We start from the raw sequence: 57,671 nt of genomic DNA on the forward strand, positions 1-57,671 counted from the left end.
GTCTAGATTATTTGCCAGCATCCGAAATCGGTATTGGCAAACGATGCGAATCTTGCTATGAACGCATCGTTTTGTGTGGGGTTGTGATGTCCGAGGGCTGTTGCTTCGCCCATTTCAGAAACGTCGTATGTGAAACCCCCAACGACTCCGCCGCTTGTCGGCTGTTCAAGCAGCCGTCTTTCCACTTGCGGTGCACCGCGTCGAACTCTTCGGGCACGACCAGCGCCGGCCGCCCCAGCTTCACGCCTCGCGCTCGCGCTGCCGCAATCCCCTCCGCCTGGCGCTGGCGGATGTTATCGCGCTCCACATGCGCCACGTAGCTGAGCAGCTCCAGCACGATGTCGGCGATCAGCTTCCCCGTCACCCCGTGGCCGGACGTCGAGCGCGTGTCGAGCAACGGCATGTCCAGCACCACGATATCGACGCTCCTCTGCTTGGTGAGCAACCGCCACTGGCCGAGTATCTCGTCGTAGTTGCGGCCAAGGCGATCGATGCTCTTCACCACGAGCACGTCGCCAGGTTGCAGGCGCTCGAGCAACGATCGATACCCGGGGCGGTCGAACGTGCGCCCGCTCAGGTAGTCGACGAACACCGCCTCCCCCGAGACACCCACGGCTGACAGGGCATCGATCTGCCTGTTCAGGTTTTGATCCTTGCTTGACACCCTTGCATATCCATACATGGTCATGACTCGCTCCTTTCTGCGCCCGAAAGCGCACCAAGAACGGTCGGCATCGGTCAGTCTATCGATATTGCGTCCGGATGCAAGCGGGTTTCGCGCATGTTGCGGAACGGTTGATGATTCGAACTTAGATCGTGATGCCAGGACCAACCCGCCCACCGCAACTACGTGACGCTTTGAGTGTATCCAGCCCTAACATCCCCAAGGAGCATCCGGCTCTGCGTGTACCGCCTACGCGCCTTTGCGACGGCGAAAGGACGTGGGCATCGCCAAGTCCGCAGGATATAAGACGTTTGCGGAGCGCCCAGTTTACCGATGCACATGCGCCGACGTTCGGCCCACCTCGATTGGGCCGGAAAAAGCAAAGCCTCCCGCTCCCACGCTTCGTCAGAAGCCGGAAACGGGAGGTTTCTCGCTGATACGCGCAAGTTACGGTTGACCAGCATGCAGGTCCCGAGATTCGCGAATAGACCCACCAACGAAAGAAGCTGGTGGGACCCGCAGCCCAAAACGCCCTGCCGGCTTTCGCCGGCAGGGCGTTATCGATCTTCAAACGCTGAGCCGGCCGAATGGCCGGCGCATTCGCGTACTAGTCCGTGAAGTACTTCACGCCGCTTTCGAACAGGGGCATGAACTTGTCGCCCGGGACGTTCTTGTACAGACCGTCGCCGCGACGCTCCACGTGGCCCATCTTGCCGAGCACGCGACCGTCGGGGCTGGTGATGCCCTCGATGGCCATGACCGACCCGTTGGGGTTCACGTTCCAATCCATGCTGGGCTGGCCGGCCTCGTCGACGTACTGCGTGGCGATGCGGCCCGTGACCTCGAGCTCATGCTGCAGCTCGGGGCTGCACACGAAGCGGCCCTCGCCGTGGCTGATGGCCACGGTATGGATATCGCCGGGCTCGCACTGGGACAGCCAGGGGCTCAGGTTGCTTGCCACACGCGTGCGCACCAGGCGGCTCTGATGGCGGCCGATGGTGTTGAACGTGAGCGTGGGGCACTCGTCGTCCATGGGGCGGATGTCGCCGTACGGCACCAGGCCCAGCTTCACGAGCGCCTGGAAGCCGTTGCAGATGCCCAGCATCAGGCCGTCGCGGTTGAACAGCAGGTCGCGAACGGCCTCGGTTACCTCGGGGGCACGGAAGAATGCCGTGATGAACTTCGCCGAACCGTCGGGCTCGTCGCCGCCGGAGAAGCCGCCGGGCAGCATGATGATCTGGCTGTTCTTGATGGCCTCCACCAGCGCCTTCGTGCTCTCGGCCACGGCCGAGGGCGTGAGGTTGTTGATGACCAGCGTGTCGGCCACGGCGCCCGCCTGCTCGAACGCGCGAGCGGAATCGTACTCGCAGTTCGTGCCCGGGAACACGGGGATGATCACGCGCGGGCGCGCGATGGTGCCGTTGTAGGTGAGCGGCAGGCGGTTGTCCACCGTCACCTGCTTCACGGCTTCGCCCTGCTGGCGGTACGGGTACACGCTCTCGATGGCGCCCTCCCATGCCTCCTGCAGCGCGGCCATGTCAAGCTCCTCGCCCGCGGCGGTGAAGCAGTAATCCTCGGTGGTGGCGCCCAGCACGACCACGTCCAGGTTGTCGGTTGCGGCGGGCAGCTGCGCGCCGTCGGCCAGCTCCACCAGGAAGCTGCCGTACGCGGGCGCGAACAGCGCGTCGGCGTCGACGTCGTCGAGCTTCACGCCCAGGCCGTTGCCCACGCACATCTTGAACAGCGACTCGGCCATGCAGCCGTAGCCCGGCGTGCAGACCGCCAGCGCGGCGCCGCTGCCGATGAGCTCCTGCACGGCGTCCATGGCCGCCAGCGCGTCCTCGGCCGCGGGCGCGATGCCCTCGGCGTCGTAGCAGCGCGGGGCCACCAGCGCCACGCGATGGCCGGCGCCCTTGAACTCGGGCGACGTCACGCGGCCGACCTTGCCCACCGCCGTGGCGAACGACACGAGCGTGGGCGGCACGTCGAGCTGCTCGAAGCTGCCGGACATGGAGTCCTTGCCGCCGATGGAGCCGATGCCCAGGTCCACCTGCGCCATGAGCGCGCCCAGCACGGCGGCCGTAGGCTTGCCCCAGCGGTTCGCGTCGCCGCGCAGGCTTTCGAAGTACTCCTGGAACGTCAGGTACATGTCCTGGCGCTTGAAGCCGGCCGCCACCAGGCGCGCGACCGATTCGACCACGGCAACGTAGGAGCCGGTGAATTGGTCGGCCTCGGTGAGGTAGGGGTTGAAGCCCCAGGCCATACCGCTGCACGTGGTGGTCTCGCCGCCCACGGGCAGCTTGGCAACCATGGCCTGCGCCGGCGTCAGCTGGTTCTTGCCGCCGAAGGGCATGAGCACCGTGGCCGCGCCGATGGTGGAGTCGAAGCGCTCGGACAGGCCCTTGTTCGAGCACACGTTCAGGTCGGTGACCAGGGCGTTCATGCGCTGCGCAAGGGTATCGCCCTCCCACGTGCGCTCATAGGCGCCCGCCTGGCCCACATGCACGGCCTGCTGCTTCGGCGCGCCGTTGCTTGCCAGGAACTCGCGGCTGAGGTCGATGATGGCGTTGTCGTTCCACATGACGCGCACGCGCGCATCGTCGGTGACCTCGGCGACCACGGTTGCCTCGAGGTTCTCCTCGCGCGCATAGCGCAGGAACTCGTCCACGTCGGAGGCGGCGATGGCGCAGGCCATGCGCTCCTGCGACTCGGAGATGGCCAGCTCGGTACCGTCGAGGCCCTCGTACTTCTTCGGCACCTTGTTCAGGTTGATACGCAGGCCGTCGGCCAACTCGCCGATGGCGACGGACACGCCGCCCGCGCCGAAGTCGTTGCAGCGCTTGATGAGGCGCGTGGCCTCGCCGCGGCGGAACAGGCGCTGGATCTTACGCTCCTCGGGCGGGTTGCCCTTCTGCACCTCGGCTCCGCAATGCTCCAGCGACTCCAGGTTGTGCTCCTTGGAGCTGCCCGTGGCGCCGCCGATGCCGTCACGGCCGGTGCGGCCGCCCAGCAGCACCACCACGTCGCCCGCTTCGGGCGTTTCGCGTCGAACATGGTCGGCCGGCGTTGCGGCCACAACGGCGCCGATCTCCATGCGCTTGGCCACATAGCCGGGGTGATACAGTTCGTTGACCTGGCCGGTTGCCAGGCCGATCTGGTTGCCGTAGCTGGAATAGCCGGCGGCTGCCGTGGTGACCAGCTTGCGCTGCGGCAGCTTGCCGGGCAGCGTCTCGGACACGGGCGCCAACGGATTGGCGGCACCGGTGACGCGCATGGCCTGGTACACGTAGCTGCGGCCCGACAAGGGGTCTCGGATGGCGCCGCCCAAGCACGTTGCCGCGCCGCCGAACGGCTCGATCTCCGTGGGATGGTTGTGCGTCTCGTTCTTGAACAGGTACAGCCAGTCCTGCTCCTCGCCGTCGACGTCCACCTTGCACTTCACCGTGCAGGCGTTGATCTCCTCGGACTCGTCCAGGCCAGTGAGCACGCCCTTGGACTTGAGCCACTTCGCGCCGATGGTGCCCATGTCCATCAGGCAGACGGGCTTGGCCTGGCGACCCAGCTCGTTGCGCATGTCCATATACTGGTCGAAGGCGGCCTGCACGCGCGGGTCGTCGATGGCCACATCGGTCATCTCGGTGCCGAACGTGGTGTGGCGGCAGTGGTCGGACCAGTAGGTGTCGATCATCTTGATTTCGGTGATGGTGGGGCAACGGCCTTCGCTCTGGAAGTACTGCTGACAGAACGCCAGGTCTGCCTCGTCCATGGCCAGCTCGCGGTCGGCGATGAACTGCGCCAGGCCCGCGGCGTCAAGGTCGAGGAAGCCCTCGAGCACCTCGACCGGCTCGGGCTGGGGCTGCGCCATGGCCAGCGTGTCGCGCTGCTCAAGCGAAGCCTCGCGAGCCTCGATGGGGTTGATGACGTAATGCTTGATGGCCTGGACGTCTTGATCAGACAGCGGGCCGGACAGCAGGTACACCTTCGCGCTGCGGACCTCGGGGCGCTCGCCCTGGCTGATGAGCTGGATGCATTCGCTTGCCGACGCTGCGCGCTGGTCGAACTGGCCGGGCAGGAACTCCACGGCGAACACCTGCGCGCCGTCGGCCTGGGGCAGCTCGGCCGAGGCGACATCGACCTGGGGCTCGCTGAACACGGTGGGAACGCACTGATCGAACAGCTCCTGCGAGATGCCCTCCACGTCGTAGCGGTTCACCAGACGCAAACCCTCGAGCGAGGTGATGCCCAGGATGCTGCGCAGCTCGTGCGCCAGCTGCTGGGCCTCAACGTCGAAGCCGGGCTTCTTCTCCACATAGATGCGGGAAACCATGGACGTCCTTCCTAGTCGTCTATGCGGATGGCGGGCCATCCGCGATCGGGCGGGGCAAGGGCGACGGCCCTGCCCCGCTTCCTTCCTAAAATGCAAGCGGGCACCGCGTGGGCACCCGTTTGTTTTCCGTCTTGCTGGGCCGAGACGGGCAGACGGCCTGCTTGGCCGCGCCTACTCGTCCTTCTTCTTTTTGCCGAAGCCGAACAGGCCCTTCTTCTTGGGCTCGGACTCGGCGGGCTGCTCGGCCGCCTGCTTCTCGGCGGCGCGCTGCTGCGCCTTGGCCTTCTTCTCGGCCGCGCGCATCTCCTTGGTGGGATGGCTGAGCACCTCGTCGGCGTACTTCTGGCGCAGCTTGCGGCATTTGCCCATGTCGATGTACAGGGCGGCGATGATGAACACGTAAGCCAGGCCCAAGGTGACGTACATGATGGGCGCGGGCATGCCGAAGTTGTTGCCTGCGAAGCTGGTTATGGTCAGGATGATGGCCAGGATCAGGCAAACCCACCAGATTTTGCGCAGGCGCTTGTATTCAGGGGTGGGCGGATTGTAGAACTGGCGGTCGCGCTCGGCGGTTTTGGCGCGCTGCTGCTTGCGCTCGGCCTTCTTCTGCTGGGGCGTCTTCTTCGTGGACTCGATGCGCACCGAGGATGCGGCCTTCGAAACCGGCTTCGCGGAAGCGGCCGATTTGCGCGTAGCGCCCTTGCGGTCCTCGGATTGGTAGCGCTCGTTCATGGGGTTGCGTTGTGTCATTCTCACTCCTTCGCCCGCCTGCCGGCAAGCGAACCTACTCCTGCTGCGGTCGCGTGCGGCGCCCCGCATCTCCTTCGGCGCGCGGGCCGGCTTGACGCCGACGCCGCTTGCCTGGGGCCGATCCGGAACGCCGCATGCGCCCTTGCGAACCTTTACTGCTTATGCGGCCCTGCCGGGCCCGGGGCTTAGAAGTCGAACTTCTTGCCGGAAATCTTCTCGTACGCCGCGATGTACTTCTGGCTGGTGCGCTCGATGACCTCCTGGGGCAGATGCGGCGGGTTGCCCTGACGGTCCCAGTTGGCGTTGAGCCAGTCGCGCACGTACTGCTTGTCGAAGCTGGCCTGGTCGCGGCCCGGCTCGTAGGCGTCGCCCGGCCAGAAGCGGCTGGAATCGGGCGTGAGCACCTCGTCAGCCAGGATGATCTCGCCGTCGATGACGCCGAACTCGAACTTCGTGTCGGCGATGATGATGCCGTTCTCGGCGGCGTGGTCGCGGGCGACGGAGTACACCTTGATGGCCAGGTCACGCAGCTGCGTGGCGGCGTCCTTGCCGAGGATTTCCGCGCAGCGCTCGAAGCTGATGTTCTCATCGTGGTCGCCGATCTCGGCCTTCGTGGAGGGCGTGAAGATGGGCTCGGGGAGCTTGGAGGAGTTCACCAGGCCCTCGGGCAGCTGGATGCCGCACACGGTGCCCTGCTGCTGGTACTCCTTCAGGCCGCTGCCGGCAAGGTAGCCGCGCACGATGCACTCGACGGGGAACATTTCAGCCTTCTTCACCAGCATGAAGCGGCCGCGCAGATAGTCGGCGTAGGGCTTGAACTGCTCGGGCAGATCGGCCACGTCGGCGCTGATCAGATGGTTGCCGATGACGTCCTTGAGCTGCTCGAGCCAGAACAGCGAGATCTGCGTGAGCACCGCGCCCTTGTGCGGGATCTCGTCCTCCAGGATGTAATCGAACGCCGAGATGCGGTCGGTGGCCACCATCAGCAGCTTGTCGCCCAGATCGTAGATGTCGCGCACCTTGCCCTGTGCGTCCGGCTTGATATCGATTCCGCTCATGCCTGCTTATCCTTTCCCCATGAGAGTTGCGCCGGGCGCGGGCGGCGCCCAGCCGGCATTTGCGCGCCGTTTGCGGCGTGACTGTAACGTTGCCATTATCGTCTATTTTCCGTCGTCGTGCGACCGCCCGAACGGTATCCCCGTTTTCTGCGCATGTTGCTGCGCGCGTTGCTGCTCCTTCTGGTGCCGCTGCGCCTCGCGTTGCTGCTGGCGCTGCTGTTGCTGCTGCTCGCGCTGTTGCTGGCGTTGCTGCAGCTGCTGCTCGCGTTGCTGCTGTTGCTGCTGGCGCTGCTGCTGGCGCTGTTCGCGCTGTTCGTCGCCCTCGCAGTACAGCGGCAGGTTGATGGTGAAGCAGGCGCCCACGCCCTTCTCGCCCTCCACGTCCACGTGGCCGTTGTGGCGGTCGACGATCTCCTTCACCACGGAAAGGCCGATGCCCAGGCCGCCGCTCTCGCGCGTACGGCCGGCGTCCGCGCGCCAGAAGCGGGAGAACACCATCTTCGCCTCGTCGGGCGAAAGGCCGATGCCCGTGTCGCGCACCGCGATGGCGCACATGCCCTCGTGGCTGGACACGCTGACGGTGATGGTGCCGCCCTCGGGCGTATAGCGCACCGCGTTGGAGATGAGGTTGGCCGTGGCCTGGCGGATCATGTCCGCGTCGCCGCGCACGCGCACGCCGCGCTCCACCTCGTAGATGAGCTTGAGGCCCGAGTCGGACACGTAGGCCTCGTGCGTGGAGATGATGCCGCTGATAAGGTCGCCCACCTCGAGCACTTCCTTCTTCATGGGCGTGCTGCGATTCTCCAGGCGCGAGAGCTTCAGGATGGCGTCGACCAGGCGGCTTAGGCGTTTGACCTCGCCGTTCACCGTTTCAAGGCGCTCCTCATCGGCTTCGAAGACGCCGTCAACCATGGCCTCGACCGTTGCCTGGATGGCCATGAGCGGCGTGCGCAGCTCATGCGCGACGTCGGTGGTGAGACGGCGTTCGAGCTTGCGGTCGCGCTCGATGGAGTCGGCCATCTCGTCGAAGGTCATGCCCAAGCGCGCGATCTCGTCCTCGCCGCGGATGCCCGTGCGCGCCGACAGGTCGCCTTCCTTGATGGCGCGGGCGGTCTGCGCCATGGTGTTGACGGGGCGCACCAGGGTACGCGCGAACAGGAAGCCGATGCACGACGCCAGCACGATGGCCAGCACCGTGGCGAACACCATTGCCTGATAGGAGTTGTTGGAGAACTGCTCGTCGGCCTGCGTGAGCAGGGTTTCGCTTCCGTACACCCAGATGCGCACGGACCCCACCGCCGCGCCACCGTACTCGATGGGCGCGCTGGCGAACTGCTGGCTGGCGCTGGCGGGCGGCGCCAGCGTGCGCCCGCTGCCCGAGCTCGACGACACGCCCGCGCCCGATTCGCTTCGGGACGACCCTGTGCCGTCGTCGATGGTGACCGCCGAGGAGTCGTACACAGCCTTGCCCGTGGTGTTGTCGACGACCGCCACGCCCACGCCGCTGTTCAGGCTTTCGGCATACTTCGCCACGGCCTCGACCTGCGGGTCGTGCAGGGTGTGAGAGGTGCTGTACACCTCCTCGATGCGCGTTGCCGTGCTTTCGGCGAGCGACTCCATGTTCTCCTGCGTGTAGGTATGGAAGTGCTGCTGCCACACGAACGACAGCACGCCGATGGCCACCATGGCGGTCATGGCGGCGATCAGGGCGAAGGCCATGGTCATGCGCGTGGTGTACGTCAGGCTGTTCCACCAGTTCACCACGCCCTGATACGGCTTGCGCCTTTTCTTTTCCTCGGAGGGTCGCTCAACCACGACCGGCCCCGTGGTGGCGGAGCCGGTCGAAGGAGCTTCTTGCGTTGTATTGGTATCGGTATCCACGTGGGCTCGCGGCCTTTCTTCCAGGAAGGAGGCGCGGCCGCGCGCTTGCGGCCGCGCGCTTGCTAGCTTACTGACCCTGCTTGGTGGGGTCCTCGAAGCGGTAGCCCACGCCGTGCACGGTGTGCAGCCACTTGGGGTTGCGCGGGTTGTCGCCGATCTTGGCGCGCAGGTTCTTCACATGGGAGTCGATGGTGCGCTCGTAGCCCTCGAAGTCGTAGCCGAGCACCTTCTCCACCAGCTCCATGCGCGAGTACACGCGGCCCGGGTAGCGGGACAGCGTGGTGAGCAGCTTGAACTCGCTGGCCGTGAGGTCGATCTCCTTGCCGGAAACCATGACCTTGTGGCCGGACACGTCGATGGTGAGCTCGCCGAACTCGAGCACCTCGCGCTGGGGCTCGGAATCGGCGTGCACGCGGCGCAGCAGCGCGCGGGCGCGGGCGACCAGCTCGCGCGGGCTGAACGGCTTGACCAGGTAGTCGTCGGCGCCCAGCTCCAGGCCGATGATGCGGTCCTCGACCTCGCCCTTGGCGGTGAGCATGATGATGGGCACGTCGGAGTTGTCGCGGATGGCGCGGCAGACGCGCTCGCCGGGGACGCGCGGGAGCATAAGGTCGAGGATGACCAGGTCGAAGTGGTGCTTGGAGAACTCCTCCAGCGCCTCCTGGCCGTCGCCGACGGCGGTTACCCAGTAGTTCTCGCGCTCAAGATATGCGGTTACGGCATCGCGGATGGCCTTCTCGTCCTCCACCAGCAGGATGCGCCTAGTTTCGTTGCTCATGGTTCACTCCTTAGGAAGCTGTTGTCCATGCTTTCATCACCTCGCACGCACGTCCCCTTGCGCGGCCGTGCGGGTGAAGGGTGTTTGGGTTTATTGTAACAAGTCAAGTCAAACCCCTTCGCGCCTGTAGGCGAAATGACATAATTACCGCCATGGCAACCCGAAGGACACAACAGGGCGGCGCAGGCCGCCAACCCTCCCGAGCAACCCGCACGAGCAGGAGCGCCGCGCAGCCGGCCCGCCCCCTGCGCGGCGCCTCGGCGCGCCCGCGTACGGCCGCTCGCGGCGTTTCCGCACATGGGACGGCGAAAAGCACGGCCCCGCGCGCCGCTTCCGCACCCCGGACGGCGGGCAAGGCGGGCGCCCCTGCGGCACGCACCGCGCAGCGCACGCAGGTGCGCGCCCAACGCGCCGCGGCCGGTCGCGCGCGCCGCGATACCGGCACCTACGTAGGCGCCGCCACGCCCACCCCGCTCTCCGGCACGCCGGGCCTGGGCGGCATCGGCATCTCCGGCGGCTCCCCCACCGGCCGCGGCACCCCGCGACCGGCCATAGGCGACGGCGCCCAAACGCTCATCACGCGTCGCGGCCTTTTGCTGGGCGCGCTCGGCGTGGGCGTGCTGGCGGCCGCCGGCGCAGGCGCCGCCGCGATCGCGGGCGGCAAGGATTCCTCCACACCCGATATCCAAACGCTGAAGGTGCCCACCGACGCCGTCTTCACCATCTCCGACCTGTCGCAGGTGGAGAACACCGACGATTGCGCGGAGCAGCAGGGCTCCTACGACCTGCCCTACGGCTCCCTGGTCTGGTGCAACGATTCAAAGTTCGCCTGCTGCCTGATTCCCACGGAAAAGGCCCGGCCGCTGGCGCAGGTGGCCACGCTGGCCCTGTCGTCGGGCACGTCGGCCGTGGTGCTGGACAAGGCGCGCGGGCAGGACGAGGGGTTCGAGATCTACGACGCGCGCTGCACCTCGCAAGGCGTGGTGTGGACTGAGGCGAATATCATGGACGGCACCTGGCGGATCTTCGCCGGGAAGCTGAACTCCAACGGCGACGCGCTCTCCAACATACAGCAGCTCGACGAGGGGTCCACCGATCGGTTCGAGACCCCCACCATCGCCGCCGTGGGCGGGCATGCGTTCTGGCAGGTCATGCCGCAGGCCGACAGCACCGTCACCGCGGCATCGCAGATCGCGCAGCTCAAAAGCGCCTCCATGGGCAGCTCGGACGCCAACGTGGTGTACGAGTCGGCCGGCCGCATGGCAACGGCGCCGTATGCGGCGGGCGACGGCGTGGTCATCACACCGCGCGTCACCGGCGCATCGTCGTATTACCAGCTCACGCGCGTAAGCGAGAACGGCGACGTCACCGACACGCTGACGCTTCCCGCGTCCATGAAGCCGCTCGAGGCGGGCTACGGCAAGACCGGCTTCACGTTCGCGTTCGACGCCACGTACAGCTACGGCGATGGCATCGCCAGCCTGGGCACGTACGCCCCCGCCGAGTCGCCGGGCAGCGGCGGCTACAGCGCGCAGAAGTGGCTGCGCTTCGACCGCACGCCCACCACCGCGCCAGCATGGTGCGGCAACTGGCTGATGGTGAAGTCCACGAGCGCCGTGTGCGGCGTCGACTTGCAGGGCAAGCGCTACTTCGCGCTGTCCGCGGAGAACGGAGCCGACGACTACGGCGAGTGGCTGGCCTCCAGCGGCCAGAACGACACGGTGGTCACGTACTCCAATATCGACTACACGCCCATCGGCGGCGAAGCCGTGAACTGCTGCCGCGTGAAGGTATGGAAAACGAAATAATCGCAGGTTGAGGGCCCCGCGAGCGCGGGGCCTTTTGCGTGGGCGGGGGTTGCGGGGCCCGAGCAGGCCGCCTCGGCGAATGGAAGACCCGAGCGAAAACCAAGCTCGAGCAGTTTCCGAGGATGAAGCTGAAAGAAAGCTATGTAGGGGAACTATGTTTTATGTGGCAAACATAGTTAACTATGGGTTATCATTACCGTTTAGTTAACCTGCGCATACATCATCGCCAGTCATCGCAGCTGGAACAGGGGCCCTGTCCGCAGCTTCGCTCCAGCGAACCCCAAATGGTATAGGCGCGAGGAAACGCATCCGCACGGACAATCAAAGAAAGGAAACAGGATGATCGAACGCAACGCGATTCGACGGGTCCTGGCCACGGCAGGAGGCAATGCTTCCAAAGGCGTGATGGCCATGGCGCTCACGTTGTCGCTAACCCCGGTGACGGCACTTGCCCAAACCGACGGCAGCGAAATAGAAGGGGCAGCCGGCTCCGATGCTACCAACACTGAAACGGCTGCCCCGCTAGCGAGCGAAGACGCGGAAACGTCTTCTAGCTCAATCGAGGATTATACCTTGTCGGGAGGCGAAAATCCCGTTTCCGCGCAAGAAGCATCCTATGATTTGACCAAAATCGCAGACGGCGAATACCAGGGCAAGGCCGTAGCCGATTCCAACGACCCCCTGAACAAGGGCGATGAGTGGAATGCGAATAGCTACGAGGTTTCGGTCACGGTAACCGTCGCAGGCTCCAAGATCGCGAAAGTCGAGGTTGCCAACTATGACACTCTTGGCAACGACGACTGGGACCGCATGGACAAGGCCGTGAACGGCTTCAAGCAAAAAGGAACTGTCCATGAGGGCGTTGTCAGCCAAATCGAAAAAGCCGGCAACACCAGCAACATCGACGCCGTTACCACGGCGACCATCTCCTCGAACGCCATCAAGACCGCGGTCGATAACGCGTTGCAGACCGCTTACGACGAGCAGAACGCAAAGCCGGCTGAAAGCGAGTACACCTACGGCTATGCGGGATTGACCTGGGCAGAGTATTGGGCAGCCGAGGGAGTTCAGGCTGCAGGGTCTACGGCGTCTTCCAGCGACCTTGACTCTCGAAGCGAGGCCGACAAGGGCGCATTCGATGCCGTTACCCGTGCCACTGCGAATCATGGCCTGCATCGCGGCAGCTATCAGTGCATGGCCACCATTTACACCAACGAGGGTGCAACCTTCGAGTTGGCGACCTGGGCAGTTGACGGAACGTCCTTCACCACTACCGATGGTAAGACCGTAACGTGGAATCGCGGCAGCATGACCTGCGATGGCGCCAGCTACACCTTGAAGGACTACGAGGTCACGGGTCTGAAGTACGTGCCGGTGAAGGTGAAGACCTCCGACCTGGATGCCTTTAAGGCGACGCATCGTTTCGTCGCCAACGGCGAGACGTTGGCAGGCGGTTACGGCGAGGGGCAGCTATCTTCGTATTCCGGTTTGGTTGCCGATGTCGATGCTGACACCAACGGCCTGAAAACCGTCTCCGTCTCCGATGGCTCTTGCAGCTTCTCCGCTGCAGCCGTTGGCACGGACTCCGGCATCAAGGACCAGGCGCTCAAGACCGCTGACCTAGCCAACATGGGCGCAATCGTCAAGGAAGCCTCCGGCTCTTACGGCGAGTTCCTTCGCGTTGACTTCACGCAAGGGTTCGCAGATCTTGGCGCCAACATGCAGGCAGTGACTTGGACGTATTACGGCGATGACGCAACGCGCACCAACGCGCTTGCCACGTTCGGCACCAAGTTCGCCGCCGACAACTGGATGCACAAATCCATGGGCATCCAGCTTGGCCTGACCGACTCGCTGCGTTGCCAGCTTCCCGCCGGCACCAACGGCACCGGTTACTGGACCGTTACGGTGCATGCGCTCGGCTACGCCGACGCTTCTTGGGATTTCCAGGCAACCGAGGACAACATCGTCGGCGCCAAGGCGCCTGTGACCGAGGCGACGAAGGCGCAGCTGCAAAGCCTGTACGACAAGGCCGCCGCTCTCGATAAGTCCAAGTACACCGAGGACTCCTGGACCGCATCGTCCATCGAGACGGAGACCGCCGAGACCAAGGAGCTGCTGGAGAAGAAGAACCTTGGCGAAGCCGAAGCCGCCGAGCAGATCACGCACCTCCAAGGTGCTCTTGACGCGCTGGTCAGCCTGTATCCCGAGGCTGGTTCGTACGTGCTCATGAACATCCCGTACAGCCAGTTCTATGCCGCAGAGCAGAACAACTCCGGCACGGACGTGGTGACGTCCGCTACCAAGCAGAAGACGCTGGCCGGTTCGCTGGTTTCCGGTTCTTATCACGTGAACGCCGACGGCAGCGACATCACGGGCGCCACGTTCGCCGTTAAGGTCGGCTCCGAGGGCATCGATTGGTCGAAGTTCAAGCGCGTGACGGATTCCGACTCCGTCGACATCACCACGTCCATCAAGGGCAAGACGTCCACCACGACCTATACCGGTCGCGACGCCCTGTTCCAGGCGCCGAGCTACTCGTACTACGTGCTGCCCAAGGGCGAGACGCCAGTCAATTACAAGGAAGTCACGGTTGATGGCTCCGGCAACTTGAAGTTCGGCGCGGTTGAAGGCGAGGCTGCCGTCGCCCTGCCCGACGTCACCGCGGAGTTCACCACCGACAGCAAGTACGGCGATTACGAGATCGACTTCAACAACCTGCGCGAGCAGATGGTCGATACCGACGGCAACCAGGCGGTCGTATACGGCGCCGTGGTGAACGCCGCCGACGAGGCCGGCAACATCGAGGGCTACGGCATGCGCGCCCTGGAGAACATCTGGAAGAGCAAGGAGCTTGCTTGGAGCTGCGGTTTCGTGACCGAGTCTCACAGCAGCCCGCTGAGCTCGCGGTACTACACGTCCATGATGGGCAAGACCATCAAGTCGGTGGTGTTCTACACCTCCACCGGCACCTACACCGTGGCGATGGACCAGTACGTTCCGGTCAAGGTTTCCGCAGATAAGGGCGCTATCTCCATCCAGAAAAGCGCTTCGCTTGACGACGCTTCCCTCATCGGCATGAGCCCGACGCTGCCCGAAGGGTTCGCTGCGCAATACAGCATCGAGGGCTGGAACGGCGATGTCGAGGTGTCGAACCCCTCTTCCGGACCGCACGCTTCCGTCGCGAAGATCCCTGCCGGCACGCAGCCTGGCAGCTACACGATCGTTGCCACCGACAAGAACGGCAAGTACGCGCCCTTGAGCGCAACGTTCACGTTGACGACGGCGAAGAACGCTGCCGCGTTCGATGCTTCCAGCTTGAAGCTGACCGCCGCCGACGGTGCCACCGAGAGCGACCTTGCAAACTATCTGGGCAACATCTCCCAGGTGACGGTGAACAACGTGGTGTACAACGCGCAGGGCAAGGGCGCCGTGAAGATCATCAACGAGAACGGTTCCCTGAACCTTGCCGCGAACAAGGACGGCTCCTTGGTGTTCGCCGCGAACGGCGCGTACGAGGTCGAAGTCGTCGCAACGGGCTACACCAGCAACCTGAAGTTCACGTACGCCAAGGTCGCCGACAAAGCTGCGCTTGAGAGCGCCATCCAGTCCGCTCTGAAGCTCGACAACGGCCAGAACGCCTACACCGCAAGCAGCTGGTCTGCCTTCCAGGCGGCGCTCAAGGATGCTCAAAGCGTGAACGAGTCCGTTTCCGCCACTGACGAGGAGGTCGCCAACGCGCTTTTCGCCCTGCAGGGCGCCCAGGCCGCACTTGCCGCAACCCCCACCGCAGATCAGCTTGCCGACCTGCGCGCGGAGATCGAGGCCGGCTCCAATCTGAAAGAGGCCGACTACACGTCCGAAAGCTGGGCTGCGTATCAGCAGGCCGTGAAGGCTGCGGAGGCGCTCTTCGGCGATGAGAACACGTCCGCCGCCGACGTCGAGTCCGCTACGGCCGCCGTGAAGAAGGCCCGCGAGCAGCTGGCCAAACCGATCGTCGAGAATCCGCCTGCCGGCGGCACCGGGACGGATAACTCCGGCAACGGTAGCGGGACGGATGGCTCCGGCAACGGTAGCGGAGATGGCACCGGGACCGGGACGGACGGCGCTGGCAACGGCAACGGCGCGGCAGCGAGCGCAACAGGCGCGGACGCCACCTCCGGCCTTGCCACCACGGGCGACATCGCCCCGGTAGCGGCAACGGGTGCGGCCGCCATCGGCGCGGCCGCACTGGCCGCAGTGGCGCGCTTCATACGCCGCCGCACGCGGGAATAGATTCCGCACAATATGAAAGCGCAGGTGGCGAAGAGGCCTTCGCCGCCTGCGCCAAAGCGATGCATTGCAGATTATGGCGGAGCCCAGGCTCCGCCATAAGGCCGTTTGAAGGAGACGCGAAGAACGTGACGGATCGAAAGACCGAAGAACGCGCCGAAGCGAAGACGCACGGCGCAACGCCGGGAAACGAGGAGAAGGGGACGGGCAAGCACGCAGCGTTGCCGCGAAAGGCGGCTACGGCGGGCCTGTTGATGCCGTCGGTGCTGACGGGCGTGGCCGTTGCGCTGGTCGTGGCGCAATACCAGCCGCTCGTGTTCAACCCCGACGCATACGCATCGACCGAGCAGGCCACGGCCGAGATCAAGCCCGTCGAGGTGACGGCGGAACGCCAGGATGCGCAGCCCGCCACCGATGCGAACTATAGCGCGGCGGACTACGGGATCGATGCCTCCAACCTGAAGGACGGCACGTACACCGGCTCCGGGCAGGGATTCAAAAGCACCATCACGGTGGCGGTGACCATCAGCGGCGGGAAGATCGTCGCAATCGAAATAGTGTCCGCGGGCGACGATGAGCCGTATTTCAGCAATGCGAAGGGGCTGATAAGCTCGGTCATCGCTGCGCAATCGACGTCGGTGGACACCATTTCAGGAGCAACCTACTCTTCAAAGGGCATCCTCGTCGCCATCAAGAACGCCCTTGAAAAGGCCGCAGGCGGAACGGGATCGGACACGGGCGCCTCATCCGCCCCGGCTTCCGCCGCCTCGAGCAAAAGCCACGCAACGCTGAACCCGACCCAGGTGCCGGCGGACGGTTACGCCGACGGCACTTACTACGGCGAAGGAGAAGGTTACAAAAGCACCATTCGCGTGGCCGTGACCATCGCAGGAGGGAAGATCTCCAAGATAGACGTCCTCTCCCAAGACGATGATGCCGCATATTTCAACCGCGCGAAATCGCTGATCGCAACCGTCGTCGACAAGCAAACGACGGCGGTCGACACGGTGTCTGGCGCAACGTTTTCCTCGGAAGGCATCTTGGCCGCTGTCGAAGACGCCTTACGCCAAGCGGCAGTCAAGACCGGCAACGGCACCGCGGCAGACAAACCCTCGGGCGATTCCGGCAACACGGGAAGCGGCGACTCGCCGAGCAAGCCCGACGTCGACAAGCCTTCGCAAGGTGGGCAAACCGAGACCCGCTACCTTGACGGAGATTACACCGTATACGTGAAGTGCGAGAACACCGAGGACCCCGACGCGTTCGAACCGTATTACCTGGCCATGACCGTTACGGTCGAAAACGGCAAGGCATCCGCGATCAAGGACGTGCACGGAACGAACAAGGCGACCGACAAGGACGCGGTGCTCGAGGAATACGACGAATCGAACGATGCGTATCTTGAATGGGCGGCGTTCGGACGCGTCGTTCGCGGCAAGGAGTACGTCGGCGTCGTCAAGCAGCTGATCGATCTGCACGCGGCCCCGAGCAACGTGGACGTCGTATCCCGCTCCACCTATTCCTCGAAGGCCATCGTGAAGGCATACGAGAAGGCGCTCGAGCTGGCCAACGAAGCCTACAAGAAGGCGAACCCGTCGGACGACGCCGCAACGGGCGATGCCGGCGGCTCGGACGCTGCGTCCGGGAAGGGCGAAACGGGCAGCGCCTCGAACAGCGGAGGCGAGGCCGACCGTGCTTAACCTTCTCGCACGCAAGCGAAACCTTATAGCGAAAACCGTGAACGTTGCGGTTATCGGAGCGTTGGCGGTCGGCTTCAGCCTATGGGCCGCCGACGCCAACGCCGCCGATGCCATGGTTCAAAAGCAGATCCAAGAGGCCGAGCGCGCGGCAACCCGCGGGCCGTATGCCGTCGACGGCGTGTTCACGGGCACCGCCCAAGGATACGGCGGGCCGGTGACCACGCAGGTCACCGTGAAGGATGGCTACATCGACGCCGTTCAGGTCGTGGACGCCCCCAACGAGGACGGCCCCTACCTGGAACAGGCCGTCAAGCTCATCGACGACATGCTCGCCAGGCAAACACCGAACGTGGACACGGTATCGGGCGCCACGTTCTCGTCGGCCGGCATCATCAACGGCGCGGTTCAAGCGCTTGAAGCAAGCAACTCCGGTCAGGCAGGCGCCGCAACATCGGCAGAGGATGGCGAATAGCATGGCGAAGATCAAGACGAAGGCCCTGGCGCGCCATCGCCGCCTCATCCTGGATCGCGGAGTGCGCTGGGCGGTGCAGATCGCGTTCTTCATAGCGTTCCCCGCCGTGTTCAGCGCAGCGTTCAACGGCGTGAAATACGCATTTACCCAGATCGGCGCCATGCAGCCGATCGGACTGAGCGCTTTTATCGTCACATTGGCGGCGGTGCTGGCGTTCACCGTGGTGTTCGGCCGCTTCTTTTGCGGCTATGCCTGCGCGTTCGGAACGCTGGGCGATGCCCTGTTCGCCTTGTTCTCCCCCGTGCGCAAGAAGCTGGGCATCGGCGCCAGGAAACCGCTCCTGCCCCCGAAGCTGCAGCGTGCGCTGCAGCTGCTGAAATACCTGGTGCTGGTCGCCATCTGCGGGCTGTGCGTCGCGGGCTCGTGGTCGAGCGTCTCGGGGTACAGCCCCTGGACGGCGTTCGCGGGCATCATCGCCGGCAACGTCGACGGCGTTGCGACGGGCGCGTTCGCCATCCTCGGCGCCATCGCGCTTGGCATGCTGTTCGTGGAGCGTTTCTTCTGCCAGTTCCTCTGCCCGCTCGGCGCGGTGTTCAGCCTGCTGCCGGTGCTCCCCTTCTCCGCTTTCCGCCGCGATACCGCGCGCTGCGCGAAGGGGTGCGGGCTGTGCAAGCGTTCGTGCCCGGTATCGGTGCACCCCGATCCCGATGCGCTTGCCGCGGGCGAGTGCATCTCGTGCGGCCGATGCGCCGACGGATGCCCTCTGGAAAACGTGGCGATGCTGCGCGTGCCCAATCCGAACACTACGGTGATGTCGGAGCTCGCGGAAGCGCCCGGCGCCAAGAAAGCCCAGGTCAAGAAATATCTTGTGCGTCTACGCGGCACCGAAATCCCCTTGGTGCTGGTCAAGGCCGCAGCGCTTTTCGCGTTGTGCTGGTTGTTCATATAGGAAACGAAAAGGATTTGGTCGATGGAGAACGGAACGCTCTCGCGCCGAAGGTTTCTCATGCTTGCGGCGGGCTCGATGTGCGCGATGGCCGCGCCCGCATGGCTGGCAGGCTGCTCGGCGGGGCAAGACGACGAAAACGACGGCGCGACCGCAAACGACGGAGCCGATAGCGCAGCTTACGAGGTCCAATCCCTCACGCTGTTCCTATTCGACACCGTCATCCAGATCAGCGCGTTGTGCGCGCCCGAGCTGATGGACCGCATCTCCGAGCGCTGCCAGTTCTTCGAAGACCGCTTCTCGCGCACGAAGGAAGGCAGCGACATCTGGAACATCAACCAGGCGCACGGTGCGCCGGTGGAGGTCTCCGAGGAAACGGCGCGATGTATCGAGGCATCGCTTGCGTATTCCGAGGCTTCGGGCGGCCTGTTCGACATCAGCATCGGCGCCGTTTCCAGCCTCTGGGATTTCGTCGAGGGCGTCAAACCCGACGACGAAGCGATCGAAGAAGCGGTCAAGCACGTCGACTACCGCGCGATCTCGGTCGACGGCACCACGGTGACGCTCTCCGACCCCGACGCGATGCTCGACCTTGGCGGCATCGCAAAGGGGTTCATCACCGATGACTTGGTCTCCATGTTGCGGGAAGCAGGCTGCAAAAGCGCCATGCTCTCCCTGGGAGGCAATGTCTACGTGCTGGGGGAAAGCTTCCGCGGCGACGACTGGAACGTTGGCGTGCAAGACCCGAACGGCACGGCGAACGACGTGATCGCAAGCATTCCGGCACGCGATAAATCCCTGGTCACGAGCGGGCTGTACGAGCGTAGCTTCACCGTTGGCGATGTGCTGTACTACCACATCCTCGACCCGCGCACGGGATACCCGGTGAAGACGGACCTGGCAAGCGCCTCGATCGTGTCCGACAGCTCCACCGATGGCGATGCGTATTCCACCACGCTGTTTTTGATGGGCCACGACAAGGCCATGGAACTGCTGAACTCCGATGAGCGCTTCAGCGGCCTGCTGGTGGATATGAACGATACGGCCACGGCGTCGGACGGCTCCGGGTTCACGCTCCTGAGCGAATAGAAGGAGGCAGATGCAACATGACGGTTGCTCAAAAGAAGGCATACAGGCGAATGAGGCTCAACGTCGTTGCGGTGCTGGTCATTGTGGCGGTCGCGTTGGCCGTCGCCGCAGCCGCCAACGCCCTCGGCAGCGCGGTGGACGCGCGGACCGCCGTCATCCAAGATGCCGACGGCAACACCTTCACGATGCCGCTTTCCCAAGATGACGTCCTTACGGTGGCTTCGAGCGCCGGCACGAACGTGATCGAGGTGCAAGCGGGCAAGGTGCGCGTGAGCGAGGCGGATTGCCCCAACCAAGACTGCGTCGAGCAGGGCTGGATCTCTAAAGCGGGCCAGCAAATCGTGTGCCTTCCGCATAAGCTCGTCGTGAACATAACGGATGAGGACGCCGCATCGGCCTACGATGTCGTCGGGCAATAGCGGGTCGGACGCTTCGCTATGGCCGTAAATCCCCGCATCATCGCCACTCAGCGCCTTGCGCGCATCTCGCTTTTGAGCGCGCTCGCGCTTGTCCTGAGCTATATCGAGACGATGATCCCGCTCCCCGTGGCGCTGCCGGGCGTGAAGCTCGGCCTGGCGAACGTGGCGGTGGTGGTGGCGCTCCTAGGGATCGACGTGCGCGCCGCGGCCGCAGTCGCGGTGGTGAAAGTGGTGGCATCAGGCTTCCTGTTCGGGTCGCCGACGATGCTCATGTACAGCCTGGGCGGCACGGCGCTCGCGTTCGCGGGGAGCGCGGCGATATCCCTGATCCCCGGCTTGGGCGCGGTGGCGACGTGCATGGTGGCGGCGATTTTGCATAATGCGGGCCAGATCGCGGTCGCCGCCCTGCTGCTGGGAACGCCATCGGTCCTGCTGAGCTTGCCGCCGCTCGCTTTGGCGGCATGCGCCACAGGCTTCGTCACGGGCGCCGTCGCAACGGGCGTGCTGGCGTCGCAGCCCGACAACCCATATGCAGCCGAAAGCATCGAAATCCCGCGGCCCCGCATGAATAGGCGCGCGCCTTCGAGCGGTAACGGCTTCACGCCGCTTGCCGCCGGCGTTGCGACGTTTGGAGCCTATCGCCCCGGAACGACGACGGCCCACAAGCTGGACCCACGCGCGAAGATCGTATTCGCGGCGCTGTTCATCGCGACGGCATTCGTCGCGCAAGGTGCGCCGGCATTGCTTTTCCTGCTTGCGGCCGCCATGGCCGTGCAGGCGGCCTCCGGTTCGAGCGCGCATGCGGCGCTGCGCTCCTTGAAGCCGTTCGCATGGCTTATCGCCTTCGTCCTGGTGTTCGATACGCTGTTCGTGAACTCGGGCGATGTCATCTGGTGCGCAGGCCCGGCGACGATCACCGCGGGCGGGGTATCATGCGCGATCGAGAACGTGCTGCGCTTCGTCTGCGTGCTGCTGGGCACATCGGCGCTCATGACCACCACGTCGCCGACGCAGCTCACCGACGGGTTCTCGCTGATGCTACGCCCCTTGGACCGCTTCGGCGTACGGACGGCGTCCGCCGGCTTGGCCATGAGCATGACATTGCGCTTCATCCCCACGCTGACGAAGGAGTTCAACAGGGTGTGCGTCGCCCAGATGTCGCGCGGCGCCGATTTCGCAAACGGCGGCGTGCTGCAGCGCGGCCTTGCGCTCGTATCCGCCCTCGTCCCCATGTTCGCCAGCGCTCTGCGCCGGTCGGAATCGCTCGCGTATGCGGTCGAGGCGCGTGCGTTCGGGGCCGTCGACGCTTCGCGGACCTGCCTGCGCGGCTACCGCCTTCGAGGTATCGACTGGGCGGCCCTTGCGCTGGCGGCGGCGCTCCTTCTCATCGAGCTGGCGTTGCGATGATCGGCTCGATCCGCTTCGCCGATACCGGCACGACCGGCCCCAAACGAAGGAGCAGGAGCCGGCGCGGTTGATACGAGGTTGACGCGAGGGAGATGCGAAGCCGTTCTGTTGAAGTCCGGGCTATCCGGTTCGGAACCGCTGCATTTGGCGCGAAGGGGGTGCCGGGGAAACGCACCAGGAACGCATGCCCAGGGGCGGACCGCCGCGTTTGCCGCAAGCGGGACAGCCTTATGCCTGCTTGTCGGTTTTCACCACGAAGCCGAAGTAGATGATATGCCCGATCCACACCGCCGCCAGGATGATGCGCCCGGCGGGGACGCGGCCCATCAATGCGAAGCCGACCGCCAGAAGCACCGTCACCGGGACGAGGATGGTCAGCTTAGCGCACAGCGTCATGGAGCGCTTGGTCACGTAACCCTCCAGCACCTGCTTGTACACCTTCGTGCCCTTGAACCAATCGTTCAGACGCGTGGAGCTGCGGGCGAAGCAGAACGCCGCCACCAGGATGAACGGCGTGGTGGGCAGGATCGGCAGCACCACGCCGGCCATCCCCAACGCAAAGCACAGGAAGCCGCCAACGGCCCAGAAGGTTTGGCTGACACGGTGGCTACCGCCCGAGCATGCCGTTTCCGCCGATCGGACGGCATCGGAATATGCCGGGCCGGAAGACGCCGCCTGCTCGATCAAGGCAATCTGCTCGTTCACGTCTCACGCTCGCTAACTGTTTCTAATCGCTAACAAATCCTGAGAAGTTTACCACGGGTTCTTCAGTGAGGCAACCAAGGCAAACTCTTTGGCGCCAGCTGTCTCCTATTATCGCCAGCGGCCGCCTTGAGCTATTCGGGCCACTCACCAGGCATCACGGCAAAACCCCGATCGAGCACGGATCAACGGCTTCGCTTTAAGGCAGACTGCGTCGTTTTGCTCGGCCCCGGCAACCGCGTCCCATGATGGCCACATTGAAGTTACCCGCGGCTATCCGTGTGGCGGTTGTGCGGAGCCGGGCGGTTGCGGGCGATTGACGCTTGCGCTCGAACGGGAGGCCGAGTATTCTATAGCTATTGAGATTGATTCTCATTAACGATTCCGCCAGAACCACTACTTCAGACGAGAAGGAGTATCACCATGAATAAGCGCACCGAGCTGCCCACCGCAGAGAATTCCTCCAACTTCAACCGCGTCGCCGGCGCCACCTGCCAGGTCGGCACCACGCTGGAGAACCTGAAGGCCGCCGTGTGCGGCGAGACGGGCGCTTCCGCCAAGTACGCCGCCTGCGCCAAGCTTGCCAAGGAGAAGGGCTACGAGCAGCTGGGCCGCCTGTGGGAGGCCACCAGCGCCGCCGAGCAGGTGCACATCCGCCTGGAGGCCGGCCTGGTCGAGGAGCTTGAGCCGGGCTACGAGCGCCCCACGGCCGACGCCCCCGAGCTGGAGGAGATCGACCTGAACCTGATCGCCTCCGCCAACGGCGAGATCTTCGAGACCTCCGACATGTACCCGGGCTTCATCGCGAAGGCCCAGGAGGAGGGCAACGACAAGGCCGTCCAGGTGTTCACCAAGGCCAAGCTGGCCGAGGCCGTGCACGCCGAGCTGTACCTGCAGGCGTACAACAACATCGACGCCGCCGATGACGACTCCTACTTCCTGTGCCCGGGCTGCGGCTACATCGAGAAGGGTTCCGCCGCCCCCGAGAACTGCCCCATCTGCGGCGCTCCCGCCAAGGTGTTCAAGCAGTTCTAAGCTGCAGGCAAACGATTCGAGAAGGCCGCCCACCGGGCGGCCTTTTTGCTACCGAGCGACTCCACGCGGGCGGCTCGCACGCGGGGATTCATCCGAAGGTACCTGCTTTGATAAGAACAAGGCAAGTAGATGATAAGTACGTGATAAGTAGAATCAGCGACTCGGAATTGCGTTTTCCCAGGTCAAACGATTTCGGCACCAAAGCAAGCCGCGAAAATGTAATTGAGTGATAAGAAGAAACCAGCATCGCACAGGCGGCCGCCCGATCGGGCGGCCGCCTCGCTATCTACTTCCCCATTTCCAGCAGCACCTCGCCGTCGAGCGATTCCACGCGGGCGGCGCGCACGCGGCCCGCTTCCAGCTCGATGAAGCCGACCGATGCCGGGAACCCGCCGCGCGGGCGGCTGCAGCTTCCCGGGCAGATGAGCAGGCTGGCCGGATACGCATCGCGTCCGGTGAGGATCTCGGGGATGTGAGTGTGCCCGTGCACGCACACCTGCGGCAACGGGTCGCCCGGCGCAATGGCGCGCGATCCGTTGAAGCCGATGCGCACGTCGTTGGGGTAGTGAGCCACCAGAAAGCGCACGCCGTCGATGACCGGATAAGCGAACCGCGTCACGTTCTTGCCGTACTCGTCATAGTCGTTATTGCCCAGCACCGCCGTGGTGGGCGCCATGATCTGCAGCTCGCGCAAAATGCCGGGGTCGCAGATATCGCCCGCATGGATGATGTGATTGCAATACGCCAAAGCGCCCAGCGCCGCATCGGGCAGGCATCCATGCGTGTCGGAAATCAAGCCAACCAGCTTCATAGTGCGACTCCTTCTTCTAACGCGCCGCGGACGGGTGGAACACGGGGACGCCCCTACTCTTTCTCCACCAGATCGATCAAATCTTGGTGCGAGTGAATGTCCAGCTTCGCGTATATGTGTTTGACGTGGGCTTTTACCGTGTTGCGCGATACCACCAGCTGCTCCTGGATGTAGGCGCGGTCGCGGCCGCGCGCGAGCATCTGGAACACCTCGAGCTCGCGCGGGGTCAGGCCGTACTGGCTTGCCAGCGCCTGACAGCGCTCATCAAACGTCTCCTTCGGTGCTTCCACCACGGCAGTTTCCACCGGTGTCACGCCGTCGATGGCCTCGCGGAAGCTGAAGTTCTTCAGCCCGATAAGCGCGTACCCCACGAACAGCAGTACCAGCACGGCCGCGAACACGTCGAACAGCGGCGTGCCCATACCGGCCAACGTGTTGGCGTGCACGCCCACGGCCGCGCCCAGCGTGGTGCCCAGGCTTGACACGCCCCGGCCCCAGGCAAACGCCGCCACTGCACCGCGGCTGTTGCGCGACGCCACCGCAATAAGCACCAGCCACGCCACCATGTCGAACAGCGTGTTGCCCGTGCTCAGCAACAGCACTGTTGCCGTTTTCGACCCTTCAATTTGCATGGTCATGGCAAGGAATCCCGCCACGATGAACAGCACCGACACTTGCACCAGCAGGTCGGTGGGGAACCGTTTGCTGGACAGCAGCACCCAAATGGCCACCACCGCCACAGGCAGGATCACGAAGAACGACGACAGCGGCGCGCCGTCAACCTCGCCGAAACGCAGCGAGCAGCCAAACGCCACACGGAACAGGAACAGGCACACGAACAGCTGACTGGCCAGCGGCAGAAACGACGACGGGCGCGTGACGGAAAAGTCGTGCGGCGCTTCGCCGGCCTGCGTTTCCTCGAACACCGGACGCGCGTCGCGCCACGAAAGCGCCCACGCCGCAAACGGCGCCACCAGGAAAAACAGCATGCCGAACCATACGGGCAGCAGCCACGCGAACGCCGAGGCCGCGCACTGCACCACAAACGCCAGCGGCACCAACACGCTGGCTTGCGCAAGAGACAACCGCGAAGCAGCAATGCCCGCAACAAGAATGCACCACGCGCGGCCAACAGCAAGCGCGCACGATGCCAAGACCAGCAGTGGAACACCACCAAGCCCCAGCGCCAACGGCAACGTGCACCCCAGCGCCAATAATGCAAGCGCACCGATGTTCAGCGCATTCACGCGCAAAACCGCAGGTCGGAAGGTTGCAACAAGGCCCAGCGCTATCAACGCCACCGCATGCGACGTCACAGAAATGTCGCGCGCATAGGCGAACACGGCATCGAAGCCGGGGAACACCGAAACGTTCATGAACGATGTGGTGGCAAACGCCAGCGAAAGCGCGGCGAACGAACGCCAAAACGCCGGCGTGAACAAGTCGCGCACGTTAGCGCGGCCGGCTTCGGTATGCAGCTTCTTATCGGTCATGCCCGCATTCTATCATGGCGATATAGCGAAAGCGCCGTGCACCCAAAGGTGCGCGGCGCTTCATACGCTAACTTCCCGGCTGGCCCTACGCTTGGCCGGTTGCGGCCAGCATGCCGGCGCGGCGGCCGAACGTCATGGTGCGGCCGCAGGCCAGGCCCGTGAACAGGTTCGGGTAGCTTACGCTGAAGAAGCCGCCCGAGCAGTCGCCGGCCATGTACAGGCCCTCGATCTCAGAGCCGTCGGCGCGCACCGGGTGCATATTCGTGTTGATGCGCACGCCGTCCAGCGTTGCCAGGAACCACGCGCCCGTGCGGATGCCGTAATACGGCGGCGTCTTCAGCGCCATCAGGCGATACGGCTCCTTGTTGTAGTCCTCGTCCTTGCCGTTCTCGGCCATCTCATTGTAACGGTTGAACGTCTCCACGAAGTTGTCCACCGGGATGTTCAGCTTCTCGGCAAGCTCCTCGGGCGTGTCGGCCTTCTGCAGGTAGCCCTTCTCCAGCAAGCTGTCGAACAGGGCGGGCATGTCGTCGATCGAGCGGTTCGACGGGCTGCCGTTGTCGAACGGGTACAGGCGGCAGCAGCCAACCTCGTTCATCTGCTTGACCTGCGCGGCGTAATCGCTGTCGAAGATGTCGCAGTACGTGTGACCAGGCTGCATGATGGTAGAGTGCAGCATGTAATCGTACGGGCCGGACTCGTTGCAGAAGCGCTTACCGTTGAGGTTCACCTTCATGAACGGCTGCTCGCCGAACCACCACCACTCGCCGACAACGCCGTCGCCGGCCAGCTCATCGGGCTTGACGCATGCGCGGTTGAACGTGCACGCCGCACCCAGCGGGTCCATCTCACCACCGCACCACAGCGCAGCCTTGATGCCGTCGCCGGTGGGGTTGCCGCCCTTGCCGGGAGCTGCAATGCGAATCTTCTGGTTCCACGGCTGGCGCGCCTGCATCATTTCAAGGTTGTTGCCGTAGCCACCGGTGGTCAGAATAACGCCCTTGCTCGCGTTGATGCGGATGTAGTGGCGGTCCTTCACGTCGCGAGCGATGATGCCGGTCACGCGGCCATTCGCGTCCTGCTCGCACTTGATAAGCTCAGTTTCCCAGCGGAACTCGGCACCCTTTTCCTCGGCGTATTCTTTCAGAGACACGCCGAACGTGAAGTTCTTGTCCTGCTTGCCAAGCTCGGTCTTGTTCGGGGAATGGCCGGTTGCCCACGCCTTGTCACGTGCGCCCTGGCCCTCGGTGCCCACGGAGCCCTCGAAGTCCATGCGCAGGCGGCCATCGCGCTCAACAATCTCGGTCAGCCAGTCGAGCATGGCGCCGGATTCGTTGGCCCACAGCTTCACCAAGTCGTAGTTCACAAAGCCGTTCGCATAGCGGACGATGTCCTCCATGGCTTCCATCTTGTCGATCTTGAACTGCGGATACTCGTCGAACGAGGCCAGCTGCAGCTTCGAGTCGATGGCGCCGATGTCCTCACGCGGGTTGCTCACCTTCGAAACGCGGTCGATGCCCAGTACGCGCGCACCGTTTTCAGCTGCAGAGATAACGGCCGGCAAGCCGCCGGTTTTGCAGCCGCACACGACCACTTCGTAGTCCAGCGTTTCGGTGATGTCGCGCTCGGCAATTTCGGGCGCCTCGCCCAGCCAGCCAGTTGCGCTTGCCTGACCAGCGGTTTCGCGCACCGGCTCTTCGCTTTCGGCAACCGCGAAGCCGTTGCCGCAGCCCGTGAGCGCGCCCATGGCGGCCGCGCCGATGGCCGTGATGCCCGCACCCTTCAGAAACGTGCGGCGATCGAGTCCGTTATGCTGCATGAGGAGCCTCCCATCCCTCGGGCATGTTCAGGTCGTGGCACTGGTTGCACATAAGCACGCTGGTTTCGTGCGCCTTGTGGCAGTCGCCGCACTCAAGCGCCAGGTCCTGGTGGCTGCTGTGCGGGTTGTACTTCTCGTCGTTGCCCTCAAAGCCCCAGGTTGCGGCCACAACGTCGTCCATGTTGTGGCAGCCGCTCTTCGCGCAGAACTCCTCGCTGGCCATGTCGGCGCCGTCAGCCAGCTTCGCGCCGTCGGCCGTCATCGGGTAGTCATCGGCAACCCACTTCATGGCCTCGCCCACCTGCTCGGTGATAATGGGCTCGTGGCAGCTCAGGCAGTTGTTGCCCGCCTCGGCGTGGGCAGTCACCAACATGCCCTTGTCGCCGGAGTAGTACGTGTCAACGTAGCTGTCCATAGGACTGTGGCAAATGGAGTTGCAGAAGCTGGGCGTTTCGTGCCACACCCAAAAACCTGCACCTGCCACCACGATCACGGCAGCCACGACGCCGCCGATGATCCAGCCGCGCTTGGCCTTGCGCTTCGGGGAAGGCGTTTGCGCGCCCTCCGCGGGCTGGGAGAACTTCTCGTCTTCAGCCATTCGTTCCTCTCCTTTTCCTTGAGACCTTCGGCAAGCCCGGCGGGTGCGACGACGCTCGAGGAAGACGTCCGCGACCGGATGGCGACCGCATGCTGGCGAAAGCGACGCACTGCGCCGTGCCCCGCCCGCCGGACTTGCCGCGGGGCCCTCCACGGCCCCACCCAACGCGCACATCATGCGCCCGCGCAAGCGCGCACGCCTAGTACCCCCGTGGGGTAAACTTCGCGTTTACCCAGGTGAGAGCGGGGTAAGGAAGCGCAGAAGACCCCGCCGCGGGCATGCCGCGACGGGGTCTTCGTGAGGAGGTGAGAGTTGAGAAAAGGTTCGAGGGATCAGGAGGAGCCGATCCGGAATCGCTAGCTTCGTCGGAGAGAAGCCAATCCGCTACCGCGAGTCGCGCAAGGGCAAGCGCCGCTCGCGATCGGCCGGAATCGCTGCTCGACCCAGTTAGTCGATCGAGATGGAACGCGAGGTTTCGGGCTCGGGCTTGGCAATCTTCTTCGGCACGTCGATCTGCAAGGTGCCGTTGTCGAACTTGGCCTTGATGTCGCCTTCCTCGATGTCATCGCCGACGTAGAAGGTACGGCTGCACTTGCCGCTGAAGCGCTCCTGGCGCACGTAGGTGCCCTTCTTGTCCTCGGTCTCCTGCTTGGTTTCGGCGGTGACGGTCAGGTAGCCGTCCTTCAGCTCCGCCTGCACGCCTTCCTTATCGAAGCCCGGCAGGTCGATGGTCAGCTCGAAGCCGGTCTCGGTTTCGCGGATGTCGGTGCGCATCAGGTTCGGCGTGGTCTTCACGCTCGGCGCCGCCATGGTGCCGAAGAAGTTCTCGAACGGATCGGTCATAAGGTCGTTGAAAATACGATTAGAGCGGGGTACCAACATGGACATCATCGTCATCTCCGTTTCTTGGGGCGAATCTCGCTGCCCGGCACCGGCCGATCCCCGGTCGGGCGCCGATGCCCGATGCGCTTGTCCGACAAGCGGTTGCGCTGCGTTGCGCAACGGCCGTCGAGCTTGCGAACGGGCCGGCAGGTTGTTCCGCCGCCGTTTCGGTTGCTTTCGTTGCGGCCCCGTTCAAGGGGCCGTTCCTTTGAACAGTTATTGTTATAGTCCTCGCGTTAGCACTCTGCAAGCGAGAGTGCTAACGCGTTACCTTCACGTCATTTTCGCGTCACGATGCGGGAACTTGAGGGGCCGAAGGCGCCCGCAAACCGCGCGGCAAGCGAAGCGCGGCCGACGAGCCACCCGCAAGCGTCGCGCGACCCCGACCCCATCGCCCGCCCCCCATCTTCACGCGGCGTTCATGCTTCTTTAAGGCTTCTTTCAGGACGCGCACCTACTATATGAACCGTTCCTTATCCCTTCCCTTTACGGATCGCGCCCTCCCATCCGCGATCCGGCCGAGCGGAGTCTCCCACTCCCGCTTGGCGCGCGAGGCGCGGGATTCCCGCTCGCGCCCGCCGAATCCCATGGCGCCGTCTTCCCATCGGCGCCGCTTTCGCCGCCTCGTCTCCCATCCCGGGGCGGCGAAGCCCATCGCGGGGTCTCCCTCCCCGCATCGCAGAGGACCACCGCGGCTTCCCACCGCGGCGGTCCTGCGTTTAGGCGGGGAAGCGCTCCGCCCGCGCTTGCGCTACCATGTCGTTAATCGACAGGAAGGAACCCGCTATGCGCGAAACCCCGCAGCTGAAGCATATCGAGCAAGTGTCCGATGGCTGGATCAAGAAGTACATTCTCACGTACGTGCTGCCCGACGGCAGCGACTACATATATGAAGCGGCCTCGCGCAAGGGCCTGGAGGCGTATCGCGCCGAGCTGGCGCGTCTTGAGGCGCGCAGCAACACGGCCATCGCGGCCATCGACGAGGGCGCCGACGATTTCGGCGCCGCAGCCATCGCCGCGGCCGAGCAGGCGACCGGCACCAGCGGCAAGCGCACCGCCGACGCCGTGTCCATCGTGCCCATCACGCGCGACGGCAACCTGGTGCTCATCCGCGAGTTCCGTTATCCGCTGAACAGCTGGGTGGTCGGCCTGCCCGCGGGCCTGGTGGAGCCCGGCGAGGACCTTGCCGTGGCCGTGGACCGCGAGCTGCGCGAGGAAACGGGTTACGGCCTGCGCACCGACATCCCGGAAGGCGCCGTGGAGCTGCTGCCGCAAGCCGGACATTCGTCGACCGGCATGAGCGACGAAAGCGTGCAAACGGTGTTCGCCCAGGTGGAGAAGGATGAAGCGGCCCATCCCGAGCACGGTGAGCTTATCGAGGTGTTCACGTTGCCGCTTCGCGAGGTGCCGCGATTCCTGAAGCAGAACCCCTTGCCGCTGGGCACTCGTCTGCAGCTGGTGCTGGAGATTTTCGCGCGAAACGCGAAATAGCCCGCGCTTTACGCGAAGCGCGTGTGCGGCCGCGTCCCTTCGCGGAACGCTGCGCACACGGCAAGCATCCGGCCGCGCCGCCCGCCGCGAGCATCCGCACCCTTACGCGAAGCGCAGCGCGTGGGTGAAGCCTGCCCAGGACAGCGGGTCGGTGTCGCGCACGAAGGCGCCGAACGTGGGGGCGTGCACGTAATGCGTGCCGCCCTCGTTGCAGGCGATGGCCACGTGGCCGTTGTAGCCGTCGCCGTAGCTGATCCACAGCACGTCGCCGGGCTGCGCATCCTCCACGGGCAGCTGCGCCGCGGCGGCATAGTACAGCGATTCCGTCTGATGCGGCAGCGAGATCCCCACCTGCAGATACGCCCAGCGCACCAACCCCGAGCAGTCGAACGTCTCGGGGCCCTCGGCGCCCCACACGTACGGGCAGCCGATGCGCGAGAGCGCATAATCCACCACCGAGCCGTTAGCCGGAATCGGCACCGACGGGATATTGTACGCATATGCGCGCCTGACCTGCGCCGACGACGCTTGCGCCGCCTCGGCGCGGTCACGGTCCTGCATGGATTCCAGCGCCGCCTTCGCCTCTTCGTCAAGCTGCTGGAGAATGGCCTGCATGGCGGCCACCTTCTCCTGCGCCTCGTTCTTGACGCGCTCGGCCTCGTCGGCCGCCTCCTTCGCCACCTGCTCCTGCAGCTCGAGCTGCTCCTTGTCGGCAGCCACCTGGTCGCGCAGGGCCTTGGTCTCCTCGATCATGCGCTCGTCGTTCTCGTTGAGCGCGTCGTACATGTCCAGGCCCGTGGCGAATTCCTTGAACGACGCCGAGCCCATGAGCAAGTCGATGACGGTGAACTTGCCCGCTTTGTACATGCCCACGGCGCGTTTGGCCAGGCGGTCCTGCAGCGTGTCGATCTGCGTAGAGGCCTCATCGATGCGGCGCTGGGCGTCATCGACGGCGTTCACCGCGGCCTCGTGCTCGTCAAGCGCCTGATAGTAGGCCTGCGCCGCCTCGGCCAGCTCGTTTTGCAGCGACGTCACGCGCTGGTACACGGCGTCTGCCTGCGCCAGCTTCTCCTCGGCATCGGGCTCGTCGGGGTTTTCCTCCTCGGCATCGGGATCCTCCCCTTCGCCAGCGTCCTCGTCATCGGCCCAGGCGGGAACCGTGCCAAGCACCGTGGATGCGCCGAACAGCGCAGCTGCCGAAACGAACAGGCGACGATCGATTTGCGGACGGGGACGAACCATGTGACACCTCTGAAACGCCCTTGCGGGCACGTTGATTGCATTTTGCCATCGGCATTGTAATACACGGTGAACTTTTCACCTGCAACGCCACAGCATTTCCATGCTAGCTTATTCTCGGTTCAGGATGATATTGCGCGGGAGCGCCCCATGTAAGTTCCGCATCATCTGCGGTTCGCGCATCCAAACGGCGCGTTCGCCGGTTGCTGGGGGTGAGCAGGCGGCGAAGCGGGGGCGCAAGTGACGAAGAGATGCACGAACCGTCGAAGAAAGGAAGGGAGCGAAGCAAAAGGCGACAAAGCGGAGAATGCGTACGGCGAAGAGAGGGCGAAATCGCGCGAGAACGCAAAAACCCGCCGCCCTCGAAGGAGGACGGCGGGTTCGATGCAGCCGTATCAGCGTGTTCGCGGCGGATGCGCCGCAAGGAGCACAGCGACGGGCGCCGATTCCGCACCCCGCCGCGCAGGGCACGGAGGCTCCGGTTCTGCCCTACCGTGCGGGAGCTACTTCCCCTTGCGGGCGTCATCCAGGATGTTGAGCGCCATGGTGTAGCCGCCAGCGCCGTAGCCCAGGCATTTCGACACGCGGGCGATGGTGGTTGCCGATGCCCCCGTGGCCTTCTCGATGGACGCGTACGAGTTGCCGGCGTCGAGCTGGCGCGCAACGGCCAGACGCTGCGAGGTCTCGCGGATCTCGCGGATGGTGAACAGATCTTCGAGCAGCAGGAAGATATCGTCCTTGTCCTGGATTTTCGAGAAAACGGTCAGCAGATCCTCTACCTCGGGGGTTCTCAGCTCGCTCATTCGGCATCGCCTTTCCGATTCACCGGGTCCTTTGCTTTTATTGTACTCCATCATGGTGGAGTGCTCGAGAACTCCGCAAACCCTGCCGCAAACGGCATGCGAGCAAGCAAGACGCTCAGGGGGTCGGACGCTTGGGGGACAGCGGGCGAAGACGAACCGGACAGATAAGCCTCCGTCCCCTGAACGTCACATGGGGACGGAGGCTCCTGCGGAATCCGTGCCTCTTACTTTCCGCCGCCTGCAGCAGGACCGCCAGCCGCTGCCGGACCGCCCGTGCCCATGCCGCCGGCTCCATCCATGCCGCCAACGCCCGCAGACGCCGTGCAGCTGGCCGTGATCGCGGTTTCGCTGCCGCCGCTCACCGTGCCGGAATCCGTGTAGCCGTCGGTGTTGGCGTTCGCCACTTCACCGCCGATGACCAGGGTGTATTCGCCGCCTTCAGCAAAAGCCGGGCTCGACGCCAGCACCATGCCGAAGCGCTTGGTGGCCGTGAACGACGCCACCACGTTGCCGCTGCCGTCGACCACGCATACGCTCTGGCCGGCCTCGCCGCTTGCCGAGGCCATGGCGAAGGCCTGCGTGCCGCTGGTGAAGTTTTGCGCCATGCCCGTGGAACCCACCATGAGCACGGTGCCGCCAGCGACGGTCGCGCTGCCGTCGTAGTCGAACGCGCCGTCGCCGTCGCTGGTGGGCCCGGAGACCAGCAGCACACCGCCCGTCACCTCGACGTTGCCGTTGCTGTCGATGGCATCGCCGACGGAATCCACCACCAAGTAGCCGCCGTTGATCTGGATGAGACAGTCGTCATCGGCCTGGCCCATGCCGCCGCCTGCCGCGGGGCCTCCGCCCTGCTGGCCGGGATCGGCGGCACCGCCCGCATTATCGCCGGCCGGCAGCTCGGGCGCGCTTCCGCCCTGCTGAGCACCAGCAGCATCAGGGGCTTGAGCGCCTTGCTGCACGCCCACAGCTTCCGGGGCCTGCCCACCCTGCGGGGCACCTGCGGGAGCCTGGCCGCCGGCGTTCGGAGCCGCTGCCCCATCGCCCTGGCCGGGCGCACCGGGCGTGCCGCCGTTGGGCAGCGTGCTGCTGACCGTATCGGCATCCGCGTCGTCGGACAGGTCGGCGGCGCTGGCGTTCACGCCGTCATCGCTTGCCACGATGTGCGTGTCGCCGCCGTTGACGTAGATCTTCTCCGCTTCGTAGCCCTCATAACAGCTGGTCACGTTCACGGTTCCGTCGTCCACGGTCAGCTTCGTCTCCGCATGGAACGCGTCGTCGCCGGCGCTCACCTCTATCGCGGAGCCCAGCAGATGCATCTCCAAATCGGAATGGAACGCGTCATCGTTGGCCGCCACCGTCAGCGAGCCGCCCGCAAGACGGACGAGCGTCTTGCCCTGCACCGCATCGTCGCCCGCCTGGATGGCGAACGTGCCGCCGTCGATGCTCACGAAGCCCTTCGTCGGCTTGTCGTCCTTGTTCGACTTGATGCCGTCGCCGCCGGCTTCGATGACGAAGATGCCATCGCGGATCTTCACGCAATCGCGACCGCGCAAGCCGTCTTCCACAGCGCTGATGTTGTACGTTCCCGATACAACTACCAGATCGTCCTTCGAGCACACCGCGTGGCGATACGCGCTCGTCACGTTCAGCGTCCCGGACCCGTTCAGCGTCAGGTCGCAGCGGCTGAACAGCGTGGCATACGGCTCATCGGAATCATCTTCCAGCGCATACGACGACCCATCGGACAGGCTGTTCTCCGTCCCTGCGTCCAAGGTGACGAAGCACTTATCCGCGTTGCGCACGTAGATCGCCGAGCCGTCCTCGTTATGAATGGTCGCGCCCGTCAACACCAGCTGCACCTTGTCATCGTCGCCGGCGTCGACCAGCAGCTGCCCGTCGGTCAGCTCGCCCGACACCACGTACGTGCCCGCCGACGAGATGACCACGCCGTCGGCGGACGCCTGGGCGCCCGTCCCCTGCACGCTGGCCGAATCGCCGGACAGCGTGATGACGGTCGCCGACGACGCGTCATAGGAAGCGTCCAGGTCGCGCTTGGAATAGTCCAGGTCAAGGGCGCTTTCATCGAACACCGCGGCAACCTCCTCGAACGACGCGTAATCCGCGTCGGAAGCGCTTGCCGCAGCAGCCTGCTCGGACGCAGCCGAGTTTTCCGCATCCGTCGAAACCGCCGCGCAGCCTTCCATCGCAATCGCGCCGCTCGAGGCCAGCAAGGCGATCGCGCCGCACGCCAGGCGCGTCAGCCCGCGCACGTTGGTACGCTCCGGCACCGATGATCCACCCACCGCCGGCGCAGCGCCGCAGCCCTGTTCCTCGTCTTCGCGCGCCGCCAGGGCGCGTCGGTTCGCAAACCAGCCCATTTAGAGCACCTCCTTGGAAATCTGCGCGTTGCTCAGGCTGACCTTCAGGTTCCCGTTCAGGCAGCGCACCTCGTCCATCAGGCGTTTCTCGACCCCGGGCTGCGCCAGGCGCACCCGATACTCAAGCTGGTACAAACTGCCCATGTTCGTGGTGCAAACCTCGGTCAGCTCATGCTCGGCGGTATAGCGCGCCAGCACGGCGTCGAACATCCCGTCGAACTCCAGGTCCTCAGGCACCGTCACGCGGAGCATCTTCTCCGGCTGCTGCGGCCGTCCGAACGGCGACAGCACATACACCACGTTCACCACGCCCACGATGAACGTGAACAGCACGGCCAGCGCGATGAACCCCATGCCCGTGGCCAAGCCGATGGCCATGGCAAGGAACACGCTGCCGATATCCTTCGCGCTGCCCGGGATGCTGCGGAAACGCACCAGGTTGAACACGCCCATGACGGCGATGCCCGCGCCAAGGTTGCCGTTGACCAGGGTGATCACCATCTGCACGATCAGCGGCAGCAGCGCCAGGGTCACCACGAAGTTCTTCGAATACTTGTGGCGGAACATGTAGATGCAGGCCACGGCCGCGCCGAGCACGATGGACGCGGCGCAGCACATCAGGAACTGCACGGTGGACACGCTTGCCACCAGGGAATCGGTCGTTCCGAAGACCGAGGAGAGTGCGGAATCAAGCACAACGATCATCCTTTCGGGAGGTCAGGGACGGGAAAGCGCCGCGAGCAAAACGGACGCCGGCAAGACGCTCGCATTCCTGGTAGGCGGCTCCGTACTTGCTGAACGACGACGGGTACGCCTGGCACCCGCCGAGCACCTCGACCAGCCAGGACGGATAAGCGCCGGCGGTCTTCACCTCCATGATCGTCTCGCCCAAGCTCAGAAGCGGATGGAAGGTGCTGCCCGCCTCGCGCTCGCCCGCCAACACGTCGCGATACGCGACGCCCGAGTCGAACGTGATGCGCAGCTCATCGGCGTCGGCACCCGGCACCGGGGCGTACGCCGTGCGCTCGCACACGATGTACATGGAAGGCCGCAGATTGCGATAACGCTCTGTGAACGCATCGATCTCGCGAGCGATCTGGATGCTGTGCAGCGTGAGCGCCTCTTCCTGTTGCAGCTGGTCGGACAGCGGATTCTGCACGCAGGCGTTCTCGTAGGGCACGCGCCCCATCAGGTACGCGTACGCCGCCGTCAGCGAGCATCCCACGCGACGCTTGTACACGATGCCGTCGTACTTCTTCTTGATTTCCACATACACGCGCTCGCCCGAAGTCGGCGTCCCGTACCAGCGCACGCGCAGCTTCTCCTTGTACAGGGGTTTTTCCAGGCTGCGCGCGATTAGGTCGCGCGTCGGCGTGTCGAAGTACAGGCTGGTGATGCGCGTGCGGCCGTACTCGTCGGCGGCCATGCGCCCCGCCAGCGCATCGAGCACTTCGCGATGCTGCTTCGCGTTTAAGCGGTATTTGACCTCTTTGCGTTCAAAGGTGTCGGTGAATGAAGCCATCGTTTCCTCCCAAGGGCCCACGGCCCAGGCTCGGGGAACATTTCGAGGCTAGATACTACGAACACACCCTTAAAGTTGACTGAAACCTTACATTCGGTGCTACCTGCAAAGCGGCGCCGGAAACACGAAAGCCCGCCGGCGGCGGGCTTTCGAGCGTTGCGGTCGCAATCTTCCGGGATCGGCGTTATTCGGGCTTCTTCGCCACGTGGACTGAGGCGATGCCGCCGGTGTAGTTCTTCCAGGTGACGTCCGTGAAGCCGGCGTCCTCCATCATGCGGGCCAGGCCCTGCTGGTTGGGGAACGCCTTGATGGACTTCGACAGGTACACGAAGCCGTCGCGATCGCCCGTGATCAGGCCGCCCCAGAACGGGATGAGGTGCTTCAAGTAGAAGTTGTACAGCGCGCGCCAAACAGCATTGGGCGGGGTACTGAACTCAAGGCACACCAGGCTGCCGCCGGGCTTGAGCACGCGATACATCTCCGACAGCGCAAGCGGGCGATCGGGCATGTTGCGGATGCCGTAAGCCATGGTGATGGCGTCGTAGCTGGCGTCGGCGTAAGGGATGTCCTGCGCGTCCACCACCTCGAAGTCCACCGGCACGCCGTCGGCCGCGCCGTCGGCGTAATGCGCGCGGGCCACGTCGAGCATCTCGTTCACCAGGTCGGTGCACTGGATATGGCGCGGGTGCTTGGCGCGCGCCACGGTGAAGCTGACGTCGCCCGTTCCGCCCGCAATGTCCAGCACATCATCGTTTGCGCTGATGGGAGCCTGCTTCATCATGCCCGCCAGCCACATTTTGTATGCGCCGAAGCTGGAGATGGCGTTGAAACGCTCGTACTTCTTCGCGATGGCGGAGAAGATGTCCTTCACGCGTTCGGACGAGATCTCTGCCGGCGCTTCCTTGCCGGTGGCGGTATCGATGGCCATGCGGTGCTGCTCCTTGCGTATCGTGCGCGCCCGGCGAACCCGGACGCGTTTCATCAAGCTGGCCCTGAGCGGGCCGTTCGTTCAGCATTCCAGTATAGCCGTTCGCGCAGCCGCGCCGCGCGTTCGGCATGAAGCGAACACGCAAGCTGCGGTTGTTAGTACTCCTGTTCCAGGTCCGCGTGGGCCTGCGCGTCGGTTTCAAGACCGTAGAACTTCCCTTGGCGGAAGCGGTCGAGCGCCACCAGGGCGATCATGCCGGCGTTGTCGCCGCAAGCGGAAAGCGGAGGCATGACCAGGCGCACGCGCATCTTCTTGCACAGCTTCTCGTACGCCGCGCGCAGCACGGGGTTCGCCGCCACGCCGCCGCCCAGGCAGAACGTGGGAGCGTCCGTTTCGCGCAGCGCCATCTCGGCCTTCTTCACCTGCACGTCCACCACGGCGGCCTCGAAGCTGGCGCAGATGTCCGGCACGTTGAGCTCGCGGCCCGCGGCGCGCTCGTTGTTGATGTAGGTGACCACGGCGGTTTTCAGCCCTGAAAGGCTGAAGCGCATGTCGCCCGAATGCATCATGGCGCGCGGGAACTCGATGGCCTTCGGGTTGCCCTTGGCACCCTGCGCCGACACCACGGGGCCGCCCGGGTAACCCAAGCCGAGCGCCTTGGCAACCTTGTCGAACGCCTCGCCCACCGCGTCGTCGATGGTGGCGCCCAGCACGCGGTAATCGCCCCAGCCGCGCATGTGCACGAGCATGGTGTTCCCGCCGCTGACCAGGGAAACCACCGCCGGAGGGGCGAAATCGGGCGCGCCGATCTTGTTGGCGTACATATGGCCCTCAAGGTGGTTCACACCCACCAGCGGCTTGTCGGCGGCCCAGGCAGCGCCCTTGGCGAACGCCACGCCCACCACCAGCGCACCCACCAGGCCCGGCGCGTACGTGACGCCCACGCCGTCAAGGTCAGCCCAGGTCAGACGCTCCATACCAAGGCGCTGCGCCGCAACGTCCAGGCATTCGTCGCACACGCCGCAGATGGCCTCGATATGCTTGCGGCTGGCGATCTCGGGAACCACGCCGCCGAAGCGGGAGTGGAAGTCGATCTGGCTTGCCACCACGTCGGAAAGCAGGTTGCCCTCGCCGTCGACGATGGCCGCTGCCGTCTCGTCGCAGGAGCTTTCGATAGCCAGGATGAGCGGGCGCTCGAGCTGCGCGGCGGGCTGAGCGGCCTTCTGCGCATCGTGAGCCTCGTCCACGCGAAGCGTCATGCCGGCGACGTCGACCGGGGATTCCTGGATTCCGGCATCCTCGGTGACGGCGCGCAGCGCCTTCGCGTCGGCGGCGCCGCCAACGGCCGAGGAACCGATAACGCCCTGCAGCGGGCCCTCCATGATGACGGCGTCCTCGCGATCGGAGTAGTAATGCGGGCGCTTGCCGATGGAATGCATCCCGAGCGATTCGTAGAACGCCTGCGCGCCGGCGTTGGAAGCGCGAACCTCGAGCGAGCACGTGGTGGCGCCCAGGTCGCGAGCGTCGGAGGCCACGCGGGAAATGAGCTGGCGCGCGATGCCGCGGCGGCGCCACGCCGGATCGGTGCCGATCTTGAGAATCTGCACCTGCCCGTCGATCACCATGCCGCCGGCATAGCCGACCAGCACGGTTCCTCGCACGGGAGAGGCGCCGCCCTCGGAACCTGCGGAACCCGCATCGGGGCCTTCCCCGCTTGCATACGCCGCCCACCAGGTGCGGTCGGCGCGCGGAAGCTCATCGGCCACCAGCGCGGCATTCCATGCGTCCGAGCCCATGACCTGGGATTCCATGGCCGCAACATCTTCGGCGTGCGCAGCGTCGAGCGGCTTGTACGTGATGCCGTGCTCGTCGGGGCGGGCGTTGAGCACCGCCGTGTCGTGCATGGTGGCGCGCTGGTCGCGGCGCGGCGCGGCGTCCTGCACGCCGGTAGCAAGGTTTTTCGGGTCGTTCTTCGCCAGGCGGATGCGCTCGTTCTCCTCGGCGTCGGACAGGCGCGTGTACACCGGCAGCAAGAACGCCGGGTTGTGACGCTGTGCGTCCAGCGGATCGGCCGCGCCCGTGCGCCACGCGTCCTGCAGCGCCAGCAAAAGCCCGCGGCCCGTGGGCGCCCACAGCTCCTCGGGCAGCAGCGTGCCCGCGGGGGCGAACAGCTCCGCGTACTTCGCAAGCCCGTCGCCCGTCAGCTGCAACGCGTCGGCCGCAGCGCCGGAAGATGCTTCGCCGGCCAATTCCTGGGCTGCCACCTGGGCTTTCACCACGCGGTCCGCCTCAAGGCGGCACACGCCCGCATCATCGAGCGCATAGCGGACGGGATAGACCTCCTTGCGCATGGCGTCGGCGACCACGGCCAAGCGGCCGCGCACGCCCGAGGCCCACGCATGCCAGGCCACCACATCAAGAGACGACACGCCCACCAGCGCGGCGCCGAGCGCCTGCGCCGCGCCCTTGGCCGTTGCCATGGCGATGCGCACGCCCGTGAACGACCCCGGGCCGCGGCCGACGCACACGCACGCCAGCTGGCCGCGCTCCACGCCGGCCTCGCGCAGCAAGGCGTCCACCCGCACGAGCAGCTGCGTGTTCGACGCGCGATGCGCCGCCACCTCCACCGCGGCCACCGGCTCCACCGCGCATGCCGCGGCGTTCAAACGGCCCAGCCCGATGGAGATCACCTCGTTCGCCGTATCGAACGCCAACGCATATGCGGTTTCAGGCACAGTGCTCCCCTTGCTTTCGAATATGGTTCCTATATGGCCGGTTTCGCCGCAAGACGCCGCTTGCCGTGCGGCGTCCATCGGGCCGCCTCAGGCGCGGCAGCGGACGATTACATCGTTTCAGCAGGCGAAACGGCGGATTTGCCCTCCGCGACCTTAATCGGCGGGATAGAGCCCGTGTTCATAGGGGCGCCTCCCGGCACGATGAAGCCGCCGGCGCTGGCCGTGGTCTTCGACAGACGCGCCTTCGAGTCGTTGGCCCACACGGTGAGCAGCTGGCGGGCACGGTTTCCCAGCGCATGCGCAAGCACGCGACGGCCGCCGTCCTCCGCCACCAGGATACGAACCTCCAGGTAGCCGTACGGCAACGCGCCGGGGAACTTCTCGCCCCACTCGATGAACGACACGCCGTCGGCGTCGATGGTGTCGTAATAGCCCGTGTCCTCGAGCTCATCCTGCTCGTCAAGGCGATACAGGTCGAAGTGGTACAACGGGATACGCCCCTGGTGGTACTCCAGCAGGATGTTGAACGTAGGGCTGGTAACCTGGGCGGAAATGCCCAGGCCAGCGGCCACGCCTTGCACAAATTGGGTTTTGCCGGCGCCCAAATCGCCCGAAAGCACCACCACGTCGCCCGGATGCAGGTACGGAGCCAGCGTTTCCGCCAGCTGCTTCGTCGCCTCCGTGGACGCGGTTTTACGTGCGTATGTCAGTCCGTTAGCCATAATGCAGCACATCATACGCCAATAGGCGGCAACATGCATCCCGCGCACGAAAACGGCGGATAAGCAGGGGAAAACGCCCGCCGCAAGGGCGGGCGCTCGGCTAGCCTTTCAGGCTTTCCTTCAGCTGGGCCTCGGCGGCGGCCACGGTATGCTGCATGGTCATGCTGGTGGTGACGGTGCCCACGCCGCCGGGAACCGGGGTGATGGCGTCCACGATGGGCTCCACCTCGTCGAAGTCCACGTCGCCGCACAGCTTGCCGTGCACGTCGAAGTTGATGCCCACGTCTAGCACCGTCTGACCCGGGCGGAAGTACTCGCGGCCGTACGCGCGGGCGCGGCCCGTGGCGCAGATGACGATATCGGCCGAGCGGCTGATCTCCTGCAGGTTCTCGGTGCGGCTATGGCAGATGGTGACGCTGGCGTTGCGGCGCAGCAGCATCATGGAAACGGGCTTGCCGACCACCAGGCTGCGGCCGATGACCACCACGTGCTTGCCGGCGATGGGCACCTTGTAGTGCTCCAAGATGGCGACGCACGCCGCCGCGGTGCAAGGGGGGAAGCCGTCCGGCGCATCGGTGAACACCGCCGCAAGCGATGCCAGCGAGATGCCGTCGACGTCCTTCGCCGCGGACAGCGTGTTGCACATGGCCTTCTCGTCCATGAACGTGGGCAGGGGACGGAACATCAAGCAGCCGTGCACCGTCTTGTCATAGTTGATGGATTGCAGCGTGGCCTTGAGCGCGGCCTCGGGCGCGAACTCGTCGAGCACGTAGGGCTTGGTGTGAATGCCCAGGCCAGCGGCTCGTTTGACCGCCGTGCGCTCGTACGAGAGGTCATCGGGACGCTGCCCCAGGCGCACCAGCGCCAGCGTGGGTTTCACGCCCTGCTCCTCGAGCGCAGCGATGCGCCCCCGCATATCCTCTGCCATGCGGTCGACGACCGGCTTGCCCTTCAACAACTCTGCCACGTTTTCTCCACCTTCATCTATCGGCCTGCAGGCCGTTTACGAGACCGCATCCTTCACGAACGCGAACACCGCATCGCAGCGCTCGCGCGTCTGCGCGACGAGCCGGTCGGCCTCGTCGCGGTAGCGTGCGGCGCGTTCGGCGTCGTCGATGGACGCCGCGTTAATGTACACGTTCAGGCTGGCGCCGTCCACCGCGGCTCGGGCGAACGCCACCGAAACGCCCGCATCGCTGCAGGCCATGCGGCTGCCGTTGCGCGCCAGGAAATCGGCATGCTCCACGCACGCAGCGGCCGTGCGCATGATATCCAGCGGCACCTCGGTGGCGCCGATGAGGGCATCCTGGACGGCGGCCTGCTTCGCCGCAAGCTGCTCGGGGGTGTCCTTGGGCATGCGGTAGGCCGTCGCCAGCGGGCCGAAAGCCTCGGCGTCGGCGCCCACCAGCTCGAGCAGGCGCCCGCGCAGGTCCGCCAGCTTCTCCAAGCGCATGTACACTTCGGGTTCCACCTGGGCATACGTCTTCTTGCCCACGGTCAGGTTGCCCACCATGGACGCCAGCGCGCAGGCCAGCGCGCCGCAATATGCCGAGGCCCCGCCGCCGCCCGGCGTGGGGGCCGCCGAGGCAAGCTCCTCGACGAACGAAGTATCCATACGCTTCCTTTCCATCATCAACCGCACAAGCGGTCTGCAAGCTCGACGCCGAGGCCCAGCAACCCTACGAGCAGTTTACCCAGCTGAGTGGCTGGGTGGTGTCCACAAAGCGAGTTCCGCACGACGCAAAAGCCCCAGTGGGGCTTTTGCCAAAGCAGGACTGTCTGAGCGACTGGACACCACCCAGTCGCTCAGCGTCCGGGACTAGAACAGCCCCGTGATCTTACCGGTCTCGTCGACGTCGATCTTGAAGGCCGCGGGGCTCTTCCCCAGGCCCGGCATGGTCATGATGTTGCCGGTGAGCGCCACCACGAAGCCGGCGCCGGCGCTGACCTTGACGTCGCGCACGGTGATGCGGAAGCCGCGCGGCGCGCCCAGCTTCGTCTGATCGTCGCTGAAGCTGTACTGGGTCTTGGCCATGCACACGGGCATGTCGCCGAAGCCGAGCTTCTCCAGCTTCGCCAGCTCCTTGGCCGCCTTGGCCTCGAAGTTGACGCCGTCGGCGCGGTAAACGTTCTTGGCAACGGCCTCGATCTTCTCGCGCAGGCTCAGGTCATCGCCGTAGGAGAACTGGAACGTGTCGGCGCTGCGGCCGGCCTCATCGCCGTTCTCGCACAGGCGCACGACCTCGTCGGCCAGCGCCAGGCCGCCCTCGCCGCCCTTGGCCCACACCTCGGACAGGGCCACGTTCACGCCCAGCTCGCGGCACTTGTCCTCGACGAGCTTCAGCTCGGCCTCGGTGTCGGTGGGGAAGCGGTTGATGGCCACCACGCACGGCAGGTTGTACACGTTCGTGATGTTCTCCACGTGCTGCAGCAGGTTGGGCAGACCGGCCTCGAGCGCCTGCAGGTTCTCCTCGTTGAGCGCGTCCTTGGCCACGCCGCCGTGGTTCTTGAGCGCGCGGACCGTTGCCACCACGACGACGGCGTCGGGCTTCAGGCCGGTCAGACGGCACTTGATGTCCAGGAACTTCTCCGCGCCCAGGTCGGCACCGAAGCCGGCCTCGGTGATGCAGTAGTCGCCCAGCGCGCGCGCCATCTGCGTGGCCATGATGGAGTTGCAGCCGTGCGCGATGTTGGCGAAGGGGCCGCCGTGCACGAACGCCGGCGTGCCCTCGAGCGTCTGCACGAGGTTGGGCTTGAGCGCGTCCTTGAGCAGCGCGGCCATGGCGCCCTCGGCGTGCAGGTCATGCGCGGTGACGGGCTGGTCGTCGAAGGTGTAGCCGACCACGATGCGGCCAAGGCGCTCCTTCAGGTCGGTGATGCTGGTGGCCAGGCAGAAGATGGCCATGATCTCGCTGGCCACGGTGATATCGAAGCCGTCCTCGCGCGGCACGCCGTTGGCCCTGCCGCCCAGGCCGCACACGATGTTGCGCAGCTGGCGGTCGTTCATGTCCACCACGCGCTTCCACGTGATCTTGCGGACGTCGATGCCCAGCTCGTTGCCGTTATGGATGTGGGCGTCGAGCAGCGCCGCGAGCAGGTTGTTGGCAGCACCGATGGCGTGGAAGTCGCCGGTGAAGTGCAGGTTGATGTCCTCCATGGGGATGACCTGGGCGTATCCGCCGCCCGCGGCACCGCCCTTGATGCCGAACACAGGGCCCAGGCTGGGCTCGCGCAGCGCCACGACGGGGTTCTTGCCGCGCTTCTGCAGCGCGTCGGCCAGGCCCACCGTGGTAGTGGTCTTGCCCTCTCCGGCCGGCGTGGGGTTGATGGCCGTCACGAGCACCAGCTTGCCCGGCGCGTGCTCCTGATCGCGCAGCAGGTTGTAGTCCACCTTAGCCTTCGTGGTTCCGTACTGCTCCAGGTACTGCTCGGGCACACCCGCCTTCTGCGCGATGGCGCTGATGGGTTGCGGAGTCGCTGCCTGGGCGATTTCGATGTCGGTCAACACGTCGGGGCCTCTCTCTCGTCTGGATGCGGACGCGCCCCGTCCCTTTGCGAGGCGCATGAACGTAGGTGCCATTGTAGCGGCGGGCCTTGCCCGCCATCGAACCGCAACCGTTAAGAAACCTAGATTTCAAGGCAACGGCGAAAATGCGGTCAAATTTGTTGCAATTATGGAGAAGCAGGCGCGGGAAAGCGCCTTGCAGGGGGTTTCCAAGGCGCAACGGGGGCGCGAAACGCCGACAGAGGACCGCACGCAAGCCGCGCGGCGACCGGCGAACGCGCCCCGGGGCCGGCGGACGCCGCCAACGGCCCGGGGCGCAAGCGCGCCTTAGCCCAAGTCTTAGTCGGGACGGCCGTACAAGCCGGTGGTGTCGTTTTCCATGAAGTTGTCGTAGACCAGGCGCAGGCCCTCGAGCGTCAGGTCCTGGTTCACATGCGTGATGGTGCGCGAAAGCGGCGCCACGCGGCGGGCCAATCCGCCGGTGGCCACGACGGCCGCCTTGTAGCCGAGCTGCTCGAACATGCGGTTGACCAGGCCGTCGACGCGATCGGCCTCGCCGTAGACGATGCCCACCTGCATGGCCTGCGCGGTGTTGCGGCCGATGGAGGTGTGGGGGTTGACCAGGTCGATGGCTCCCAGCTTGGTGGCATGGCTGAACAGCGCGCGGGCGCTGGTGTCCACGCCGGGGGCGATGACGCCGCCGGCGAACGTGCCCTTCCCGTCGATCACCTCCATATTGGTGGCGGTGCCGAAATCGACCACGACCACGGGCGCCCCGTACAGCTTGTGGGCCGCCACGCAGTCGGCGATGCGGTCGGCGCCGATCTCGCGGGGGTTGGGGTAATCGCCGGCATCGAACAGCCCGGCGGCGTTCTCGGCGGTGCACACCACCGCGCGCACGCCGATCATCTGCTTGGTCGCCTGCTGCCACGCGTCGGTGAGCGCCGGGACGACCGACGCCAGCGCCACGCCGCTGATGTCCTCGAACGACACGCCCTCGGAGCTGAGCAGCGGGATGAGCTTCACGCGCAGCTCGTCGCACGTGTGCAGCTTGTTCGTGGCCACGCGCCAGCGGAAGCGCAGCTTCTTGTCCTCGTACACGCCCAACACGGTCTGGGTGTTTCCCACGTCTATTGCCAGCAGCATGGCGCCGCTCCCCTCGTTCTCAGGTTCCCCGCCGCAATGCATCGCAACGGGGTCGATTTTTCCGTGCATCAGTATAACAGCAGGCTGCGATGCGGTTCGCGAACATGCGGGAAGCTTCCGGAATCATACCCGGCATGCACCCGCGCCGAGCGTTCGGGAACGGGATCGTCCGGCCGCCATGTCGGCCGGACGGATAGCGCTACGTCCCCGAGGTGTCCGAACCGGGCCGTTTTGCCCCGGGGAGGTAACGTGTTTTTGACGGGAAGGCCACTTGTCGCGCCGATGCGGGTATAGTTGTCGCAAGAACACGGAACGGCTGCCTTCCTGCGGCGCGGGGCGCTCGGCATCCTGCGCCCCGCGTACCGCACAAGCAGCTTTCGCAATGGAAAGAAGAGGCCCATCATGAACGAAACGCCTTCGCGCATCCTGGTCGTGGACGACGAGCCCTCCATCACGGAGTTCGTCGGATACGCCCTGAAGAAGGAGGGCTTCCAGCCCGACGTCGTGGACAACGGCGAGGACGCGCTTGCAATGGCCCAGGAAAACGACTACGACCTGTTCGTCCTGGACATCATGCTACCCGGCATGGACGGCTACGAGCTGTGCCGCCGCCTGCGCACCAAAACGTCCGCGCCCGTGCTGTTCCTCTCGGCGCGCGACACCGAGCTGGACAAGGTGGTGGGGCTCGAGATCGGCGGCGACGACTACCTGGCCAAGCCCTTCGGCGTGCGCGAGCTCATCGCCCGCGTCCGCGCGCTGCTGCGCCGCAGCCAGGGCAACGAGCTCACGGCGAACAGCCACGCCATCACCGCCAGCGGCATCACGCTCGACGAGGACGCGCACACCGCCACCGGCCCGGCCGGCGACATCGACCTGACGCCCCGCGAGTTCGAGCTGATGGCGTGCCTCATGAAGAACGCGGGCAAGGTGGTCTCGCGCGAGGAGCTGCTGCGCGACGCCTGGGGCTGGGAATACCTTACGGAAACCAAAACCGTGGACACCCACATCAAGCGCCTGCGTGATAAGATCGAGCAAGCCGGATACGATCCCGGTCTTGTTGAAACAGTTCGCGGTTACGGATATAGGTTCAAGCTATAAAACGGCTGCAGACATATTTCGCGCTCCTGGCCACGCTGCTCAGCCTGCTCGCAGCGGTGGTGACGGCCGTCGTGTGCATGCTCGTGTACGACGCCTCCATAGCGATCCTGCTGACGCTGATCCCCATAGGCGTGGTCATCTTCTGCATCAGCCTGCTTATCGGGCACTTCCTGTCCGAGCCGCTCAGCGACCTGGCGAAGAAGACGGCGGCGTTCCGCAACGGCGCCCCCGTCACGTTCGAGCCCGACGGCCGCATGTACGAGGCCGACCTGCTGACCAGCGATTTCAAGCGCCTTGTGCAAACCACCACCCAGCAGCAGCACGACCTGGCCATCAAGGAACGCCGTCAAAACGAATTCATCAGCGACGTCGCGCACGAGCTGCGCACGCCGCTGACCGCCATCCGCGGCAACGCCGAGATGCTCGCCGACCCCGACCTGCCGCCCTCGCTGCACGATAAGTTCTGCGACATCATCGTGAACGAGAGCGAGCGCCTCAGCCGCTTGACGCACGACCTGCTCACCTTGCAGCGCATAGAAAGCTCGCCCATCCCTGAAACCATGCAGCGCGTGAACCTGCACGATCTGGCGAACAGCGTGGTCGACGCGTTGTCGCCCATCCTGCACGACCGCCAGGCGAACACGAAGGTCTCGGGCGAGGCGCCCGATGTGCTGGGCAATCCCGACAGCTTGCGACAGGCCGTCACCAACCTGGTCGAGAACGCCAGCCGCTTCATCAAGCCCGGCGGGCATATCAGAGTCGAGCTGTTCGGCATGAACGGCAACTCCATCATCGCCGTGAAGGACGATGGCTGCGGCTTCGGCGATGTCGACCCGAAGCTGCTGTTCGACCGCTTCTACCGCACCGACGCCAGCCGAACGCGCGGCACGGGCGGCACGGGCCTAGGCCTTGCCATCGTGAAATCCATCGCCGAGGCGCATGACGGCACCGTCGAGGCCGTCAACCTCCCCGAGGGCGGGGCGTGCTTCATGATCGCCATCCCCTCCATCCCCGCCGACATCTCGGTGAAGAAGCCCCATGGGAAGACCAAGGCCATCTAAGGACAGCCCTGCTCATTAAGCCGATAGCCGGCAAACAAGCGGGCCGCTTCCGCAGGCGGTCCCAGCCCATCCGTCACATGCGCTTGCCGCTTCCGCCGGCTGAAGCGTCCCCAAGCCCCCAGGCATTTGATTCACCTGCGCATCGATTCCAGTGCAGGCAAGGGCTATGACGTGGGGATTCGCAGGGGCCAACGCATGCGATGCTATACTCGAACGCAATCGACACGCATCACTTCCGAGGCGCATCGCCTCGCATACCAAAGGAGCATCATGGGTTGCACCATCATCGGCTGCGGCAAGCAGCTGCCCGCACTTGACGTGCCAAACGAAGAGCTGACCAAACTGGTTGACACCACCGACGAGTGGATCTCCACGCGCACGGGCATTCTCTCCCGACGCGTTTGCGTGACCGAGGGCAACGTGGACATGGCCGAAGGCGCCGCACGCCAGGCGCTCGGCTGGGCAGACGGCGGCTATTCGCAGTGCAAGGTGGCTCCTGAGGACATCGACCTCGTCATCTACTCCACCATTTCGCCCGACGAGATGGTCCCCACCTGCGCCGCCGTGCTACGCAGGCGGTTGGGCCTGGTCAACGCCGCGGCGTTCGACATGAACGCCGCATGTACGGGCTTCATCTACGGCCTGACCATCGCCGAGTCCATGATGGCCGCAAGCGCCCCGAGCGCTGCAGGCGCAGCGGGCCGCAACCCCATCAGGCGCGCGTTGGTGGTCGGCGGCGAGCGACTGACCCGCGTCGTCGACTGGGCCGACCGTAACACGTGCGTGCTGTTCGGCGACGGCGCCGGCGCCGCCGTAGTGGAATGGGACGAGCGCAAACCCGGCATCCTGTCGTGGTTCATCAAAAACGACGACGACCACACCAACGCGCTCACCTGCCCCGCCTGCTTCGACGCGCCCCAGCCGTTCACGCCCGAAGGCGTCGACCCGAACGCATTGCAGCAAGCCGATCCCAGCATCGCCCTCATCGATGCCGAGCTCGACACCACGGAGCGCATCGCCGCCGGAGCTCCGCGCCAGGTCCTGAGCATGCACGGCCAGAAGGTGTTCAAGTTCGCCACCAGCGCCATGCCCGCCGCCATCGAGGAAGTGCTGCACCGTGCGAACCTGACCATCGACGACGTGCAGTTCATCGTGCCGCATCAGGCGAACCTGCGCATCATCAAGTACGCCGCCAAGCGCATGGGCCTGCCGCTCGAGCGCTTCCAGGTGTCCATCGCGCATCGCGGCAACTCGTCATCGGCATGCATCCCCATGACGCTGTGCGATGCGTACGAGAACGGAAGCATCCACCCCGGCGACAAGGTGGTGCTCGTAGGCTTCGGCGGCGGCTTCACCAGCGGCGCCGTGCTGTACGAGGCATAACAGCCCGCCGACCTCGGCTCTCCGACTCTGCGAGGGCAAGGCGGCGCAGCAGCCGCGAGGTCGTCCAGCAAGCCCGCGTGTGCGGGTGCGCCAAACCCCTCCTTTGCGCACCCGCACGCCCGACAGCCGGAAACCCCGTCCGCAAACCTTACGCCCCGCACCCTGCGCCAGAACGCGAAAAGGCCCGCTCATGCGGGCCTTTTCGTTGTGCTTGGGATATGCTTAATCGCTTATGCGCGATGCCCCACGGCGGCGTTGACGGCGCGGGCGCAGATGACGGCCGCGACCAGCTTCGCCAGGTCGACCAGGATGAACGGCGCAACGCCGGCCGCGAAGGCGGCGGCGGGCGTCATAGACGCCACGGCCATCAGCTGAGCCCAGCCGCACACATAAGCGACGGCAAGGAACACCAGGCCGGTCAGGAAGTCGATCGCGAACGCACGGGCGCCCTTCGCCTGGCCATCGCGAGCCAGCACGGCCTTCAGGCCGAAGCGCACGGCCACGGCAAGGCCCACGCCCAGCAGGTAGCCCCACAGAAAGCCGCCGGTCGCACCGGCTAGAACGCCGATGCCGCCGCGCATGCCGCTGAACAAGGGCACACCCACGGCGCCCAGAACCAGGTACGCAGTGATGGCCGCAACGGCCTCTTTCGGCTGCAGCACCAGCACCATGAACGCCACGGCGAAGATCTGCAGCGTGAACGGCACGGGGCCCAGGGGCACCGTCACCCACGCCGATACCGCCGTGATGGCGACCGTCAATGCGACGAACGCGATCGAACGCGTGCGCGACCCGGCGGCCGTCTTCTTCTGAACCTGTTCCACAACTTCCCCTTCCTTGTCCTCCCGGTTCGCCCGGAAGGCCCATCCGCGACACCATCGCGGCGATCGTTGCGCCGAACGCATCGATCCATTTCCTACAATTCACAGCGGAATTGTAGCACGCGCACAATTTCCCTCGCCGGTTTTGGCCGCAAAAAAGCCTTGCAGCGCAAAATCGTTGCAAGGCTGAAACAAATGAGCTTACCGAAGCGAGCGCCATCAGCGGCAAGAAGAGGGCGCTACGCTCAAGCTGGGCGCCCTCGGGGAGGATGCGGACGGCGCCACCAGCAACGGCAATGGGGCGGCATATCCCCGATGAGCATTCGCCCTTCGCACCGTTAGAACTTGGCCTGCAGCTGGCCGTTCTCCAGCTTGCGCAGGCGCTTGAGCTCCAGCAGGACGAACACGCCGGTGGTGAAGATGGCCAGGAAGTCCGCCACGGGGCACGCGAAGTACAGCGCGTCCAGACCCGTATAGCCCGGGAACCATACGGGCATGACCATGGGCAGGCCGATATAGAGCGGGATTAGGAACAGGATCTGGCGCGTGAGGGACAAAAACACCGACTTCGCCGGCTGGCCCGTTGCCTGGAAGTAGTTCGAGCCCACGATCTGGAAGCCCACGAACGGGATGAGGAACAGCTGCACCTGTAGGGCGAACACCGTGAACGACAGCAGGTTCGGGTCGGTGATGCCGAAGAAGCCGACGATTTGGGCGGGGAACAGGTGCACGAGCGCCCACAGCACCACGGCGATGACCGTGTTGCCCGCAATGCCCCAGGCCAACGTCTTCTTAACGCGCTTGAACAGGTGCGCGCCGTAGTTGAAGCCGAGCAGCGGCTGGATGGCGATCGACATGCCGATGAGGGGCAACACCACGAACGATGCCACGCGCTGCACCACGCCGATGGACGCCAGCGCGCCCTCCGCGCCGATGGGGCTTTGCGCGCCGTACATGTTCAGCAGGTTGTTCAGCACGAAGTTCACCGCGGCCATGCCCGCCTGGACGGCAAAGCTTGCCAGGCCCAGCGACAAGATCAGGCGCACGGTCTCGCCGTGCAGCGGCATCATATGCAGGTGCAGGCGCATGGGGACGCCCTTCGTCAGGCAGAAGTACCACAGCACCGTGGCGCACGAGATGGCCTGGCCGCACACGGTGGCAAGCGCGCTGCCCACGACGCCCATGCCCATGACCAGCACGAACAGCGCGTTGAACACGGTACACGCCACGGCGCCGATGATCATGGTGCCCAGCGCGCGGTTCGGGGCGCCGGCGGTACGGATGAAGTTGTTCACGCCCATGCCGATGCACTGGAAGATGAAGCCCAAGCTGATGATGCGGATGAACTGCATGGCGTAGTCCCAGTCCTCGGGAGTGGCGCCCGACACGCTGAGCAGCGCGTTGATGCAGGCAGGGATGAACATGGCGATGGCCACCACAACGGAAGCGATAAGGGAAAGCGTGACCGTGTTGCCCAGGCTACGCTCGGCCTCCTCGGGCTTGCCCTCGCCCATGCGCAGTGCGGCCAGGGCGTTGCCGCCGTTGCCCACCAGCATGGCGATGGCCATGAACACCGTCATGATGGGCATGGCCACCGTGGCGGTGGACAGGCCGATCTCGCCCATAGCCTGGCCCAGGAAGATGGAGTCGATAACGTTGTACGCGCCGTTGACCAGCATGCCCAAGATGGAGGGGACGGCGAACTCGGTGATAAGGCGCGGGATGGACTCCGTGCCCATACGCGTTACCTTGTCGTGCTGCTTAGGTTTGCCCTGGTGGCCGGAGACGGCGGGCTTGCCCTGGGCGTCCGCCGGATGGGCCGATGCCACGGATCCGTCCTTCGTTTCTAGCTCTTGCGTCATGCTTACGTGCTGCCTTTCGAAACCTTTTACTACCTAAAATATTCGTCAGCTTTCCATTGTATGACCGGCGGCCTACAGACAGCGCACGCGGAAAGATCCCGTGCCGGGATTCCATCGTTCATGCATATCAAATCGAGAAGGGAAGACGGGCGACGCCTAGCGGATATGGGCCTCGCCCGAGCTCGCGAACACCTCCACACCCTCCGGCGTGCGCAGCACCAGCCTACCGTCCGGGGCCACGCGCGTCACCGTGCCCGCCGCCAGCACGTTGCCCGAAAGGTCCTCCATGCGCACGAAGCGGCCGGACAACGCGGAGCAAGCGTCGAACTCGGCCTGGAAGGGCTCGAAGCCCTGCTCGCACCACAGCGGGTATACGATGGCAAGCTGCTCGCACAGCGCATCGGCCACAGCGCGGATGCGGTCTTCGACAGAGCCTTCGCAAAATCCCAGCTCATCCAGGTACACCGGGATGTTCTTCCCTGCCGGCGCGGATGCGGCATCGGCCGGACGGGCAACGTTGACGCCCACACCCACGCACAGCGCCCGCGCGTGCATCTCCGTTGAGATGCCGCACAGCTTATGGAAGGGGCGCCTAGGCTGGGAGTCGCCGTCGGGGGCAGCGCTGTCGAAGCCAGCGCCGCAAAGGAGCGAAGACCCCTTCCCGCAAGCGGAACCCTCGCCTGCCGCGGGCGCGGCTTCATCCAGGGAAGCGGGCGCTTCGGCAACCACGATGTCGTTCGGCCACTTCACCTGCACGCGGCCGTCAAGCTCGGGGACGAGGCTTGTAATCGCGCGGCGGACGGCCAGACCCACCAGCAAGCTGAGCGTGGGAAGCTGGGCCGGCGGCACGCTGGGGCGCAGCAGGAACGATTGGTACATGCCGCCGATGGGACTTTCCCATGCGCGACCCTGCCTGCCGTAGCCGGCGGTCTGCCGTAGGCCGCGCACGGCCAGCCCCTCGGGCTCTCCGATCTCGATGGCGCGTTTGATCAGGTCGTTCGTTGACGTGACGGTCTCAAACGATTGCACGCGGAACTGCATACCCAGCACCTTTCTCCCCCTATATGACGCCACGGCACAAGAACGCCGTGAAGCAATGGCAGGCCCAGGATCGCCCGGCAGCCGAAAGTCTGAGACCCCCTCCGCCCGAAGCCCGGACCTGCAGCCAAGCACCAAAGCCTGCGAGCCCGAAGCCCGGACCATCAAGTGCGCCCTGGCGCCCTTCGGTCATCCGCAAGCCCTACCGTTTTCCGCAGCTTAACGGCTGACGCGCTCGGCCTTCCCGTAACGCTCGGATTCCGGCTTGGCCGCCTTCGCAACGCACACGTCGTCGGCCAACACGTGGTTCGGGCGCAGCTCCAGCAGCGGCTTCAACACGAAGTCGCGCTCGAGGATGCGCGGATGCGGCAGCGTGAGCACGTCGTTGTCCGTGACGTAGAGCTGATAGTCCAGGATATCCAGGTCGCACGTGCGCGGGCCGTTCTCGATCTCGCGGACGCGGCCCAGGCTGTTCTCGATGGCGTGCAGGTATCCCAGCAGCTCCTTCGGCGCGATGCCCGTGCGCAGCAGCACCACGGCGTTGACGAACGTGTCCTGGTCCTCGTAGTACGCCGGCTCGCTCTCGTAGAAGCTGGAGATATCGATGATCTGCGAATCGGGCAGGCTGCACAGCTCGGTGATGGCCTGGTTGAGCATGGCGATCTTGCCCTCAAGCTCCTCGCCGGGCTCGGCCACCAGCGGCACGTTGCAGCCCAGGCCCAAGAACGCATACGGGCGCATGTCGGACAACGCCTTCACCGTTTCGGCCACGTTGTGCGCACGCACGACGCCGGCGCCCAGCTCGCACGCCATGAGCGCCTCGGTGGCGCTCACATGGTCGCGTTCGACCGGGTCGTCGATGCCGTAGGCGAAGCCCAGATAGCTTTTGCGGGACACGGCCACCATGACCGGATAGCCCAGACGCGCAAGCTCCTGGAAGTTGCGCACGAGCTCAAGGGTCTGCGACGCCGTTTTGCCGAAACCCGGGCCCGGGTCGACGCAGATGCGCTCGGGCGCCACGCCGGCGGCCTCGAGCATGGCCGCCTGATCGCGCAGATAGTCGCGCACCTCGGCCACCACGTCGTCGTACTGCGGGTTCTGCTGCATGGTGCCCGGCTCGCCCTTCATGTGCATGACCACCACGCCGCAATCGCTTTCGGCGGCGACCTGCACCATAGCCGGATCACGGAAGCCCGAGACATCGTTGATGATGGCGGCGCCGGCTTCCACGCACGCCTTGGCAACAGCGGCGTGACGGGTGTCGATGCTCACGCAAACGCCCTGCTCGGCAAGGGCACGCACCACGGGAAGCACGCGAGCCGTCTCCTCCTCGACGCTCACCTCTGCCGACCCGGGGCGCGTGGACTCGCCGCCCACGTCGATCATGTGCGCCCCCTCGTCGAGCATCTGCTGCGCCCAGGCCAGCGCCGCCTCGGGCGTGTTGTGCGTGCCGCCGTCGCTGAAGCTATCGGGCGTGACGTTGAGGATGCCCATGACCACCGGCTTGCGCGTATCGAACTCGAACGAGCCGCATTTCCACATCATGCTGAATGCCTTTCTTTCAAAAGAAGGCGAGCCTGACGGCCCGCCTTCTTGCTGTACCTTGACGTTTTCACATCGCGCCCGCCGCACCGGGGCTAATGGCCCGATGCACCGCGCACAAGCGCTCCCGCCGCCGCCCACCGCGAAGGTGCGGCGCGGCACCACGCCGGCTTACTCTGCCGGCGGATACGGGGGCTGCTGACCGCCCGTGGGGGGAACCGGCGGCTGAGCGCCGGCCGGTTGCGCAGGCGGCACCTGGCCGGCCTGCTGGCCGTTCCAGTTCGGGTCGGCAAGCTGCTCGTCGCGAGCACGTGCCGCCGCCTCCTCGGCCTCCTTCGCGGCGATGATATCGCCCTCGCGCTGGAGATAGTCGCTCCAGTTGTTGTCGAGCAGCGCCTTGCAAGCCTCGCCCTCGACGGTCTCGCGCTCGATCAGCACGCTTGCCATGAGGTCCATCTGCTCGCGATGCGTGCTGAGGATCTCGTAGGCGCGGTCGTGCGCCTCCTTCATGATGCGCGCGACCTCGTCGTCGATGCGGCGGGCCGTCTCCTCGGAGTAGTCCTGCGTGTTGCCCATGTCGCGGCCCAGGAACACCTCGTGGTTAGGCTGGCCGAACACCTGCGTGCCCAGCTCGGCGGACATGCCGTACTGCGTGACCATGGCGCGGGCCATCTTCGTGGCGCGCTCCAGGTCGTTGCTGGCGCCGGTGGTCACATCGTCGCAGAAGATCTCCTCGGCCACGCGGCCGCCCATGAACACCGCCAGCTCGTCGCGCATCTCGCCCACCGAGTTGAGGACCTTGTCCTCCTTGGGGATGGACAGGGTATAGCCCAGCGCGCGGCCGCGGCTGATGATGCTGATCTTGTGCACCGGGTCGGCCTTCGGCAGCAGGTGACCCACCAGGGCGTGACCGCTTTCGTGGTAGGCGATGGTGTGCTTGGTCTGGTCGTCCATCACGCGGCCCCTGCGTTCGGGACCGGCGATGACGCGCTCCATGGACTCGCTAACCTCTTGCTGCGTGATGATCTTCTTGTTGCGGCGCGCGGTCAGAAGGGCAGCCTCGTTAAGCAGGTTTGCCAGGTCGGCGCCGGAGAAGCCGGGGGTGAGCTTGGCAACGGAGGGAAGGTCGACGTCGCTGCCGAGCGGCTTGTTCTTCGCATGCACGGTCAGGATGCGTTCGCGGCCCTTCACGTCGGGCACGTCCACCACGATCTGGCGGTCGAAGCGGCCGGGACGCAGCAGCGCGGGGTCGAGCACGTCGGCGCGGTTCGTGGCGGCGATGAGCACCACGGAGTCATTGGCCTCGAAACCGTCCATCTCCACGAGCAGCTGGTTGAGCGTCTGCTCGCGCTCGTCGTGACCGCCGCCCAGGCCGGTGCCGCGCTGGCGACCGACGGCGTCGATCTCGTCGATGAAGACGATGGAGGGGCTTGCCTCTTTAGCCTGCTTGAACAGGTCGCGCACGCGGGAGGCGCCCACGCCCACGAACATCTCGACGAAGTCGGAGCCCGAGATGCTGAAGAACGGCACGCCCGCCTCGCCGGCCACGGCACGGGCCAGCAGCGTTTTACCGGTGCCCGGAGGGCCCACCAGCAGGCAGCCGCGCGGGATCTTCGCGCCCATGGACTGATACTTGGCGGGGTTGGCCAGGAAGTCCTTGATCTCCTGCATCTCCTCGACGGCCTCGTCGACGCCGGCAACGTCGGCGAAACGCACGTCAGGGCGCTCCTCGATGCTCTGCTTGGCCTTGGCCTTGCCGAAGTTCATCTGCGAGTTGTTCGCCTTCGCCATTTGGTTGAACAGGAAGAACAGCATGGCGCCGATAAGGATGATGGGCAGCAGCGTGGTGAGGATGTCGCCCCACGGGCTGGGGGTTTTCACCTCGTACTTGATCTCGGGGTGCTGCGCCATCAGCTCGGACAGCGAGCTGCCGGCCCACGTGCACGTGAACTTATGCTCCTGGCCGAGCGTTTGGGATTCGATGTCTTGCGTGCCCACGCCCGAGAGCGCCTTGCCCGTATACGGGTCCTTCAGCGTTGCCATGCCGGCGTTCATGGCGTCGATGGCGCTGTTGAACGCATCGGCGGCGGAATCGCCGGCGGTGACGGCGGGGTAATACGTGCCGGACACGGTGTAGTCGCCGGCGCTGTACGTGACCTCCGTGACGCGGTTCTGGTCGACCGCCTGCAGGAACTCGGATGCCACCAGCTTATCGGTGGTGCCCTGCGAAGCTTCCGACATGCTCATGAACTGCTGGCCCACGAAGAAGGCCACCAGCAGGAAAAGGACAACCGAGATGATGGTTGTCCGGGGATTGGGCTGCTGGATCTGGGGTTTGTTGTTTTGCGGCATAGGCCTTGCTTTCCTAGTTGTAGAGCTCGGGCTTCAGGACGCCGATGTACGGCAGGTTGCGGTAGCGCTCGGCGTAGTCCAGGCCGTAGCCCACGATGAACTCGTCGGGGCACTCGAAGCCCACGTATGCGCAGTCGATCTTAGCCTGCGCGCGGGTTTTCTTACGCAGCAACGTGGCGACCTCGATGGACTTCGGGTTGCGCGCCTTCAGCGTTTTCAGCAGGTAGGTGAGCGTGAGGCCGGAGTCCAGGACGTCCTCGGCGATGACCACGTTGCGGCCCTCGATCTGGGAGGACAGGTCCTTCAGGATGCGGACCACGCCGGAGCTTTTCACGCCGTTGCCGTAGGACGAGACGGCCATGTAGTCCATTTCGCACGGCAGCTTGATCTGACGTGCCAGGTCGGCCATGAAGATGGCCGCGCCGCGCAGGACCGAGATGAGGATGACGCCATCGGGGTCGTCCTTGTAATCCTGCGTGATGCCCGCGCCGATCTCGGCGACGCGCTGTTTGATTTCATCCTCGGTGAACAGGATTCGATCGATGTTTTCGTGCACGATGATTACCTCTTCGATGCATTTCGCCTGAAGAGCGTCCTAGACGCCCTTATATGAACGAGCACAAGTGTACCATTCGCCCCGAGCGGGCACATGACAATACCGTAACGCCACATAAATATGAGCGCCTGTGAACCGACCGAAACCGCCGGAGGCGGCGCGCTGCGCATGCCCGCCGGGACAAGCAGGCGATGCCGCCAAGGCGTCGGCACGCCCTAGACGCGAACCGGGGCGCCGCAGCGCCCCGGGATGCCGAGGGCCCGCCGCTCGCAGGAGCGGCGCAGCCGGCTATTTCAGATCGGGAAACTCCTTGAGCAGGCGCGTAACCGGAAGGCCGATGACGGTGTCCAGGTCGCCCTCGACGTGCTTAATGAGCTTGGCCCCATTGCCCTGGGCGGCATATGCGCCCGCCTTGTCGAACGATTCGCCGCACTTCAGGTACTCGGCCAGCTGCTCGTCGGTCTGCGGATGGAACGTGACGGCCGCGCGGTCCACGAACGTGCGGAAGCCAAGCGACACGTCCTCGGCGTTGGGCGCGGACACCAACCACACCGACACGCCGGTGAGCACCTCGTGCG

44 protein-coding genes (1 of these 44 running past the window's edge) are annotated in these 57,671 nt (G+C 65.2%); 13 read left to right on the forward strand and 31 right to left on the reverse strand.

Translation table 11 applies throughout. The annotated features are described in order from the left end of the window. Positions 1–55: 55 nt before the first annotated feature. The 6 genes from Q0D52_RS06805 to Q0D52_RS06830 form a co-directional block, all read right to left on the reverse strand. The gene (locus Q0D52_RS06805; protein ID WP_294381221.1) at positions 56–688 is read right to left on the reverse strand and encodes a recombinase family protein; all 633 of its coding nucleotides are present in this window, start codon (positions 686–688) and stop codon (positions 56–58) included. A 583-nt stretch (positions 689–1,271) separates the two neighbouring features. Then, positions 1,272–4,991 carry a phosphoribosylformylglycinamidine synthase gene (locus Q0D52_RS06810; RefSeq protein WP_294381223.1) on the reverse strand — a complete coding sequence of 1,240 codons (3,720 nt, stop codon included), beginning with the start codon at positions 4,989–4,991 and terminating at the stop codon, positions 1,272–1,274. A gap of 171 nt (positions 4,992–5,162) precedes the next feature. After that, positions 5,163–5,741 (reverse strand): hypothetical protein, encoded by a 579-nt coding sequence (locus Q0D52_RS06815; protein ID WP_294381225.1) that lies wholly within the window; start codon positions 5,739–5,741, stop codon positions 5,163–5,165. A gap of 185 nt (positions 5,742–5,926) precedes the next feature. Then, on the reverse strand, positions 5,927–6,799 hold the full coding sequence (locus tag Q0D52_RS06820; protein ID WP_294381227.1) for a phosphoribosylaminoimidazolesuccinocarboxamide synthase: 873 nt from the start codon (positions 6,797–6,799) through the stop codon (positions 5,927–5,929). A 102-nt stretch (positions 6,800–6,901) separates the two neighbouring features. Beyond that, positions 6,902–8,680 carry a HAMP domain-containing sensor histidine kinase gene (locus Q0D52_RS06825; protein ID WP_294381229.1) on the reverse strand — a complete coding sequence of 593 codons (1,779 nt, stop codon included), beginning with the start codon at positions 8,678–8,680 and terminating at the stop codon, positions 6,902–6,904. A 67-nt stretch (positions 8,681–8,747) separates the two neighbouring features. After that, positions 8,748–9,458, reverse strand: coding sequence for a response regulator transcription factor (locus Q0D52_RS06830; RefSeq protein WP_042432516.1), 711 nt, complete (start codon positions 9,456–9,458; stop codon positions 8,748–8,750). A 152-nt stretch (positions 9,459–9,610) separates the two neighbouring features. Here Q0D52_RS06830 and Q0D52_RS06835 point away from each other — a divergent pair, with 152 nt between their 5' ends. The 8 genes from Q0D52_RS06835 (at position 9,611) to Q0D52_RS06870 (ending at position 21,571) form a co-directional block, all read left to right on the forward strand. Beyond that, on the forward strand, positions 9,611–11,266 hold the full coding sequence (locus Q0D52_RS06835; protein ID WP_294381231.1) for a hypothetical protein: 1,656 nt from the start codon (positions 9,611–9,613) through the stop codon (positions 11,264–11,266). Positions 11,267–11,605: 339 nt separating this feature from the next. Then, positions 11,606–15,541: a penicillin-binding Tp47 domain C-containing protein gene (locus Q0D52_RS06840; RefSeq protein WP_294381232.1), complete on the forward strand. Its 3,936-nt coding sequence runs from the start codon at positions 11,606–11,608 to the stop codon at positions 15,539–15,541. A 125-nt stretch (positions 15,542–15,666) separates the two neighbouring features. Continuing rightward, positions 15,667–17,238, forward strand: coding sequence for an FMN-binding protein (locus Q0D52_RS06845; RefSeq protein ID WP_294381234.1), 1,572 nt, complete (start codon positions 15,667–15,669; stop codon positions 17,236–17,238). Next, positions 17,231–17,710: an FMN-binding protein gene (locus Q0D52_RS06850; RefSeq protein WP_294381236.1), complete on the forward strand. Its 480-nt coding sequence runs from the start codon at positions 17,231–17,233 to the stop codon at positions 17,708–17,710. The genes Q0D52_RS06845 and Q0D52_RS06850 overlap by 8 nt, the downstream gene beginning before the upstream one ends. Position 17,711: 1 nt before the next feature. Continuing rightward, on the forward strand, positions 17,712–18,659 hold the full coding sequence (locus Q0D52_RS06855) for a 4Fe-4S binding protein (RefSeq protein WP_294381238.1): 948 nt from the start codon (positions 17,712–17,714) through the stop codon (positions 18,657–18,659). A 21-nt stretch (positions 18,660–18,680) separates the two neighbouring features. Then, complete coding sequence (locus Q0D52_RS06860) at positions 18,681–19,745, forward strand: FAD:protein FMN transferase (protein ID WP_294381240.1); 1,065 nt, start codon at positions 18,681–18,683, stop codon at positions 19,743–19,745. 17 nt (positions 19,746–19,762) lie between these two features. After that, positions 19,763–20,164 carry a NusG domain II-containing protein gene (locus tag Q0D52_RS06865; RefSeq protein ID WP_294381243.1) on the forward strand — a complete coding sequence of 134 codons (402 nt, stop codon included), beginning with the start codon at positions 19,763–19,765 and terminating at the stop codon, positions 20,162–20,164. A gap of 18 nt (positions 20,165–20,182) precedes the next feature. Then, entirely contained in the window at positions 20,183–21,571 is a 1,389-nt protein-coding gene (locus tag Q0D52_RS06870) for a Gx transporter family protein (protein WP_294381245.1), read from the forward strand. Between the two features lie 228 nt (positions 21,572–21,799). Here Q0D52_RS06870 and Q0D52_RS06875 read toward each other — a convergent pair whose 3' ends face one another. After that, on the reverse strand, positions 21,800–22,276 hold the full coding sequence (locus tag Q0D52_RS06875; protein ID WP_294381246.1) for a YbaN family protein: 477 nt from the start codon (positions 22,274–22,276) through the stop codon (positions 21,800–21,802). Between the two features lie 420 nt (positions 22,277–22,696). Here Q0D52_RS06875 and ngr point away from each other — a divergent pair, with 420 nt between their 5' ends. Then, positions 22,697–23,308, forward strand: a complete 612-nt coding sequence (gene ngr, locus Q0D52_RS06880; protein WP_294381248.1) for a nigerythrin — start codon at positions 22,697–22,699, stop codon at positions 23,306–23,308. Positions 23,309–23,594: 286 nt separating this feature from the next. On the opposite strand, the gene Q0D52_RS06885 is transcribed toward ngr, so the two are convergent. From Q0D52_RS06885 to Q0D52_RS06905, 5 genes are all read right to left on the reverse strand, one after another. Further along, positions 23,595–24,119 carry a metallophosphoesterase family protein gene (locus tag Q0D52_RS06885; protein WP_294381250.1) on the reverse strand — a complete coding sequence of 175 codons (525 nt, stop codon included), beginning with the start codon at positions 24,117–24,119 and terminating at the stop codon, positions 23,595–23,597. A gap of 53 nt (positions 24,120–24,172) precedes the next feature. Beyond that, a complete protein-coding gene (locus Q0D52_RS06890) occupies positions 24,173–25,612 on the reverse strand; it encodes a helix-turn-helix transcriptional regulator (RefSeq protein ID WP_294381252.1) in 1,440 nt (479 codons plus the stop codon). Positions 25,613–25,697: 85 nt separating this feature from the next. Next, the gene (locus Q0D52_RS06895) at positions 25,698–27,431 is read right to left on the reverse strand and encodes an FAD-binding protein (RefSeq protein ID WP_294381253.1); all 1,734 of its coding nucleotides are present in this window, start codon (positions 27,429–27,431) and stop codon (positions 25,698–25,700) included. Beyond that, complete coding sequence (locus Q0D52_RS06900) at positions 27,421–28,029, reverse strand: cytochrome c3 family protein (RefSeq protein WP_294381255.1); 609 nt, start codon at positions 28,027–28,029, stop codon at positions 27,421–27,423. Before Q0D52_RS06900 ends, Q0D52_RS06895 begins: the two co-directional genes overlap by 11 nt. A 447-nt stretch (positions 28,030–28,476) precedes the next feature. Continuing rightward, complete coding sequence (locus Q0D52_RS06905) at positions 28,477–28,926, reverse strand: Hsp20/alpha crystallin family protein (protein WP_294381256.1); 450 nt, start codon at positions 28,924–28,926, stop codon at positions 28,477–28,479. Between the two features lie 771 nt (positions 28,927–29,697). Here Q0D52_RS06905 and Q0D52_RS06910 point away from each other — a divergent pair. Next, a complete protein-coding gene (locus Q0D52_RS06910) occupies positions 29,698–30,402 on the forward strand; it encodes an NUDIX hydrolase (protein WP_294381258.1) in 705 nt (234 codons plus the stop codon). 102 nt (positions 30,403–30,504) lie between these two features. On the opposite strand, the gene Q0D52_RS06915 is transcribed toward Q0D52_RS06910, so the two are convergent. From Q0D52_RS06915 to Q0D52_RS06970, 12 genes are all read right to left on the reverse strand, one after another. Next, positions 30,505–31,644 carry an NlpC/P60 family protein gene (locus Q0D52_RS06915; protein ID WP_294381260.1) on the reverse strand — a complete coding sequence of 380 codons (1,140 nt, stop codon included), beginning with the start codon at positions 31,642–31,644 and terminating at the stop codon, positions 30,505–30,507. A gap of 500 nt (positions 31,645–32,144) precedes the next feature. Next, entirely contained in the window at positions 32,145–32,444 is a 300-nt protein-coding gene (locus Q0D52_RS06920; protein WP_294163531.1) for a YerC/YecD family TrpR-related protein, read from the reverse strand. 224 nt (positions 32,445–32,668) lie between these two features. Next, the gene (locus Q0D52_RS06925) at positions 32,669–34,822 is read right to left on the reverse strand and encodes a carbohydrate-binding domain-containing protein (protein ID WP_294381263.1); all 2,154 of its coding nucleotides are present in this window, start codon (positions 34,820–34,822) and stop codon (positions 32,669–32,671) included. Next, on the reverse strand, positions 34,823–35,518 hold the full coding sequence (locus Q0D52_RS06930) for a DUF4956 domain-containing protein (protein ID WP_294381265.1): 696 nt from the start codon (positions 35,516–35,518) through the stop codon (positions 34,823–34,825). Beyond that, the gene (locus tag Q0D52_RS06935; protein ID WP_294381266.1) at positions 35,511–36,344 is read right to left on the reverse strand and encodes a polyphosphate polymerase domain-containing protein; all 834 of its coding nucleotides are present in this window, start codon (positions 36,342–36,344) and stop codon (positions 35,511–35,513) included. The genes Q0D52_RS06930 and Q0D52_RS06935 overlap by 8 nt, the downstream gene beginning before the upstream one ends. Before the next feature lie 184 nt (positions 36,345–36,528). Further along, positions 36,529–37,272, reverse strand: a complete 744-nt coding sequence (locus Q0D52_RS06940) for a class I SAM-dependent methyltransferase (protein ID WP_294381267.1) — start codon at positions 37,270–37,272, stop codon at positions 36,529–36,531. A 155-nt stretch (positions 37,273–37,427) separates the two neighbouring features. Beyond that, positions 37,428–40,007 (reverse strand): tRNA (adenosine(37)-N6)-threonylcarbamoyltransferase complex transferase subunit TsaD, encoded by a 2,580-nt coding sequence (gene tsaD, locus Q0D52_RS06945; RefSeq protein ID WP_294381268.1) that lies wholly within the window; start codon positions 40,005–40,007, stop codon positions 37,428–37,430. A gap of 107 nt (positions 40,008–40,114) precedes the next feature. Further along, positions 40,115–40,729 (reverse strand): tRNA (adenosine(37)-N6)-threonylcarbamoyltransferase complex ATPase subunit type 1 TsaE, encoded by a 615-nt coding sequence (tsaE, locus tag Q0D52_RS06950; RefSeq protein ID WP_294381270.1) that lies wholly within the window; start codon positions 40,727–40,729, stop codon positions 40,115–40,117. A 100-nt stretch (positions 40,730–40,829) separates the two neighbouring features. Next, positions 40,830–41,696 carry a bifunctional 5,10-methylenetetrahydrofolate dehydrogenase/5,10-methenyltetrahydrofolate cyclohydrolase gene (locus Q0D52_RS06955; RefSeq protein WP_294381272.1) on the reverse strand — a complete coding sequence of 289 codons (867 nt, stop codon included), beginning with the start codon at positions 41,694–41,696 and terminating at the stop codon, positions 40,830–40,832. A 36-nt stretch (positions 41,697–41,732) separates the two neighbouring features. After that, the gene (locus Q0D52_RS06960; RefSeq protein ID WP_294381274.1) at positions 41,733–42,344 is read right to left on the reverse strand and encodes a cyclodeaminase/cyclohydrolase family protein; all 612 of its coding nucleotides are present in this window, start codon (positions 42,342–42,344) and stop codon (positions 41,733–41,735) included. A gap of 204 nt (positions 42,345–42,548) precedes the next feature. Next, the gene (locus Q0D52_RS06965; RefSeq protein ID WP_294381276.1) at positions 42,549–44,237 is read right to left on the reverse strand and encodes a formate--tetrahydrofolate ligase; all 1,689 of its coding nucleotides are present in this window, start codon (positions 44,235–44,237) and stop codon (positions 42,549–42,551) included. A gap of 336 nt (positions 44,238–44,573) precedes the next feature. Further along, the gene (locus Q0D52_RS06970; RefSeq protein WP_294361784.1) at positions 44,574–45,380 is read right to left on the reverse strand and encodes a type III pantothenate kinase; all 807 of its coding nucleotides are present in this window, start codon (positions 45,378–45,380) and stop codon (positions 44,574–44,576) included. A 402-nt stretch (positions 45,381–45,782) separates the two neighbouring features. Between Q0D52_RS06970 and Q0D52_RS06975 the strand changes: the two genes are divergently transcribed. The 3 genes from Q0D52_RS06975 to Q0D52_RS06985 all read left to right on the forward strand — a co-directional run bounded on the left by Q0D52_RS06975 (position 45,783) and on the right by Q0D52_RS06985 (position 48,922). Then, positions 45,783–46,478 carry a response regulator transcription factor gene (locus Q0D52_RS06975; protein ID WP_294381277.1) on the forward strand — a complete coding sequence of 232 codons (696 nt, stop codon included), beginning with the start codon at positions 45,783–45,785 and terminating at the stop codon, positions 46,476–46,478. Between the two features lie 59 nt (positions 46,479–46,537). Beyond that, on the forward strand, positions 46,538–47,539 hold the full coding sequence (locus Q0D52_RS06980; protein ID WP_294381278.1) for a HAMP domain-containing sensor histidine kinase: 1,002 nt from the start codon (positions 46,538–46,540) through the stop codon (positions 47,537–47,539). A gap of 270 nt (positions 47,540–47,809) precedes the next feature. Next, positions 47,810–48,922: a 3-oxoacyl-ACP synthase III family protein gene (locus Q0D52_RS06985; protein WP_294381280.1), complete on the forward strand. Its 1,113-nt coding sequence runs from the start codon at positions 47,810–47,812 to the stop codon at positions 48,920–48,922. Between the two features lie 230 nt (positions 48,923–49,152). Here Q0D52_RS06985 and Q0D52_RS06990 read toward each other — a convergent pair whose 3' ends face one another. From Q0D52_RS06990 to Q0D52_RS07020, 7 genes are all read right to left on the reverse strand, one after another. Further along, positions 49,153–49,746 (reverse strand): biotin transporter BioY, encoded by a 594-nt coding sequence (locus tag Q0D52_RS06990; RefSeq protein WP_294381282.1) that lies wholly within the window; start codon positions 49,744–49,746, stop codon positions 49,153–49,155. 335 nt (positions 49,747–50,081) lie between these two features. Next, positions 50,082–51,605: an MATE family efflux transporter gene (locus Q0D52_RS06995; protein WP_294381284.1), complete on the reverse strand. Its 1,524-nt coding sequence runs from the start codon at positions 51,603–51,605 to the stop codon at positions 50,082–50,084. A gap of 156 nt (positions 51,606–51,761) precedes the next feature. After that, entirely contained in the window at positions 51,762–52,646 is an 885-nt protein-coding gene (locus Q0D52_RS07000; RefSeq protein WP_294381286.1) for a biotin--[acetyl-CoA-carboxylase] ligase, read from the reverse strand. A gap of 216 nt (positions 52,647–52,862) precedes the next feature. Next, positions 52,863–54,188, reverse strand: a complete 1,326-nt coding sequence (folP, locus tag Q0D52_RS07005) for a dihydropteroate synthase (RefSeq protein ID WP_294381288.1) — start codon at positions 54,186–54,188, stop codon at positions 52,863–52,865. Between the two features lie 168 nt (positions 54,189–54,356). Then, positions 54,357–56,537: an ATP-dependent zinc metalloprotease FtsH gene (gene ftsH, locus Q0D52_RS07010; protein ID WP_294381290.1), complete on the reverse strand. Its 2,181-nt coding sequence runs from the start codon at positions 56,535–56,537 to the stop codon at positions 54,357–54,359. Positions 56,538–56,550: 13 nt separating this feature from the next. Continuing rightward, positions 56,551–57,093 carry a hypoxanthine phosphoribosyltransferase gene (gene hpt, locus Q0D52_RS07015; protein ID WP_294381291.1) on the reverse strand — a complete coding sequence of 181 codons (543 nt, stop codon included), beginning with the start codon at positions 57,091–57,093 and terminating at the stop codon, positions 56,551–56,553. 288 nt (positions 57,094–57,381) lie between these two features. Then, positions 57,382–57,671, reverse strand: the end of a protein-coding gene (locus tag Q0D52_RS07020) for a nucleoside triphosphate pyrophosphatase (protein ID WP_294361793.1). The gene runs 406 nt beyond the window's last position; 290 of the gene's 696 nt are visible here — the last part of the coding sequence; its start codon lies off the right edge, out of view — the gene reads right to left on this strand; it ends in the stop codon at positions 57,382–57,384.

The organism is uncultured Senegalimassilia sp., assembly GCF_934630535.1.
Taxonomy (GTDB): domain Bacteria; phylum Actinomycetota; class Coriobacteriia; order Coriobacteriales; family Eggerthellaceae; genus Senegalimassilia.

Coding starts and splice junctions, on each gene's coding strand:
- Q0D52_RS06805 (WP_294381221.1), bottom strand. CDS start 688: ATGACCATGTATGGATATGCAAGGGTGTCAAGCAAGGATCAAAACCTG.
- Q0D52_RS06810 (WP_294381223.1), bottom strand. CDS start 4,991: ATGGTTTCCCGCATCTATGTGGAGAAGAAGCCCGGCTTCGACGTTGAG.
- Q0D52_RS06815 (WP_294381225.1), bottom strand. CDS start 5,741: ATGACACAACGCAACCCCATGAACGAGCGCTACCAATCCGAGGACCGC.
- Q0D52_RS06820 (WP_294381227.1), bottom strand. CDS start 6,799: ATGAGCGGAATCGATATCAAGCCGGACGCACAGGGCAAGGTGCGCGAC.
- Q0D52_RS06830 (WP_042432516.1), bottom strand. CDS start 9,458: ATGAGCAACGAAACTAGGCGCATCCTGCTGGTGGAGGACGAGAAGGCC.
- Q0D52_RS06835 (WP_294381231.1), top strand. CDS start 9,611: ATGGCAACCCGAAGGACACAACAGGGCGGCGCAGGCCGCCAACCCTCC.
- Q0D52_RS06840 (WP_294381232.1), top strand. CDS start 11,606: ATGATCGAACGCAACGCGATTCGACGGGTCCTGGCCACGGCAGGAGGC.
- Q0D52_RS06855 (WP_294381238.1), top strand. CDS start 17,712: ATGGCGAAGATCAAGACGAAGGCCCTGGCGCGCCATCGCCGCCTCATC.
- Q0D52_RS06860 (WP_294381240.1), top strand. CDS start 18,681: ATGGAGAACGGAACGCTCTCGCGCCGAAGGTTTCTCATGCTTGCGGCG.
- Q0D52_RS06865 (WP_294381243.1), top strand. CDS start 19,763: ATGACGGTTGCTCAAAAGAAGGCATACAGGCGAATGAGGCTCAACGTC.
- Q0D52_RS06870 (WP_294381245.1), top strand. CDS start 20,183: ATGGCCGTAAATCCCCGCATCATCGCCACTCAGCGCCTTGCGCGCATC.
- ngr (WP_294381248.1), top strand. CDS start 22,697: ATGAATAAGCGCACCGAGCTGCCCACCGCAGAGAATTCCTCCAACTTC.
- Q0D52_RS06885 (WP_294381250.1), bottom strand. CDS start 24,119: ATGAAGCTGGTTGGCTTGATTTCCGACACGCATGGATGCCTGCCCGAT.
- Q0D52_RS06890 (WP_294381252.1), bottom strand. CDS start 25,612: ATGACCGATAAGAAGCTGCATACCGAAGCCGGCCGCGCTAACGTGCGC.
- Q0D52_RS06895 (WP_294381253.1), bottom strand. CDS start 27,431: ATGCAGCATAACGGACTCGATCGCCGCACGTTTCTGAAGGGTGCGGGC.
- Q0D52_RS06900 (WP_294381255.1), bottom strand. CDS start 28,029: ATGGCTGAAGACGAGAAGTTCTCCCAGCCCGCGGAGGGCGCGCAAACG.
- Q0D52_RS06905 (WP_294381256.1), bottom strand. CDS start 28,926: ATGACGATGATGTCCATGTTGGTACCCCGCTCTAATCGTATTTTCAAC.
- Q0D52_RS06910 (WP_294381258.1), top strand. CDS start 29,698: ATGCGCGAAACCCCGCAGCTGAAGCATATCGAGCAAGTGTCCGATGGC.
- Q0D52_RS06915 (WP_294381260.1), bottom strand. CDS start 31,644: ATGGTTCGTCCCCGTCCGCAAATCGATCGTCGCCTGTTCGTTTCGGCA.
- Q0D52_RS06920 (WP_294163531.1), bottom strand. CDS start 32,444: ATGAGCGAGCTGAGAACCCCCGAGGTAGAGGATCTGCTGACCGTTTTC.
- Q0D52_RS06925 (WP_294381263.1), bottom strand. CDS start 34,822: ATGGGCTGGTTTGCGAACCGACGCGCCCTGGCGGCGCGCGAAGACGAG.
- Q0D52_RS06935 (WP_294381266.1), bottom strand. CDS start 36,344: ATGGCTTCATTCACCGACACCTTTGAACGCAAAGAGGTCAAATACCGC.
- Q0D52_RS06940 (WP_294381267.1), bottom strand. CDS start 37,272: ATGGCCATCGATACCGCCACCGGCAAGGAAGCGCCGGCAGAGATCTCG.
- tsaE (WP_294381270.1), bottom strand. CDS start 40,729: ATGGCTAACGGACTGACATACGCACGTAAAACCGCGTCCACGGAGGCG.
- Q0D52_RS06960 (WP_294381274.1), bottom strand. CDS start 42,344: ATGGATACTTCGTTCGTCGAGGAGCTTGCCTCGGCGGCCCCCACGCCG.
- Q0D52_RS06970 (WP_294361784.1), bottom strand. CDS start 45,380: ATGCTGCTGGCAATAGACGTGGGAAACACCCAGACCGTGTTGGGCGTG.
- Q0D52_RS06975 (WP_294381277.1), top strand. CDS start 45,783: ATGAACGAAACGCCTTCGCGCATCCTGGTCGTGGACGACGAGCCCTCC.
- Q0D52_RS06985 (WP_294381280.1), top strand. CDS start 47,810: ATGGGTTGCACCATCATCGGCTGCGGCAAGCAGCTGCCCGCACTTGAC.
- Q0D52_RS06995 (WP_294381284.1), bottom strand. CDS start 51,605: ATGACGCAAGAGCTAGAAACGAAGGACGGATCCGTGGCATCGGCCCAT.
- Q0D52_RS07000 (WP_294381286.1), bottom strand. CDS start 52,646: ATGCAGTTCCGCGTGCAATCGTTTGAGACCGTCACGTCAACGAACGAC.
- folP (WP_294381288.1), bottom strand. CDS start 54,188: ATGATGTGGAAATGCGGCTCGTTCGAGTTCGATACGCGCAAGCCGGTG.
- ftsH (WP_294381290.1), bottom strand. CDS start 56,537: ATGCCGCAAAACAACAAACCCCAGATCCAGCAGCCCAATCCCCGGACA.